Origin of the sequence: Agromyces tardus (assembly GCF_003710805.1) — a bacterium.
In the GTDB taxonomy this organism is placed as follows: Bacteria; Actinomycetota; Actinomycetes; order Actinomycetales; family Microbacteriaceae; genus Agromyces; species Agromyces tardus.
The window spans coordinates 224,877-279,448 of the sequence record NZ_RHHB01000001.1 but is presented as its reverse complement, the minus strand read 5'-3'; the positions used below and the strand labels follow the sequence as shown (position 1 = coordinate 279,448).

At 70.5% G+C, this 54,572-nt stretch carries 62 protein-coding genes (2 of these 62 cut by a window edge); 29 read left to right on the top strand and 33 right to left on the bottom strand.

The annotated features are described in order from the left end of the window. Positions 1-230 carry the final stretch of a hypothetical protein gene (locus tag EDM22_RS01320; RefSeq protein WP_122935211.1) on the top strand. Its footprint begins 1,360 nt before the window's first position, so only the last 230 of its 1,590 coding nucleotides appear in the window; its start codon lies off the left edge, out of view; it ends in the stop codon at positions 228-230. Positions 231-443: 213 nt separating this feature from the next. Here EDM22_RS01320 and EDM22_RS01315 read toward each other — a convergent pair whose 3' ends face one another. Next, positions 444-935: a hypothetical protein gene (locus tag EDM22_RS01315; protein ID WP_138707997.1), complete on the bottom strand. Its 492-nt coding sequence runs from the start codon at positions 933-935 to the stop codon at positions 444-446. A gap of 508 nt (positions 936-1,443) precedes the next feature. On the opposite strand from EDM22_RS01315, the gene EDM22_RS01310 reads away from it, so the two are divergent. Next, positions 1,444-1,767, top strand: coding sequence for a hypothetical protein (locus EDM22_RS01310; RefSeq protein ID WP_138707996.1), 324 nt, complete (start codon positions 1,444-1,446; stop codon positions 1,765-1,767). Positions 1,768-1,810: 43 nt separating this feature from the next. Here EDM22_RS01310 and EDM22_RS01305 read toward each other — a convergent pair whose 3' ends face one another. The 6 genes from EDM22_RS01305 to EDM22_RS01280 all read right to left on the bottom strand — a co-directional run bounded on the left by EDM22_RS01305 (position 1,811) and on the right by EDM22_RS01280 (position 9,380). Then, complete coding sequence (locus EDM22_RS01305) at positions 1,811-3,061, bottom strand: ROK family protein (protein WP_122935208.1); 1,251 nt, start codon at positions 3,059-3,061, stop codon at positions 1,811-1,813. Continuing rightward, positions 3,045-4,700 carry a glycoside hydrolase family 5 protein gene (locus tag EDM22_RS01300; protein ID WP_122935207.1) on the bottom strand — a complete coding sequence of 552 codons (1,656 nt, stop codon included), beginning with the start codon at positions 4,698-4,700 and terminating at the stop codon, positions 3,045-3,047. Before EDM22_RS01300 ends, EDM22_RS01305 begins: the two co-directional genes overlap by 17 nt. A 17-nt stretch (positions 4,701-4,717) precedes the next feature. After that, the gene (locus EDM22_RS01295) at positions 4,718-5,575 is read right to left on the bottom strand and encodes a carbohydrate ABC transporter permease (protein ID WP_122935206.1); all 858 of its coding nucleotides are present in this window, start codon (positions 5,573-5,575) and stop codon (positions 4,718-4,720) included. Between the two features lie 70 nt (positions 5,576-5,645). Then, positions 5,646-6,527, bottom strand: coding sequence for a carbohydrate ABC transporter permease (locus EDM22_RS01290; protein WP_122935205.1), 882 nt, complete (start codon positions 6,525-6,527; stop codon positions 5,646-5,648). A 107-nt stretch (positions 6,528-6,634) separates the two neighbouring features. Next, positions 6,635-7,882 carry an extracellular solute-binding protein gene (locus EDM22_RS01285; RefSeq protein ID WP_122935204.1) on the bottom strand — a complete coding sequence of 416 codons (1,248 nt, stop codon included), beginning with the start codon at positions 7,880-7,882 and terminating at the stop codon, positions 6,635-6,637. Between the two features lie 70 nt (positions 7,883-7,952). Continuing rightward, a complete protein-coding gene (locus EDM22_RS01280) occupies positions 7,953-9,380 on the bottom strand; it encodes a GH1 family beta-glucosidase (protein WP_122935203.1) in 1,428 nt (475 codons plus the stop codon). Between the two features lie 89 nt (positions 9,381-9,469). Here EDM22_RS01280 and EDM22_RS01275 point away from each other — a divergent pair, with 89 nt between their 5' ends. Then, positions 9,470-9,721 carry a hypothetical protein gene (locus EDM22_RS01275; RefSeq protein WP_122935202.1) on the top strand — a complete coding sequence of 84 codons (252 nt, stop codon included), beginning with the start codon at positions 9,470-9,472 and terminating at the stop codon, positions 9,719-9,721. Between the two features lie 24 nt (positions 9,722-9,745). On the opposite strand, the gene EDM22_RS01270 is transcribed toward EDM22_RS01275, so the two are convergent. Continuing rightward, on the bottom strand, positions 9,746-10,318 hold the full coding sequence (locus EDM22_RS01270; protein ID WP_122935201.1) for a DUF6036 family nucleotidyltransferase: 573 nt from the start codon (positions 10,316-10,318) through the stop codon (positions 9,746-9,748). Next, positions 10,315-10,893, bottom strand: coding sequence for a helix-turn-helix domain-containing protein (locus EDM22_RS19280; RefSeq protein ID WP_138707995.1), 579 nt, complete (start codon positions 10,891-10,893; stop codon positions 10,315-10,317). The genes EDM22_RS01270 and EDM22_RS19280 overlap by 4 nt, the downstream gene beginning before the upstream one ends. Positions 10,894-10,958: 65 nt before the next feature. On the opposite strand from EDM22_RS19280, the gene EDM22_RS19380 reads away from it, so the two are divergent. After that, positions 10,959-11,135 (top strand): hypothetical protein, encoded by a 177-nt coding sequence (locus tag EDM22_RS19380; RefSeq protein WP_170963958.1) that lies wholly within the window; start codon positions 10,959-10,961, stop codon positions 11,133-11,135. Between the two features lie 22 nt (positions 11,136-11,157). Here EDM22_RS19380 and EDM22_RS20135 read toward each other — a convergent pair whose 3' ends face one another. Then, positions 11,158-12,096, bottom strand: coding sequence for a LysR family transcriptional regulator (locus EDM22_RS20135; protein WP_122935199.1), 939 nt, complete (start codon positions 12,094-12,096; stop codon positions 11,158-11,160). Between the two features lie 141 nt (positions 12,097-12,237). Between EDM22_RS20135 and EDM22_RS01255 the strand changes: the two genes are divergently transcribed. The 4 genes from EDM22_RS01255 (at position 12,238) to EDM22_RS01240 (ending at position 15,118) form a co-directional block, all read left to right on the top strand. Beyond that, positions 12,238-13,035, top strand: a complete 798-nt coding sequence (locus EDM22_RS01255) for an alpha/beta hydrolase (protein ID WP_122935198.1) — start codon at positions 12,238-12,240, stop codon at positions 13,033-13,035. A 1-nt stretch (position 13,036) separates the two neighbouring features. After that, the gene (locus EDM22_RS01250; protein ID WP_122935197.1) at positions 13,037-13,831 is read left to right on the top strand and encodes an SDR family NAD(P)-dependent oxidoreductase; all 795 of its coding nucleotides are present in this window, start codon (positions 13,037-13,039) and stop codon (positions 13,829-13,831) included. 105 nt (positions 13,832-13,936) lie between these two features. Then, on the top strand, positions 13,937-14,392 hold the full coding sequence (locus tag EDM22_RS01245; RefSeq protein ID WP_122935196.1) for an SRPBCC family protein: 456 nt from the start codon (positions 13,937-13,939) through the stop codon (positions 14,390-14,392). A gap of 129 nt (positions 14,393-14,521) precedes the next feature. Further along, complete coding sequence (locus tag EDM22_RS01240; protein WP_122935195.1) at positions 14,522-15,118, top strand: PadR family transcriptional regulator; 597 nt, start codon at positions 14,522-14,524, stop codon at positions 15,116-15,118. 118 nt (positions 15,119-15,236) lie between these two features. Here EDM22_RS01240 and EDM22_RS01235 read toward each other — a convergent pair whose 3' ends face one another. Both EDM22_RS01235 and EDM22_RS01230 read right to left on the bottom strand, forming a co-directional pair. Next, on the bottom strand, positions 15,237-16,124 hold the full coding sequence (locus tag EDM22_RS01235; RefSeq protein WP_122935194.1) for an alpha/beta fold hydrolase: 888 nt from the start codon (positions 16,122-16,124) through the stop codon (positions 15,237-15,239). A 132-nt stretch (positions 16,125-16,256) separates the two neighbouring features. Beyond that, complete coding sequence (locus EDM22_RS01230; protein WP_122935193.1) at positions 16,257-16,619, bottom strand: PRC-barrel domain-containing protein; 363 nt, start codon at positions 16,617-16,619, stop codon at positions 16,257-16,259. 202 nt (positions 16,620-16,821) lie between these two features. Here EDM22_RS01230 and EDM22_RS01225 point away from each other — a divergent pair, with 202 nt between their 5' ends. The 5 genes from EDM22_RS01225 to EDM22_RS01205 all read left to right on the top strand — a co-directional run bounded on the left by EDM22_RS01225 (position 16,822) and on the right by EDM22_RS01205 (position 21,796). Next, complete coding sequence (locus tag EDM22_RS01225; RefSeq protein ID WP_122935192.1) at positions 16,822-17,451, top strand: dienelactone hydrolase family protein; 630 nt, start codon at positions 16,822-16,824, stop codon at positions 17,449-17,451. A 437-nt stretch (positions 17,452-17,888) separates the two neighbouring features. Then, positions 17,889-19,334: an HNH endonuclease signature motif containing protein gene (locus EDM22_RS01220; protein ID WP_122935191.1), complete on the top strand. Its 1,446-nt coding sequence runs from the start codon at positions 17,889-17,891 to the stop codon at positions 19,332-19,334. Between the two features lie 259 nt (positions 19,335-19,593). Next, positions 19,594-20,808, top strand: coding sequence for a serine hydrolase domain-containing protein (locus EDM22_RS01215; RefSeq protein ID WP_122935190.1), 1,215 nt, complete (start codon positions 19,594-19,596; stop codon positions 20,806-20,808). A gap of 90 nt (positions 20,809-20,898) precedes the next feature. Beyond that, entirely contained in the window at positions 20,899-21,264 is a 366-nt protein-coding gene (locus tag EDM22_RS01210) for a cupin domain-containing protein (RefSeq protein WP_122935189.1), read from the top strand. Positions 21,265-21,355: 91 nt separating this feature from the next. Then, positions 21,356-21,796, top strand: coding sequence for a VOC family protein (locus EDM22_RS01205; RefSeq protein ID WP_170963957.1), 441 nt, complete (start codon positions 21,356-21,358; stop codon positions 21,794-21,796). 27 nt (positions 21,797-21,823) lie between these two features. Here the strand turns inward: EDM22_RS01205 and EDM22_RS01200 are convergent, their stop codons facing one another. Then, positions 21,824-22,798: an NAD(P)/FAD-dependent oxidoreductase gene (locus tag EDM22_RS01200; RefSeq protein ID WP_122935354.1), complete on the bottom strand. Its 975-nt coding sequence runs from the start codon at positions 22,796-22,798 to the stop codon at positions 21,824-21,826. Positions 22,799-22,874: 76 nt separating this feature from the next. Between EDM22_RS01200 and EDM22_RS01195 the strand changes: the two genes are divergently transcribed. The 3 genes from EDM22_RS01195 to EDM22_RS01185 all read left to right on the top strand — a co-directional run bounded on the left by EDM22_RS01195 (position 22,875) and on the right by EDM22_RS01185 (position 24,294). Further along, positions 22,875-23,441 (top strand): helix-turn-helix domain-containing protein, encoded by a 567-nt coding sequence (locus EDM22_RS01195; RefSeq protein WP_122935187.1) that lies wholly within the window; start codon positions 22,875-22,877, stop codon positions 23,439-23,441. A 76-nt stretch (positions 23,442-23,517) separates the two neighbouring features. Continuing rightward, positions 23,518-24,006 (top strand): DUF1579 family protein, encoded by a 489-nt coding sequence (locus EDM22_RS01190; RefSeq protein ID WP_122935186.1) that lies wholly within the window; start codon positions 23,518-23,520, stop codon positions 24,004-24,006. A gap of 30 nt (positions 24,007-24,036) precedes the next feature. Next, entirely contained in the window at positions 24,037-24,294 is a 258-nt protein-coding gene (locus EDM22_RS01185) for a GAF domain-containing protein (protein WP_122935185.1), read from the top strand. Positions 24,295-24,315: 21 nt separating this feature from the next. Here EDM22_RS01185 and EDM22_RS01180 read toward each other — a convergent pair whose 3' ends face one another. The 4 genes from EDM22_RS01180 to EDM22_RS01165 all read right to left on the bottom strand — a co-directional run bounded on the left by EDM22_RS01180 (position 24,316) and on the right by EDM22_RS01165 (position 28,226). After that, positions 24,316-25,188 (bottom strand): alpha/beta hydrolase, encoded by an 873-nt coding sequence (locus EDM22_RS01180; protein WP_212591855.1) that lies wholly within the window; start codon positions 25,186-25,188, stop codon positions 24,316-24,318. 301 nt (positions 25,189-25,489) lie between these two features. Further along, a complete protein-coding gene (locus EDM22_RS01175) occupies positions 25,490-26,776 on the bottom strand; it encodes a serine hydrolase domain-containing protein (RefSeq protein WP_122935183.1) in 1,287 nt (428 codons plus the stop codon). A 135-nt stretch (positions 26,777-26,911) separates the two neighbouring features. Beyond that, a complete protein-coding gene (locus EDM22_RS01170; RefSeq protein WP_122935182.1) occupies positions 26,912-27,262 on the bottom strand; it encodes a metallopeptidase family protein in 351 nt (116 codons plus the stop codon). Positions 27,263-27,431: 169 nt separating this feature from the next. Beyond that, positions 27,432-28,226, bottom strand: a complete 795-nt coding sequence (locus EDM22_RS01165) for an SDR family NAD(P)-dependent oxidoreductase (RefSeq protein WP_122935181.1) — start codon at positions 28,224-28,226, stop codon at positions 27,432-27,434. 217 nt (positions 28,227-28,443) lie between these two features. On the opposite strand from EDM22_RS01165, the gene EDM22_RS01160 reads away from it, so the two are divergent. Genes EDM22_RS01160 through EDM22_RS01145 form a run of 4 tightly spaced genes read left to right on the top strand, consistent with a single transcriptional unit; the run spans position 28,444 to position 31,328 of the window. Then, positions 28,444-29,046, top strand: a complete 603-nt coding sequence (locus tag EDM22_RS01160; protein WP_122935180.1) for a dihydrofolate reductase family protein — start codon at positions 28,444-28,446, stop codon at positions 29,044-29,046. 15 nt (positions 29,047-29,061) lie between these two features. Next, positions 29,062-29,397, top strand: a complete 336-nt coding sequence (locus tag EDM22_RS01155) for a YciI family protein (RefSeq protein WP_122935352.1) — start codon at positions 29,062-29,064, stop codon at positions 29,395-29,397. Further along, on the top strand, positions 29,394-30,728 hold the full coding sequence (locus EDM22_RS01150) for an RNA polymerase sigma factor (protein WP_122935179.1): 1,335 nt from the start codon (positions 29,394-29,396) through the stop codon (positions 30,726-30,728). The genes EDM22_RS01155 and EDM22_RS01150 overlap by 4 nt, the downstream gene beginning before the upstream one ends. 9 nt (positions 30,729-30,737) lie before the next feature. Next, positions 30,738-31,328, top strand: a complete 591-nt coding sequence (locus tag EDM22_RS01145) for a hypothetical protein (protein ID WP_122935178.1) — start codon at positions 30,738-30,740, stop codon at positions 31,326-31,328. Positions 31,329-31,347: 19 nt separating this feature from the next. On the opposite strand, the gene EDM22_RS01140 is transcribed toward EDM22_RS01145, so the two are convergent. The 4 genes from EDM22_RS01140 to EDM22_RS01125 all read right to left on the bottom strand — a co-directional run bounded on the left by EDM22_RS01140 (position 31,348) and on the right by EDM22_RS01125 (position 36,553). Then, the gene (locus EDM22_RS01140) at positions 31,348-32,349 is read right to left on the bottom strand and encodes a DMT family transporter (protein ID WP_170963956.1); all 1,002 of its coding nucleotides are present in this window, start codon (positions 32,347-32,349) and stop codon (positions 31,348-31,350) included. Between the two features lie 93 nt (positions 32,350-32,442). Next, positions 32,443-32,811, bottom strand: a complete 369-nt coding sequence (locus tag EDM22_RS01135) for a nuclear transport factor 2 family protein (RefSeq protein WP_122935177.1) — start codon at positions 32,809-32,811, stop codon at positions 32,443-32,445. 130 nt (positions 32,812-32,941) lie between these two features. Then, entirely contained in the window at positions 32,942-34,753 is a 1,812-nt protein-coding gene (locus EDM22_RS01130) for an esterase/lipase family protein (protein WP_122935176.1), read from the bottom strand. A gap of 96 nt (positions 34,754-34,849) precedes the next feature. Beyond that, entirely contained in the window at positions 34,850-36,553 is a 1,704-nt protein-coding gene (locus EDM22_RS01125; RefSeq protein WP_122935175.1) for a serine/threonine-protein kinase, read from the bottom strand. Positions 36,554-36,675: 122 nt separating this feature from the next. Here EDM22_RS01125 and EDM22_RS01120 point away from each other — a divergent pair, with 122 nt between their 5' ends. Continuing rightward, a complete protein-coding gene (locus EDM22_RS01120; RefSeq protein WP_212591854.1) occupies positions 36,676-38,628 on the top strand; it encodes an acyl-CoA dehydrogenase family protein in 1,953 nt (650 codons plus the stop codon). Positions 38,629-38,748: 120 nt separating this feature from the next. Further along, complete coding sequence (locus tag EDM22_RS01115) at positions 38,749-39,273, top strand: hypothetical protein (RefSeq protein WP_138707994.1); 525 nt, start codon at positions 38,749-38,751, stop codon at positions 39,271-39,273. A gap of 13 nt (positions 39,274-39,286) precedes the next feature. Here the strand turns inward: EDM22_RS01115 and EDM22_RS01110 are convergent, their stop codons facing one another. After that, positions 39,287-40,879 (bottom strand): ABC-F family ATP-binding cassette domain-containing protein, encoded by a 1,593-nt coding sequence (locus tag EDM22_RS01110; protein WP_122935173.1) that lies wholly within the window; start codon positions 40,877-40,879, stop codon positions 39,287-39,289. A 197-nt stretch (positions 40,880-41,076) separates the two neighbouring features. On the opposite strand from EDM22_RS01110, the gene EDM22_RS01105 reads away from it, so the two are divergent. From EDM22_RS01105 to EDM22_RS01090, 4 genes are read left to right on the top strand one after another with little or no spacing between them, the layout of a single operon-like run. Beyond that, entirely contained in the window at positions 41,077-41,430 is a 354-nt protein-coding gene (locus tag EDM22_RS01105; RefSeq protein WP_122935172.1) for a PadR family transcriptional regulator, read from the top strand. Positions 41,431-41,432: 2 nt separating this feature from the next. Beyond that, on the top strand, positions 41,433-41,801 hold the full coding sequence (locus EDM22_RS01100) for a DUF1048 domain-containing protein (protein WP_122935171.1): 369 nt from the start codon (positions 41,433-41,435) through the stop codon (positions 41,799-41,801). Next, positions 41,798-42,604 carry an ABC transporter ATP-binding protein gene (locus EDM22_RS01095; protein ID WP_122935170.1) on the top strand — a complete coding sequence of 269 codons (807 nt, stop codon included), beginning with the start codon at positions 41,798-41,800 and terminating at the stop codon, positions 42,602-42,604. Before EDM22_RS01100 ends, EDM22_RS01095 begins: the two co-directional genes overlap by 4 nt. After that, positions 42,601-43,365, top strand: coding sequence for an ABC transporter permease (locus EDM22_RS01090; protein WP_122935169.1), 765 nt, complete (start codon positions 42,601-42,603; stop codon positions 43,363-43,365). Before EDM22_RS01095 ends, EDM22_RS01090 begins: the two co-directional genes overlap by 4 nt. A gap of 49 nt (positions 43,366-43,414) precedes the next feature. Here the strand turns inward: EDM22_RS01090 and EDM22_RS01085 are convergent, their stop codons facing one another. The 3 genes from EDM22_RS01085 to EDM22_RS01075 all read right to left on the bottom strand — a co-directional run bounded on the left by EDM22_RS01085 (position 43,415) and on the right by EDM22_RS01075 (position 46,103). Further along, positions 43,415-44,521: a winged helix DNA-binding domain-containing protein gene (locus EDM22_RS01085; RefSeq protein ID WP_122935168.1), complete on the bottom strand. Its 1,107-nt coding sequence runs from the start codon at positions 44,519-44,521 to the stop codon at positions 43,415-43,417. After that, positions 44,518-45,012: a recombinase family protein gene (locus EDM22_RS01080; protein ID WP_122935167.1), complete on the bottom strand. Its 495-nt coding sequence runs from the start codon at positions 45,010-45,012 to the stop codon at positions 44,518-44,520. The genes EDM22_RS01085 and EDM22_RS01080 overlap by 4 nt, the downstream gene beginning before the upstream one ends. 65 nt (positions 45,013-45,077) lie before the next feature. Continuing rightward, a complete protein-coding gene (locus EDM22_RS01075; RefSeq protein ID WP_245989078.1) occupies positions 45,078-46,103 on the bottom strand; it encodes an NAD(P)-dependent alcohol dehydrogenase in 1,026 nt (341 codons plus the stop codon). A gap of 101 nt (positions 46,104-46,204) precedes the next feature. Here EDM22_RS01075 and EDM22_RS01070 point away from each other — a divergent pair, with 101 nt between their 5' ends. Then, the gene (locus EDM22_RS01070) at positions 46,205-46,939 is read left to right on the top strand and encodes a TetR/AcrR family transcriptional regulator (RefSeq protein ID WP_122935165.1); all 735 of its coding nucleotides are present in this window, start codon (positions 46,205-46,207) and stop codon (positions 46,937-46,939) included. 28 nt (positions 46,940-46,967) lie between these two features. Here EDM22_RS01070 and EDM22_RS19915 read toward each other — a convergent pair whose 3' ends face one another. Continuing rightward, on the bottom strand, positions 46,968-47,117 hold the full coding sequence (locus tag EDM22_RS19915; protein ID WP_245989076.1) for a hypothetical protein: 150 nt from the start codon (positions 47,115-47,117) through the stop codon (positions 46,968-46,970). A gap of 350 nt (positions 47,118-47,467) precedes the next feature. Between EDM22_RS19915 and EDM22_RS01060 the strand changes: the two genes are divergently transcribed. Then, positions 47,468-47,890: an acyl-CoA thioesterase gene (locus tag EDM22_RS01060; protein ID WP_122935164.1), complete on the top strand. Its 423-nt coding sequence runs from the start codon at positions 47,468-47,470 to the stop codon at positions 47,888-47,890. 59 nt (positions 47,891-47,949) lie between these two features. On the opposite strand, the gene EDM22_RS01055 is transcribed toward EDM22_RS01060, so the two are convergent. The 6 genes from EDM22_RS01055 to EDM22_RS01030 form a co-directional block, all read right to left on the bottom strand. Continuing rightward, complete coding sequence (locus EDM22_RS01055) at positions 47,950-49,011, bottom strand: redoxin domain-containing protein (protein ID WP_122935163.1); 1,062 nt, start codon at positions 49,009-49,011, stop codon at positions 47,950-47,952. Then, on the bottom strand, positions 49,004-49,951 hold the full coding sequence (locus tag EDM22_RS01050; RefSeq protein ID WP_122935162.1) for an alpha/beta fold hydrolase: 948 nt from the start codon (positions 49,949-49,951) through the stop codon (positions 49,004-49,006). The genes EDM22_RS01055 and EDM22_RS01050 overlap by 8 nt, the downstream gene beginning before the upstream one ends. A 7-nt stretch (positions 49,952-49,958) precedes the next feature. After that, positions 49,959-51,176, bottom strand: coding sequence for an epoxide hydrolase family protein (locus EDM22_RS01045; RefSeq protein ID WP_122935161.1), 1,218 nt, complete (start codon positions 51,174-51,176; stop codon positions 49,959-49,961). 165 nt (positions 51,177-51,341) lie between these two features. Beyond that, positions 51,342-52,319, bottom strand: coding sequence for a helix-turn-helix transcriptional regulator (locus tag EDM22_RS01040; RefSeq protein ID WP_122935160.1), 978 nt, complete (start codon positions 52,317-52,319; stop codon positions 51,342-51,344). Positions 52,320-52,335: 16 nt separating this feature from the next. Continuing rightward, a complete protein-coding gene (locus EDM22_RS01035; protein ID WP_122935159.1) occupies positions 52,336-52,968 on the bottom strand; it encodes an MEDS domain-containing protein in 633 nt (210 codons plus the stop codon). 190 nt (positions 52,969-53,158) lie between these two features. Further along, entirely contained in the window at positions 53,159-53,827 is a 669-nt protein-coding gene (locus tag EDM22_RS01030) for a LysE family translocator (protein ID WP_122935158.1), read from the bottom strand. 106 nt (positions 53,828-53,933) lie between these two features. Here EDM22_RS01030 and EDM22_RS01025 point away from each other — a divergent pair, with 106 nt between their 5' ends. Further along, positions 53,934-54,386: an Lrp/AsnC family transcriptional regulator gene (locus EDM22_RS01025; protein WP_122935349.1), complete on the top strand. Its 453-nt coding sequence runs from the start codon at positions 53,934-53,936 to the stop codon at positions 54,384-54,386. Between the two features lie 12 nt (positions 54,387-54,398). Here the strand turns inward: EDM22_RS01025 and EDM22_RS01020 are convergent, their stop codons facing one another. Further along, a protein-coding gene (locus tag EDM22_RS01020; RefSeq protein ID WP_245989075.1) for a TetR/AcrR family transcriptional regulator crosses the window boundary here: on the bottom strand, positions 54,399-54,572 show its end. Its footprint extends 408 nt past the window's final position; only the last 174 of its 582 coding nucleotides appear in the window; the start codon falls outside the window, past its right edge — the gene reads right to left on this strand; the stop codon is at positions 54,399-54,401.

Genomic DNA, 54,572 nt, shown 5'->3' with positions numbered 1-54,572 from the left:
TCCTCGCTTACGAAGGGGTTAGTGAGGATGTCACGGCGGTGGCGCTTGACATGGACGGCCTGAGCGAGGACGACGGCGAAGCCGCCGACGAGGCCTTCGTGGACGATCAAGTCCCAGTCGGCGAGTCAGTCGACCCAGAGGTGATGGGCGACGAGGGGGCAACGCTCACGATGGAGGAGATCCTCGATGCGATCGCTCGCTTCGATAATGAAGGACCAAGCCAAGATTGACCTATTCCGTCGAAGCAACCCCGCCTGTTTCGATAAGGTTGTCGCGCCAATCGTCCGGCTCAATGGCGCGGAGCCACAGCTCTGCAGGAAATGTGCGCATGCTCGCCGAGGGCGTGACGGATGCCCCGTCGTCCGCGGCTGAGGTACTTCTGTTCGCCGAAGGAAGACTGCGAGCCTTCAGCTCGCCCGTCGCAGCATCACCGCTGACTACACCTACGGTCCCGACGCGCCTTGCAGGAGATCCGGCCAGGCGACGGCGACGACCGCCACCCCGATCGCGGCGGCACCGAAGAACAATAGACCGTAGGTCCAAGCCTTGTACATCGGCCACATGGGGATGACTCGATCGAGCAAACCCGCGTCTATCCGGGTCTCGTTCCGACGCTTCCTCCAGGGCTCGCCGTGGATACGCAGCGCCTCCGGAAAATCGGCTTCCAAGTCCCGCAAGAGGTGAGCATCTGTGAGCTCAGCCTGACGATGGCGCCCCATCAGACCCACCGTCAGGATCGTCACCAGTAGCGACAGGGAGCAGGCCACCAGTCGAGCAAGCGTCGCCGTATCGCCGCCGAGTGCGATTGTGAAGAGGAACGCCTGCGCAGTAAGGCTAAGAACGGGCACCTGCCATAACAGGTTGTCCCACTGCAATCGGCGGGCCGCGACAGTGCCATACACCGAGTTGCTTGCTTCAAAGTCAGACGCAGTCATGGACATATCGTGCCGCAGGTTCTCCCCGCATCGGCACACATTCTGAGGCACTGACATCACCAACTCGATCCATGGTTGCGTCAGAGCCCCCCGGCCGCGGTCGCCCCCCTCGACTCGGGCAACCGGTCCGCGAACTCTTCCACGACGAAGGGGTCATAGCTCATCACCAACACCGCGCATGAAGATCCGACAGGGCCCGTCCCTGGTGTCGCCACCGTCGGCGTCGGCGAGAAGCCCACCCCCCTCCAGGTGCGCTGCCTCACCCCGCGCCGAGTCCAGCACGACCTGCTGCACTCCGTCGCCATCCCCCACACCGACGATCGATCCGGGGCCAGTCTCCGTCACGCCGGAGGACGTGGCCGAGCGGTACCTCAGCATTGTCTGCCCGACGAACGCAACAGCCGACGCCCTGACTGCTGCCTTTAGAGCGGCCGAGGATGAGTTTCTCAATGGGGGGGCACCAGACCCGGCGGCCGTGTAGGCCGCCGCCCAGGCGCAGATGGACTCCGTGCGCGTCCAGATCGAGCTTTTCGACGATGAGTACCACCTCTGGCCCGACGAGGTCTCCGACGAGATCACGGTGCTACGCGACTTCGACATCGCCGCGCTCGGTACGCTCAGTTCGATCGTGAACACCCCGGATTATCAGACGGCCTACTACGCCGTCTGGCCGGACGGCACGGAATCGCAGGCTGCGGCGCAGGAGGTCCGATATCAACTCGGCTTGGGAGCCGACACGGAGGCGACCTGCGTCGACTACCAAGACGCGCACGTTGGACTCATCGCGGAAAAGCAGGAGCGCGAAGCACAGCTCGCGGCTCAAGACGAGTAGCACGGCTCAGGATCGCCAGACATCCGCCCGGAGCGAACTCCCCTCAGCCCGCCGACCGCGCCGCACGACTCTGCTCGGCCGCGAGCGGCGCTGCGATGAGGGACTCGAGGGGCATCACCGCGGCGCCGATCGCCACGGTGTCGCCGCCGAACGTGCAGGGCAGCAGGGTGAACTGTTCGGCCGGCCTGCGCAGTGCGGCCGCCTTGGCGGTGGACTCGATGCGTTCACTGAGCCGCTCCATCAGGCGAATGCCGACCCAGCCTCCGATGATCACGCGCTCGGGGTTGTAGAGGTTCACGAGCCCGCCCAGGGCGACCCCGAGGTTCGCGACCACCTCGTCGACGACCTGCCCCGCTGTGGCGTCGCCGGCCTCCGTCGCATCGAGCAGCCTGCCGATCGCGCCCCATCCGCTGCCCTCGAAGGAACCGCCGAGCTCCGCCCACCGGTCGAGGATCGCCCCCGCGCCGAGGTACGCCTCGACGCATCCGCGCCGGCCGCAGCGGCACACCGGTCCGGTGCGATCAAGCGAAACGTGACCCCACTCGGATGCGCTGCTCGCGTGGCCGCGGTACACCTCGCCGCCGGCGATGACGCCGAGACCGACGCCGCGCCCGAGCAGTGCCACGACGGCATGTTGCACGCCGCGTGCAGCACCGAACCACTGCTCCGCCTTCGCCTGCGTCTTCGCCCCGTTCTCGGCGATGAGCGGCAGGTCGTGGCCGAGCAGCGGTCGCACCGCCACGGGTGGCCAGCCGAGGCTCTCGGCGTAGAGCGTCTGCGCGCCGGCCGCATCCGTCTCGACGATGCCCGGAAGGCCGAGTCCCACGCCGACGACCCGCGACCAGCGGCCGAGGTTGCGCAGGCGAAGCGCCTCGACCGCGTCGGTGAGATCGCGCCCGATCGCGTCGGGCGACTCCTCGAAGCGACCGCCGCGGAACTCCTGGTCGACGCGGTGCATCGTGAGGTCGAACATCTCGACCGCGACGCCGCGCTCACCCACGTCGGCGCCGATGAAGTAGGCCCCGTCGGCGACGGGCTCGAGCAGCGAGGTCGGACGCCCGCCCTGCGAGGCGAGCAGTCCCGTCTCGGCGATGAGCCCCTCGGCGATGAGGTCGCCCACGATGTTGGTCGCCGAGGCCGACGACAGGCCGTTCGCCGTGGCGATCTCGGCGCGAGTGGCGCTGCCGTCGGTGATGAGCTGCGTGAGTGCCGCCGAGCGGTTCTGCACCCGCAACGACTTGATCGTGGGCGACTGCCGCCCCAGTCGCCGCTCGCCGTCAGGCGGAGTGGGCATGCTCATGATCGTCCAACGCTACCAACGGGTACTCGGCGCCATCGGCGACGATCCAGGCGAGTGTCATAGCGGCATCGGCGGTCACGCGGATGCCGCGGGCAACGCGCTCGATCGTGGCGGGAACGGGCTCCCGGTCGGGTCCGAGGGGCGTGTACTCCGCGGCATCCGTCTCGCCGCCGAGATCGAAGACGAGCCACTCGCCCGGCGCCAGGTCGACGACGATCCGCTCGTCGGCGCGGAAGGGCCCTCCGGCCCGATGCTCGAACGGGTTGTCGGGGTGCGGCCCGTGGGTGGCGAAGCGCAACGCGACCCGGTCGCCCGCCCGGAGGTTCGCAACCGCGGGATCCAACGCGGAGTCCAGCGCGCGATCCACTGCGGGATCGCCCGTGGGCTCGGCGGCCCCACCGAAGGACTCGCCCGCCCCGTCGAACCCGTAGGCCCAGGCGGGAATCACCACCGGCCGATCGCCCGTGACGGCGGCGACCACCTCTGGGCGCAAGATGCAGCGGTCGATCGCGATGGCGTCGAGCAGCTCATCGAACACGGCTCGCGCCTCGTCCCGTGTGAGCCGTGACTCGCCGCCGATGCTCGCGATCACATCGTCCCAGCGCTCGGGAGCGACCACCGACGCGGGCGAGGTGAGCGTGTCGAGCTTCTTCCACGGCCACAGGTTCCAGCCGATGCCGTGCGCCTCGTAGAGGCGGAACGCCGCGTACAGCCACTCGAGGTTGTGCTCCCCGCCCTCGCCCATGTAGATCGGCAGCCCGAGGCGCTCGCGTGCCTCGAGGAACGGCGCGATGCTCGCGACATCCGCCGGCGACCAGTACTTGTGGAACTGCAGCGCCGAGTTCTCGTCCCACACGTCGGTGAAGATGCTCCAGTTGGTGGCCCAGTGCGACCCCTCGTACATGACGAGGTGGCGCTGGTCGATCTCGCGGATCGCCGCGGTGAGGTCGCGGTAGAGCTCGGCGAGTTCGTCGGCGTAGCGATGCTGCCACTCGTTGGGCAGTGGTTCGTTCAGCAGGTCGTAGCCGAGCACGACGGGTTCGTCGCGGTAGCGACGCGCGAGCTCGCGCCAGAGCTCGATCGTCTGCCGCCGGTACCGCTCCTCCATGAACAGCTCCGGCAGGTTGTTCGGCGAATCATCGATGTTCGTGCCGGTCTGGCCACCGGGTGCGCCGTGCAGGTCGAGCAGCACCCAGAGCCGGTGGTCTCGGCACCAGTCGATGAGGCGGTCGATGAGCGCGTACCCGCCCTCGATCGGCCGGCCGGCCGCATCCTGCACGACCCGTGCGTTGATCGGCAGGCGCACGTGATCGAAGCCCAGGTCCGCGATCGCGGCGATGTCGTGCTCGGTGACGTACCGGTCGCGGAATCCGCGCCAGAAGGCCTCGGCATCGGATGCCCCGACGAGGCGTTCGACGAGCGCCTCGATCTCCCGCGGCGACTCGGCACCCGGCCCGAACCGCCACATGTACCCCTCGGGCAGCAGCCAGTTGCCGAGCCCCACGCCGCGCAGCAGCAGCGGCCGTCCGTCGCCGTCGACGAGCTCGGTGCCCTCGCGCCGGACGAACCCGGTGAAGGTCGCAGGACGACGCGCGAACGTGCGGGCGGATGACTGGGTCGCAGGGTTGGGCACGGATGCTCCTTCGGTGGTCACTTGAGGCCGGAGAGGGCGAAGCCCTGTACGACGTGGCGCTGGAAGACGATGAAGACGATGAGGATCGGCACGACCATCACCGAGGCCGCGGCCATCTGCAGCGACGGATTCACCGCGAGCTGCTGGTTGAGCAGGGCGAGGCCCACCGACAGGGTGTAGAGCTTCTGGTCGCTCGCGATGATGAGCGGCCAGAGGAAGCTGTTCCAGCCCGCGATGAACGTGAGCACGGCCTGCACGGCGAGGATCGGCTTCGACATCGGCAGCACGATGGTCAGGAACGTGCGGATCTCCCCCGCGCCGTCGATACGGGCGGCCTCGAGCATCTCGGTGGGTATCGTCACCATGAACTGCCGGAACAGGAAGATGCCGAACCCGCTCACGAGCGTCGGCAGGGCGATGCCGACGAGGGTGTTGGTGAGCTTGAACCCGTTGAGGATCAGGTACGTCGGGATCATCGTGACCTGCACCGGGATCATCATCGTGGCGATCACGAGGAAGAACAGCCCGCCCTTGCCGCGGAAGTCGTACTTCGCGAACGCGAAGCCCGCCATCGCCATGAACAGCAGTCCGACGGCGCCGATCGCCACGACGATGAGCGTGTTCACGAGGTAGCGGCCGAAGTCGAGCTCCGTGAACAGGCGCACGTAGTACTCGAAGGTCGGCTCCTGGGGCAGCAGCTTCGGCGGGTAGTCGATCGACTCGCTCTGCGGCTTCACCGAGGAGAACAGCATCCAGACGAACGGGAACGCGGTGATGAGCGCACCCACCGCGAGGGCGGCGCCCACGGCGATCGTGAGGCGACGGCCGCTACGACGGCCGGGCCGGGTGGCGCGAAGCGGCGGAGCCGGAGGCATCCGTCGGATCGGAGCGTCGGAAGCGGGATCGGATTCTGGCACGGGAACGGGCGATGCCGTCGGGCGCACGTCAGTACTCGACATCCGGCCTCCTCAGTCGAAGTTGCAGCATGGTGACGAGCGCGATGATCACGAAGAGCACGACCGAGCCCGCGCTCGCATAGCCGAACTGGTTCAGGCGGAACCCCTCCTTGTAGAGGAAGATCGACATCGACGTCGTCGCGCCCAACGGGCCGCCGTCGGTGAGCACGAACGGCTCGTCGAAGAACTGCAGCCACGCGATGATCGTGGTGACCGTGACAAAGAAGATCGCGAAGCGCAGGAGCGGGATCACGATCGACCGGGTCGTGCGCCAGGAGCCCGCGCCGTCGAGCGCGGCCGCCTCGGTGTACTCCTTCGGCACGCCCTGCAGGGCCGCGAGGAAGATGATGATGTTGAGCCCGGTGCCACGCCAGATCGCCACGAACGCGACCGAGAACTTCGCGAGCAACGGGTCGGAGAGCCACTGCACGGGCGGGACGCCCACGAGCGAGAGCAACCAGTTGAACAGCCCGAACTGGGTGTTGTAGAGGTAGCCCCACACGAGCGAAATCGCGACGATGCCGGTGATCGCGGGGATGAAGTAGAACGAGCGGAGCGCCCGGTAGAACGGTGCCTCGCTGCGCGCCAGCAACAGGGCCACGCCGAGCGAGACGAGCACCACCGTCGGCACGCCGATGACGGCGAAGAAGACCGTGTTGCCGAACGCCTGCCAGAAGTCGGGATCGGCGACGAGCCGCTCGTAGTTGTCGAGCCCGGCGAACTCGACGTTGCTCCAGTTCGCGAGGCCCGAGATGTCCATATCGGTGAAGCTCACGGCGAGGGCGACGATGAGCGGCAGGACGCCGAAGGCGATGAGCAGCACCATCGCGGGGGTGACGAAGGCGTAGGGCGTGAGCTTCGCGGTGCGCATGTGCCTCCTCTCGGGGGGGGTGACGGGGGGTCGGGGCGGTCGGGCGGGGCTCGAGGCATCCGCTCGGGCAGGCGCCGCCGCAGGTGCTGCGGCGACGCCCGGCCGGGTCAGTTGATCGAGACGCCCTCGGTCTTGCTGTAGAGCGTCTCGAGCGCGGTGTCCCGGTCCTCGCCGTTCAGCGCGATCGAGTTGAGGGCGGTGAGCAGGTCGGCCCCGACGCCGCCGTCCCAGTTCGGCACGAGCGGGAGGATGCGGGCATCCGCGAGCTGCTCGGAGTAGACCGCGACGAGCGGGTCGCTCAGGAACTCCTCGTTCTCGAGCGCATCGACCGCGGTGGGAAGCTCGCCGTTGATGGAGTACCACTCGAGCTGGGTCTCGGGCTGCGAGAGGTACTCGATGAGCTCGAGCGATGCGTCGACCTGGGTCGTGTTGTGCCAGACCGCGAGGTTCGAGCCCGCGAACAGCGAGGTCGCCGACGCGGAGCCCTCGGGCACCGTCGTCACCTGCCACTTACCGTCGAGCTCGGGGGCGCTGTCGGCGATGGACTTCGCGAGGTACGGCCCACTGATGAGCATCGGTGCGACACCCGAGATGAATCCCTGCGTCTGGTCGAAGTCGCCGTTCGTGGGCACGCTGCCGTCGGCGTAGAGCCCGGTGTAGAGGTCGACCGCCTCGGCGAACTCGGGAGTGTCGAAGTCGACGTTGCCGTCGGCGTCGATGATGTCGCCGCCGTTCGACCAGGTCATGACGACGGGAAGCGGGCTGTCCCACTGCGGGATGTAGTAGCCGTACTGGCCCTCTCCACGGGCGGCCAAGGTCTTCGCGTCGGCGCGCAACTGCTCCCACGTGGTGGGCGGCGTGTCGATGCCGTTCTCGGCGAGGATGTCGGTGCGGGTGAACAGCACGCGGGTGTCGCTCACCCACGGGATGCTCACGATCTCGCCCGCGACCGCCGATGCCTCGCCGCCGATGCCGGCCGCGAAGTTCTCGGCCGCGAGCGCGGGGTGATCGTCGAGGTACTCGTCGAGGGGAAGCAGCGCGCCGGCGTCGGCGTAGGTGCGCAGCTTCGAGAGCCCCACCTGCAGGACGTCGGGGCCCGAACCGGATGCCACGGCTGTCGTGAGCCGTTCGTCGATGCCGTCCCACGGCACCGCGACCACCTCGACCTCGGTTCCGGACTCCTCGACCCACGGCGCGACGAGCTGCTCGAAGTTCTTGCCGGAGTCGCCCATGATCCAGACGGTGAGCGGGCCGTTGTCGGCGGTCGCACCCGCGTCGGACGTGCATCCGCTGACGGTGAGCCCGAGTGCCGCGACGGTCGCGGCCGCGAGTGCGGCCCTGGCGTAGCTCTTCATTGAGGTACCTCTTCCTTTGCTCCAGTGTGATGTGCGGGTGGTGCGAGGGCGAGCAGGGGGCTCGCCCGGGTCAGCGCGTCGCGTCGATCGGCTCGAGCTGCGACATCCGCTCGGCGATGAGGCGCTGGTACCAGTGGGCGCTGAGCTTGGGGATGCGGCGCTGGCTGGCGTAGTCGACGAACACCATGCCGAACCGCTTGCCGTATCCCTCGGCCCACTCGAAGTTGTCGAGGAAGGACCACGCGTAGTATCCGCGCACGTCGGCGCCCTGTTCGACGGCATCGACGACCGCTGCGAGGTAACCGCGGAAGTACGCGACGCGCTCGAGATCGACGACGTCACCATCGGGATCGACATAGTCGTGGTAGCTCGCCCCGTTCTCGGTGACGAGGATCGGCAGCGGTGTGAACTCGCGGGCCACGCGAGTGAGCACCGCGGTCAGAGACTCGGGGATGACCGACCAGCCGAACGAGGTGGTCGCGGGTTCGGCCGGCGTCTCGCGCACCCGAAGGGGGCCGCCCTCGTCGTCATGCCGGGCGATCACCCGCTGGTAGTGGTTGATGCCCGCGAAGTCGGTGCGCGCGGCGATCACCTCGAGGTCGCCTGCACGGATCGCGGCGTCGAGCCCTGCCGACCCGAGCACGTTGCGTACCTCTTCGGAGTAGTCGCCCAGGTAGACGGGGTCGAGGAAGACCCGGTTGCTGGCGGCATCCAGCCGCGCTGCGGCGGCGAGGTCGTCGACCGCGTCGGAGTGCGGGCGGATGTCGGTGACGATGTTCGCGATGCCGACGCGGGCGCTCGGATGCGAGGCTCGGATCGCCGCCACTGCGAGGCCGTGCGCGAGGTTGAGGTGGTGCGCGGCCGCGATCGCATCGGCCCAGTTTCGTCGACCCGGGGCATGGGCGCCGGCGTGGTAGCCGAGGATCGCCGAGCACCACGGTTCGTTCAGCGTGATCCAGTCGTCGGCCAGGTCGCCCAGCGCGTCGATCGTGCGCACGGCGTAGTCCGCGAAGCGTTCGGCCGTCGCCCGCACCGGCCAGCCGCCTGCGTCTTCGAGCGGCTGCGGCAGGTCCCAGTGGTACAGCGTGACGAGCGGTCGGATGCCGCGTTCGCGCAGTCCCCCGAGGAGCGAACGGTAGAACGCCACGGCCACGGGATTGAGCGCGCCGGTGCCGCTCGGCTGGAGCCGCGACCACGACACCGACAACCGGTAGTCGCGGATGCCGAGATCGGCCATGAGGTCGAGGTCGTCGCGCCACCGGTGGTAGTGGTCGCACGCGACGTCGCCGGTGTCGCCGTTCGCGGTGAGCCCGGGCGTGTGCGCGAAGGTGTCCCAGATGCTCGCACCTCGGCCACCTTCGTTCGCCGCCCCCTCGATCTGGTACGCCGCGGTCGACACGCCGAGCCGGAAGTCACCGGGGAGGATGGCGAGACGATCGGTGGCGAGGGTGGGCTGCGCGTCGAGACGGGACTGCTGGCGGGGCGAGGGGATCGGCATTGACACTCCAGGGATCGGGCTTATCTCACGTTTTAGTCTAATTCGTTAGCCAAGCATGTCAAGCAGTTCTGTCGAGCATCGCGCGTCACGTGGTCGTCGCGCCGTGGCCGGTGTGGGCGCAGTACGCGCTCGCGCAGGTGACCGAGTGGACCATGAAGGTGCCGCTCGTCGCGAAAGCCCAGGTGCGCATGCTCGCCGAGGGCGTGACGGATGCCGCGCCGCCCGCGGCATCCGTGCCCGACGACCTGCTGCCTCAGCGCAGGTTCACGGCAGAGCAGATCCGCAGCGCGCTGCCCGAGCCCGGCGGGTTCGGGTGGAAGGACCTGCGGGTCAGCAGGTGAGCGCCCACCCGCACGAACGGTGAGTCAGATCTCGATCGGTGCGGGCGGGTTGGGCTGTTCGATTCGCCCCGCGGCAAGGATCCGCTCGACCATTCCCCATGCGCGTTCGCTGAGTGAATCGCCGGGATAGAACTCTCCGAACAGTGTGTCAGCGGCTTCGACCGTTTCGATGCCGCAGATCGCGAGGAGCTTTCGGATGTCGTCGGTGTCGCGCCCGGGGCGGTTCGCCCGCAGTTTCATCGCCAGCAGTGCGTCGGCTGGCGCCACCTCGATCGTCACGAGTCCGTCGTCGTGGATGGACTCCCAGCGCACCGGCCGTCCGTACTCCGGCGCGAGATTCGCAGGTTCGAAGTTGAACCAATCGTTCTGCCAGCCGCGCGCAGCAGCGATGCGCTCGACGATCCGAGTGACGGTCGCCTCGTCGCCTGGATTCACACGGAGCGCGTCGATGTCGGCCGTCGTTCGGCGGTCGTAGTGTCGAAGGGCGAGCGCACCTCCGCCGATGATTCGCAGGCCGGTCGGATGCCCCGCCCGCTGAAGCTCATGGACGAGGTCACGCAACCCGCCGATGAGGTGGTCGCGTGTGAAGAGTGTCACACGCTCTCCAACGTGTCGCGCCACAACAGGACGCCCCGGTCAAGGAATTCTTGAGGGACATCCGCCGGCGACGGCACCGCATCGGCGGGGTCGACTCGCAGCGGTCGCGCGCGCTTCAGCACTCGAGACTCCTCGTTCGCCCACTCGGGGAGGGGGACCCCGTCTTGATTGAGGCGGTAGGCGACCAGCGCGGCGATCGCGGCATCCCACGTCTTCGAGCCGGTCGACTCGGGTTCGGTGACGGCAAGGATGCCTCGCAGGAGACCGCGCTCGGCGACCAGGTTGTCATTCATCTGAATGAGGTGCCGAAGCGCGAGCTGCGCGTCATCGGCCTGCACCGCATACCGGATGTCGGCAGCGATCGTCGCGACATCGTCTCGCGTCGTGGGTGCCGCATAGAGCCGATGACCTGCCCCCGCAAGAAGCCGGATCGCTGTGCCGAACCGAGGGTCTTCACGGCGCTTCTCGGTGAGCGCGATGCGCGGCTGAGCCAAGCGTGAACGCGCGGAGAGTTCACGCTGCGTCAGTCCCCGGCTGCGACGAGCCGAACGCACGAGCGTTGCGATGTCGGCCATGGCGTGCTCCCTTAGGATTCGGTAATAGTAATCATACAATGTTTAGCGACTGTCGAACGGCGCGGATGCTGGCAGAGGGCGCGACGGATGCCGCGCCGCCCGCGGCATCCGCGCCCGACGACCTTCGGCCGCGGCGAAGGTTCACGGCCGAGCAGATCCGCAGCGCGTTGCCCGAGCCCGGCGGGTTCGGCTGGAGGGACCTGCGGATCGGCAGCACCCCTCGGCAGACCGGCTCGCTGTGATCGCCGGTCGAGTTCGACGTGGTCACGCCCCGTCGGGCTGCCACGCCGGGCCGACGGCCTCCGGGTAGAGCCACTCCCGTTCGGCGGATTGCTCGGCGGCCGCCTCGAGGAACCCGCCGACCGCCGGGCTGAGCGGCTCGTCGCGCCACGCGATCGACCACGGATACAGCGGCTGCAGCTCTTCGGGGCGGTGGATCGGCATCCCCTTCTGGCGGTAGCGGAGCGCATACGACTCGAACTCGAGGAGGTACGCGGCATCCGTGGACCGTCGCATCCTGGCCAGGCACTGGGTGAACGTCCCCGGGTTGCCGAGCCAGCGGAACGACGTGCTGAGACGGTGCTCGAGGGCGGCGAGGTACTGGCCGTGGACGTTGAAGAGGGCGGACCCCGTCGGATCCCCGAAGACCTCCAGCGGGCGGTCGTAGAGGGACACCGCCTCGGCCGGCGGATCGCCGGGTCGGCCGACGAGCCAGAACGGCTCGAGGCGCAGCAGCCGGTGCTTCCAGCCGCCCGGATGGTCGGCGGTCATGGCGGGGGTGACGCGGATGATCGCGACGTCGAGCAACCCGTTGAGCAGCGCGTCGAACTGGTGCTGACTGTCCATCGAACTCGCGATCACCGGGACCGTGGGGAACCGATCCGAGAAGGCATCGGCGATGATGCGGCTCGCGTCGAGGTCGAAGATGTGCGCGATGCGGATGCCGGGATCGTCTGGACGCGTCATCCGCACCGCCTGCGCGAGCAGCACCCGCGCATCGCGCAGGAATCGCACGCCCTCGGCGGTGAGCGCGACGTGCCGGCTGTCGCGTGCGAAGAGCCGGAAGCCGAGGTCGGACTCGAGACGGCGGATCTGCTTCGAGAGCGCGGGCTGGCTGATGTGCAGCTTCGCGGCGGCGCGTCCGAAGTGCAGTTCCTCGGCCACCGCGACGAAGTAGCGCACCGACCGCAGATCGAGGTCCATCCGCCCTCCTCCCCCTCGAAGCGTGCCCGTCTGCGGCGATCCATGCAAGATCGGTTATCGATCTGCGTCCGATCGGTCTTGGACGAGAGGGGTGCGGCGGGTGTGTGCTGATCTCATCCCCCGAGCGCAAGGAGCCTGGACATGGCCGAGAACCGTCCCGTCGTCTTCATCCACGGCCTGTGGCTGCACGCCACGAGTTGGGAGCCGTGGATCGAGAAGTTCCGCGCAGCGGGCTACGACCCCGTCGCTCCGGGTTGGCCGAATGAGGCCGAGACCGTCGAGGGTGCACGCGCGAATCCGGATGCGGTGGCCGACATCGGCATCGACGAAGCGGCCGCACACTTCGCAGAGGTCGCGAACCGACTCGGCGACGAGACGATCCTCATCGGGCACTCGTTCGGCGGCCTCATCGCGGAGAAGCTCCTCGGCGAGGGCGTCGGCGCGGGCGCCGTCGCGATCGATCCCGCCCAGATCAAGGGCGTGCTGCCGCTGCCGCTCTCACAGTTGCGGTCGGGCTTCCCCGCGCTCGGCAACCCCGCCAACCTGCACAAGGCGGTGTCGCTCACGAAGCCGCAGTTCCGCTACGGGTTCGGCAACGCGGTCAGCGAGGAGGAATCGGATGCGCTGTACGAGCGGTGGACGATCCCCTCGCCGGCCCGTCCGCTGTTCCAAGCGGCCGCGGCGAACTTCCAGATGCACTCGCCTGCCGCGGTCGACACCCAGCGCCATCCGCGTGGTCCGCTGCTGCTCATCTCCGGCACCGCCGACCACACCGTCCCCGATGTCGTCACGCGGTCGACGCTGAAGCAGTACCGGGATGCGATGACGGTCAACGAGCTCGAGCAGTTCGAGGGACGCGGGCATTCGCTCACGATCGACGGCGGGTGGGGCGAGGTCGCCGACGCCGTGCTCGCGTGGCTCACGGCTCAGGGGCTCTGACGTGGACCTCGCGCTGGACGGCGCGGTCGCGATCGTCACGGGCGCCGGACGTGGGATCGGGCTCGCCGTGACCTCGACGCTCGTGGCCGAGGGCGCACGCGTGCTCGCGGCATCCCGCACGCTCACGCCGGCGCTGCTGCAGCTCGCGGAGAGCGAGGCGGTGATGCCGGTGGCCGCCGACCTCACCGATCCGGCCGTCGCCGAAACGCTCGTCGGGCAGGCGGCAACGCTCGGGACACTCGACATCCTGGTGAACAACGTGGGCGGGGTGCGTCCACGCACGGGCGGTTTCGCCTCCGTCAGCGACGAGGAATGGATCGGCACGTTCCAGCTGGACGCGCTGACCGCGATCCGGATGACACGAGCCGCCCTCGTGCCGATGCGAGCGGCCCGCCGCGGCGCCGTCGTGACCGTCGCATCGGTCAACGCGAAGCTCCCGGATCCGGTCGTTATCGACTACAGCGCCGCGAAGGCTGCGCTCGTGAACTTCTCGAAGTCGCTGTCGAAGGAGGTCGGTCGAGACGGCATCCGGGTCAACACCGTGAGCCCGGGTCCCGTGGCGACCGAACTGTGGCTCGGCGACGGAGGAGTGGCGGCGACAGTCTCCTCCGCGGCCGGGGCGGGCGCTTCGCGGGCTGACGTGGTCGCGGGTGCCGAGGCATCCATGGTCACCGGCCGGTTCACGACGCCCGAGGAGGTCGCCGCGCTCGTCGCCTTCCTCGCGAGCGACCGCGTCGCGGGCAACATCACTGGCGCGGACGTCATCATCGACGGCGGGCTCACCGCTGAGCTCTAGCATCGCGGTGCTTCGCGGCCCGGCTCGCCTGGAACTCGAGCTCCGACGCGGCATCCGCTCGGCCCTCGGCCCAACCCCACTACGGTGGTGCCACGAGAGGACCGCATGCCCCGCCGAATCATCCGCCACGAGTTCGACCTACCCCTCGAGCCTGACATCATCGCCGGCCACCTCGCCGACCCCCGCAACTACGTGGGCCTGTCGCCGCTCGTCGTCGAGGTGCGCGACATCGCCGACGCCGCTGGCACCACGCACTACACCGCGGTCGAGCGATTCCCGTTGCCGTTCGGGCGTCACCTCGACAACCGCATCCGGGTGACACTGCGCCGCGATGACGGCGACCCGGCCAAGCTGACAGTCGGCGGTGACGTGCGCAGCCCCGGCTGTGTGCGCATGCGCTACCGCTACGACATCACCGCCGACGGCGCCGGCTCGCACGTCGTCGACGAGCTCGATCTTCGGGCGCCGTTCGGACTCGTGCGCTTCGCAGCTGGCCAGGCGCGCAGCGTGCAACTGTCGCGTGCGGTGATCCTGGTCGAACGACTGACCCGCACCGCGTAGCCGACCCGCTGCAACCCAGCGTTCTGCTCTCGAGGTTCCCAGACAATTCACGACCAGCGCGACAGCTGGGCGATATATCGTTGATATATCGAAGAGACCCGATCAGGGCCCCGGTCACAGGAGGTCATCATGAGCGATTCGTATAGCGGCGGCTTCGGCAGCGGCTCGAGCAATTGGGGCAAGGGCAACCCGGGGCAGGGGTTCTGGGAGGCCATGGAGCAGCTCCGCGGGATGTTCGAGCAGAAGGTCGCGCCGCGCATGGGCCGCGGCGACGTACGTGCGGCGGTGCTCGCGCTGCTCGCCGAGAAGCCGATGCACGGCTACCAGATCATCAGCGAGATCTCCGAGCGCAGCGGCGGCGTATGGAAGCCGAGCGCGGGCTCGGTGTACCCCACGCTCCAGCTCCTCGCCGACGAGGGCCTGGTGAGCGCCGAGGAATCGAACGGGCGCAAGACGTATTCGCTGACCGAGATGGGACGGGCCGAGGCCGCGGCATCCGCTGACCGGGCACCGTGGCCGACCGGCGGCACCACCACCAGCAGCAGCAGCGGGAGTGGGGGACGCCGCGACTTCGGCAGCGCCGGGCCCCTCGCGAAGGCCGGCATGGAGCTCGCCCAGGCGGCCGCGCAGGTCGGCCGAACCGGCACGCCCGAGCAGATCACGGAAGCGGTCGACATCCTCGACGAGGCGCGCCGTCGTCTCTACTCGATCCTCGCCCGGGACTGACGTAGCGCGCCCGGCGGACCATGCGGTTCGCCGGGCGATACATCGTCCGGTCTGCGCCGGTCGCGGGCATCCGAACCGCCGAACTGTCGTGCAGCGCGCCTGCGCGCACTTCGAGCCGCTACGCGCCGGCAACCGCCTCCACCACGAACGACCACGCCTTCGGCGGCAGTTCGTGCCCGCCACCGGGCACGGGCACGAACCGGGCGCCGGCGATGTCGCGCGCGAGCGCCTCGCCATTGGGGATCGGGAACATCGGGTCGGCGGTGCCGTGCACCACGGTCGTCGGCACGCGGATCTCGCCGAGCCGCTCGCGCCAGCGCGGAGCATCCTCGAACTCGACCGTTCCCTCCTCGTCGCGATGCATGCCCGGCGACCGGCGCACCGTGTCGCTCCAGATCGCGCGGTCGTGCGCCTCGTCGAACTCGTGGCCCGCGTAGTGCCGGTCGATGTCGACGTGATACTCGACCACGGCGGCGGGGTCGCTCCAGTCGGGGTCGGGACGCGGATTCGCCCACGCCGCACGAAGGCGAGCCGCCGCACCGGGCAGGTCGGCATCGGCATCGAACATGGTCGGATTCGTCGACACGAGCGTCAGCGCCCGCACCCGTTCGGCGTGGTCGAGCGCGGCGTTCTGGCACACCCATCCGCCGCTCGAGAACCCGACCCAGTGCGCGTCGCGTGCGCCGGCAGCATCGAGCACCGCGATGGCATCGCCGACCGCGACCGCCAGCCCGTCGCGCCGCGCACCCGGCGGCCCGAGCGTCGTCTGCCCCATACCGCGCTGGTCGTAGCGCGCCACCCGCAGGCCGCGATCGACGAGCAGGTCGCAGAACTCCGGCCGCCACCAATCCATCGACGTCCCGCTGCCGGCCACGAGCAGCACGAGCGGATGCCGCGGCGGGCCGATGAGCTCGGCCGCGATCACCGCGCCGTCGGGCCGCGGAATGCGGAGCGAGGCGACGTCGGCCCGCGGCATCCGCTCGCTCGAGGAATCGGGAGGCACCATGTGCACAGCCTGCCTGCCCGGCGCGCATGTCGCCACGGGCTGCTCGCGTGGCTGCGCCGGACAGTGGGAACCCGCCGTCCCGGAGCGGACTCCGGAACGGCGGGCGAGTGGGCATGACTCGGTCGGATCGAATCAGTAGCCGTAGAACCCGCGGTAGTAGCCGCCGACCCGCTCGTGGTAGTCGGCGTCATCCCAGGTGATTCCCTCGTCGAGTTCAGGTGAGTTCTTGATCTGGTCCTTGGTCAGGCCCACATACACCTTCTTCTCGGCGTCATCGACTCGGTCGATGGTGCCCGCCGGCAGCAGGACCTTGCGGCCGAAGATCCACGGGCCCGTGTCGACGACGATCCGGCTGGAGCCGACGTCGTAGGTCGCGCCATCCACCTTGCCGATGTGACCATCGGTGGCGTGCACTGCGTACCCGACGATGTCGGCGCTCTGCGCGGTCCGCGCGGCCGACGAGCGGTACGTCCAGGCGTCCCATGTCGAGCTCATCGTTCCTCCCTTCGCAGGTCCCCGTGAGGAGCCCTGATCGTGATGGGTGTTCCGTCGACGGTAGGTCGGCCGCGGAACCGATCCCAGAGGGTTGACAGCGCGCTGTCGGGCGTCGTCGGATGTCGCACCGCGCCGCGTGCTCAGGCGCGGCCCTTGAGGACAGTGCCAGTGCGTTGTCGGTGGATCACGGAAGAGTCGGTTCATGACCAATCAATCCACGGGCGCCGCCACGGGCGCCGCCGGCACGGGCGCCGCCACCGCCGAGGTACTGCTCTTCCATCACGCGCTGGGACTGACCGACGGCATCCACGCCTTCGCTGAGGAGCTGCGCCGAGCGGGACACACGGTGCACACGCCCGACCTGTTCGGCGGACGCACGTTCGACTCGATCGAGGCCGGCGTCGGCTACGCCCGCGAGGTCGGCTGGGACGAGATCATGGCTCGCGGCGAGCGCGCGGCCGAATCGCTGCCGGCCGGGCTCGTCTACGCCGGGTTCTCGCTCGGCGTCGTGCCCGCGCAGAAGCTGGCGCAGACCCGCGCGGGCGCGAAGGGTGCGCTGTTCTTCTATTCGTGCATGCCGGTCGCCGAGTTCGGCTCGTGGCCCGCGGGCGTTCCGGTGCAGGTGCACGGAGCGGACGCCGACCCGATCTTCATGGACGAAGGCGACGTCGACGCCGCGCGCGAACTCGTCGCCGCGGTCGACGATGCCGAGCTCTTCCTCTACCCCGCCGACCAGCACTACTTCGCCGACTCCACCCTGCCGAGCTACGACGCCGACGCGACGGAGCTCCTCCTGCGTCGCGTGCTCGAGTTCCTCGGCCGGGTCGGCTGACGGCTCAGGCCACCCCGCGCCCCCGGGGCGGCCGGGCTCGCGAGCGGGCGGGCCGACGCCGTGGGGTTGCGCGGTGGTCTCGTTGGTCGGGCCGCCGGCCTGGTCGTCGGTCTGGTCGCCGGCATGGTCGTTGGTCTGGTCGTCGGCCGGGCCGCCGGCCTGGTCGTCGGCCGGGTCGTCGGTCGGGCCGTCGGCCTGCTCGCGCGCAACGACCACAGCGAGTCCTCCCAACGGCGAGTGCATTGGCCGCACGGTCGATCGACCGTTCGCAGACCGCGCTCGTCATGGCGCGGTCGGCCAACCGAGATCGGATGCCGCGACGCGGCGACTCGTCCTCCACAGCCGAGCGTCGAGGCGAGTTCCTCACAGCCAAAACGGCTGATCAACGATGATTTCCCGGTGCTTCGGATGTCGGTGGGTGGGTGCAGGATCGAAGCATGCAGGAGTTCCCGTCGTCGCTCGACCAGGCCGCGCAGCCCGTGCCGCTGCCGCGGTCCGCGCCACTGCCCTTGGTCGCGCTCGAGCGCGACCTCGCGGCATTGCGTGAGGCGTGGTCGCGCTCGGCGCCGGCGTGGGGCGCCGTGCGCGGCGCCGCGCAGGTCGAGCTCGAGCAGATGAACGACAGCGGGCTCATCGGGGTCACCGAAGCCCTTGCCACCGTGCGGCGCAGTGTCGACGCCCTGTTCACAAGGGTCGCCGCTGAGCTGGCGAAGCGTTCGGGGCCCGAGTTCGGCGACATCGGGCTGGCGAAGGCGCACGGGTTCCACAACGCGGTGCGACTCATCGCGGCGTCGACCGGAGGCTCGCGTGCCGACGCGCAGCGGCTGATCGCGGTCGGCACGGGCACGGCCGAACGGCAGACCTTCAACGGTGAACGGCTGCCGTCGCGGCATCCGCATGTCGCCGCTGCCGTGGAGGCCGCGACGATCGGCATCGAGGCCGCATCGGCGATCACGGCGATGCTCGAGCGGGTCTCGGCGAAGGCCGACGCGGGCAGGGTCGAGTTCGTCGAAGCGGCGCTCGTCGATCTCGCTGCGAGGGTGCCGCTCGAGACGCTCGCACGCGGAGTGCGCGAGGCCGAGGCGCGACTCGACCCAGACGGCGTCGAACCCCGCGAAGACGCGCTCCGCATGGAGCGTTCACTGACGATGCGCGAAGACGGCCACGGCATGGTGCACCTGCATGCGCGGCTCAACCCCGAGAGCGCGGCTCCGGTGAAGGCGGCGATCGAAGCGCTCGTGAGCGACGCGCTCCGCCGACGCAATGCCGACGACGCCTCGGCTGCCGTCGTCGATGACCGTCGGCCGATCCCGCAGATCCAGGCCGACGCACTCGCCGCGCTCGCCCGCCACGCCCTCGGCTGCACCCAGACGCTGATACCGCTGGCGAAGACCACCGTCGTCGTGCGCGTCGACCTCGAGACGCTCGTCAACGACCTCGGGCACGCGCGCATCGACGGGCTCGATCAGCCAATCTCGGCGGCCACCGCGCGCCGACTGGCGGCCGATGCCGAGTTGGTGCCGGCGGTGCTGGGCGGTCAGAGCCTTCCCCTCGACCTCGGACGAGCCGCCCGCCTGTTCACCAGAGCCCAGCGTCTTGCGCTCGGTGAGCGCGACGGCGGATGCGCGTCGTGCGGCCAGAACCTCGCCTACGTCGAGGCGCACCACATCGCCTGGTGGGAACGAGATGCCGGCCCGACCGACCTCTCGAACGGAGTGATGCTCTGCAGCTTCTGCCACCACATGATCCACCGAGAGGGGTGGCAGGTACACCCGAGTCCGAACAACGTGTGGTTCATCCCACCACCGCACATCGACCCGCAGCAGGTGCCTCGGCTCGGCGGTCGGGCGCGATTCGAGCTGCGCGAAGACCGGGCGGCGTGACACGCGTCGGCTCGGTCGACCCGGTGCGCGCGGCGGCGGCCGCGCGCACCGGGCGGCGGCTCCGGCCCCTGAAGTGGGGCAACCGCAGTCCAGCACTGGCGCGGTTGCGCGGCGTACTGTCGCGAGTGGGGGCACGTGCCCCCGCCCCGCGATCCGGACCCCTGTCCTCAGCGAGGGGCGACGGCATGGTCACGATGTCCTGTGTCCGTGCCGGGCGCGATCCGAGCTGCGTTCCCGCGCGACGCCGAGGGGCCAGGTCATGCGGAACTCCCAGTGGGCGATGGTCGCGGTCGCCGCCGTCACCGCCCTCGTGCTGAGCGGATGCGTCGCCACGGCGTCGAGCATCGCCACGAACACACCGACCGCCTCCACCGCGTCACTCGATCCCGAGCTGCGGGCACAGCTCGAGGCGGCGCTCGACGAGGGATTCGCGGCATCCGGGATGCCGGGAGTCATCGTCGGGGTCTGGATTCCCGGCGAAGACGAATGGGTGTCCGATCGGGGCGTGGCCGATGTCGAGACCGGGGAGCCGATCGGCCGCGACAACCAGCAGAAGATCGGCAGCATCACCAAGACGATCGTCTCGACGGTCATGCTGCAGGTGATCGGCGAGCCGGAATTCGACGTCGGTCTCGACGACACCCTCGACCGGTGGTACCCCGACTTCCCCGAGGCGTCGAACATCACGGTGCGGATGCTGCTCAACCACTCCAGCGGCACCGGCGAGGCCGGCCGGGCGCAGGTCGACCGCATCTGCAGCGCCCCGTACGCCGTCCCGACGTCCGACGAGCTCATCGCGGTCGGCGCGGAGACCCCCCGGGCCGACTTCGCTCCGGGTGAGGGATTCGAGTACGCCAACACGAACTACTTCCTCCTCGGCGGCATCCTCGAACAGGTCACGGGCGGAGATCTCGCGACGCTCATCCACGACCGCATCACCGAGCCGTTCGGCATGGACCGCAGCCGGTTCGCGCCTGACGGAAAGGTCACCGCCCCGCTGACCCACGGCTACTCCGACTTCTGCCCTGAACTCGGCGCACCGGCCGACACCGTCGACTGGTCGAACGGCGAGAGCTGGGCGGGTGGGGCAATGGTCTCGACCCTCGACGATCTGCACGCGTGGGGCGAGGCGCTCGGCAAGGGCGCCGGTGTCACTCCCGAGCTGCAGACCGCCCGGTATGCGGATGTCGCGACGATCCCCGGACAGGCCGCAGCCGCATATGGCCTCGGCACGGGTATCGAGTTCGATGTCGAGACCGGCTGCATCACGAGCGTCTCCCACGCCGGCGCCGAACCCGGGTACGGCACGAACGTCGCGTACTACCCGCAGACCGGGGCGGTCATCGCGATGCTCGGCAACGGCGACGGTGGAACGGGCGACGCGTCGACGGAGGTGCTGAAGGCGCTGGCGCCGCTGCTCCGTCCGGTGCTCAACGGGTCTCCGACCGGGCCGTGCGCCGCGCCGTGGGGCTGACGGCCGCAGCTCCGGAGCCGGAGGTCGCTCGGTGCGGCGAGCGCCTCGCCGACCGTTGCGCACCGACGCGGCGAGGGCGAAGATCGGACGATGAGCGCTCAGGTTCGCAACATCCAGGCCGCCCTCGACTCGTTCACGCAGCACTGGCAGCCTCGGCGACTCGCGAGCGTCAACGACTACGACGTCAAGGTCGTGAAGCTCCTGGGCGAGTTCACGTGGCACTCCCATCCCGACACCGATGAGCTGTTCATGGTGTTGTCGGGCCGGCTGGTCATCCAATTGCGCGACGGCGACGTGGAACTCGGGCCCGGCGACGTCTTCGTCGTGCCCCGCGGTGTCGAACACTGCCCCAAGTCCGAGGGCGAGGTCTCGGCGCTGGTGATCGAACCCCAGGGCGTCGTCAACACCGGCGACACCCCGAGCGAGCGCACCACCGTGCTGCGCGAGCTGGACTGAGGCGGCAGCGCATCGCCGCAGGCGGCTGAGGGAGAGTCCAGCCGCGCAGCATCCGCGAGCCACGTCGGCGGCCCGCCCTAGGATCGCCCCCATGACCATCCAACGAATGGACAACGTCGCCATCGTCGTCGACGACCTCGACGCGGCCGTCGCGTTCTTCACCGAGCTCGGCATGCAGCTCGAAGACCGCGCGCACATCGAGGGCGCGTTCGCCGACCAGACCGTGGGACTCGACGGGGTGCGCAGCGAGATCGCGATGATGCGCACGCCCGACGGTCACGGCCGGCTCGAGCTCACCAGATACGAACACCCGGTGGCATCCGCCCCCTCACCCGCGGTACCGCCCCCCAACACGCTCGGGCTGCACCGCGTCATGTTCGCGGTCGACGACCTCGACGACAGCATCGCCCGCCTGCGCCCCCACGGTGCCGAGCTGCTGCGCGAGGTCGCGAACTACGAGAACGTGTACCGCCTGTGCTACCTCCGCGGCCCGGCCGGCATCATCGTCGCGCTGGCCGAGCAGGTCGGCTGAGGCGGATCGGCCGGCACGCGTGCCGGCTCAGGCCGCCGCGGTCGCGAGGGTGCGGGCGATGTCGTCGGCGACGAGATCCGCGTTCAGGGCGCCGGCCACGAGCGAGCCGAGCCCCATCGAGACGGAGACGTTCGAGCGCGAGTTCACGACGTTGCCGACCGCCCACACTCCCGGAACGGAGGTGCGCCCGTCGTCGTCGACGTCGACCCAGGTGCCGAGCGGGCCCTCGGTCGTCGTCGCCCCGAGGGAACGCAGCAGTGCGTCGCGCGGGCGCAGGGCGGGCCCGGTGAAGACCACCCCGACCGAGACCACGCGCCCACCGACCTGCACGCCGGTGACCCGGTCGGCATCGATCCGGAGCCCGGTGACCGATCCGAGCTCCAAGTGGATGCCGCGGCGCCCAAGCGCCGCAAGCTCCTCGGCCGAAGGCTCGCCGAACCCGTTCGCGAAGTAGATCACGCGATCCGACCACTGGCGCAGCAGCTGCGCCTGCTCGATGCTGCGAGGTGAGGTCGCGACGACGCCGATGACGTCGTTCCGGTGCTCCCACCCGTCGCAGTACGGGCAGACGACGACGCCCCTCCCCCACTGTTCACGCAGCCCGGGGATGTCGGGCAGCACGTCCTCGAGACCGGTCGCGACGAGGAGACGTCGAGTGCGGACGACCTCGTCGGCGGTCTCGACCTCGATGGCGGCCCCGACGTTCATGGCCGCACCGTCGCCGCCGTCGGCGACGCCCGCGTGCACGGCCGTAACCTCGCCGCGAATGATCCGCACACCGTACCCGGCGACCTCCTCCCGGCCGCGCTCGAGCAGGCGCAGCGGCGACAGCCCGTCGTGTCCGAGCACCCCGTGCATATGAGGAGCGGTCCGGTTCCTCGGCGTGCCCGCGTCGACGACGATCACGCGCCGGCGCGCTCTCCCGAGCGACAGCGCGGCGCTGAGGCCCGCCGGCCCGCCGCCGACGATCACGACATCGGTTGGTTCCTGTGCACTGCGCATGGGCTTCATGCTGGCGTGGCGACCACTGTGCTGACAAGATCGTTTGCCGGAACGGCAAACGAGCGAGGCGAGGCACATGACGCACCACGATGAACTGGCCGGCATCGGCGATCGCCTGCGTGCGATCCGCGAATCCCGGGGACTGACGCTCCGCGCCGTCAGCGAGGCCAGCGGCATCTCGATCAGCACCTTGTCGAGGCTCGAATCGGGTTCCCGGCGAGCGCAGCTCGACCTGCTGCTGCCCCTCGCACGGCTGTACCGGCTGCCCCTGGACGACCTCGTCGGCGCCCCGGCCCTGGGCGATCCGCGGATCCACCCGCGTCCTCGGCTGCGGGACGGCATCGTGACGGTGCCGCTGTCGGGGGGAACGGGCTCGTGGGAGGCGTTCAAGCAGGTGCATCCGCCGGCGCCCGAGAAGCCCATTCGGCAGTGGGTGCACCCCGGCTGGGACTGGATATACGTGATCTCGGGACGCATGCGACTGCTCCTCGCCGATGACGACCTGATCATCGAGGCGGGCGAGGCCGCGGAGTTCGACACGCGCGTGCCGCACGGATTCGGCAATCCCGGCCCCGACGTGCTCGAGGTGCTCTGCCTCTTCAACCCGCAGGGTGCGCGGGTGCACACCCGCGCGTCGGCGTGAGACCCGCGGCCCAGCCGGATGTCGCGACGCCACGACGCGTTCGCTCCCTGTCGGAGGGTGGCGTGAGACTGCGGGCATGGCTGCATCCGACTTCGATTTCCTGCTCGGCGAGTGGGAGGTCGTGCACGACAAGCTCGTCGACCCATTCGGTCCGCCCGACGGACCGCGCGTGCGCTTCCGCTCGACGGCCTCTGTGCGGCTGATCCTCGACGGGCTGGGCACCGCCGACGAAACGCGGGGTACCCTCCCCGACGGAACCGGCTTCGTCGGTTTCAGCCTCCGCCTCTACGATCCGGCAACCGACGAGTGGGCGATCTGGTGGGCGTCGGCGGCCCGGCCCGGCGTGCTCGACGACCCCGTGCGCGGGCGATTCGACGCGGGTCGTGGCACCTTCGTCGGCCGAGCGACGACAGGCGACCGCACGTACCTCGCCCGCTTCCATTGGATCGACACACTCGGCCCGAGCCCGACCTGGGAGCAGGACTTCTCGTTCGACGAGGGCGCGACCTGGGAGCCGGTGAACTGGCGCATGGTGCACTCCCGTGCGGCCGGTTCGTCGGTCTGACGAACCCGCTCAGCGCGCCGACCGCGCAGCGTGACCGAAGCCGAGGTGCTGTCGCATCCGCTCTATCGGGGCTTCGCCCCGTTCGCCGACAGCCACCCGCCGATGCGCGGTTGGCTGGCCACGAGCGTCTGCGGCGACGACGGCCGGAGCTACGGGATGCTGCAGCTGAGCGACAAGCGCGGCGGGCGCGACTTCGACGAATCCGACGAGGCGAACATCCGCGAACTCGCCGCACTGATCGGTGAGACGCTCGACGCATTTCGACTGGCAGCCCAGCGGTCTGCGTAGCTGTTCAGACGTCGTAGCTGCTCAGACGTCGGCGGATGCCGCGAGCTGTTCTTGCAGCCATGCCCGCGCCCGAGCGTGGAAGGCGAGTGCCACCTCGGCGCCGCGGGCGACGCTCTCGAAGGCGTGAGGCGCCCCAGGCACCACATCGACCGTGCACTCGACGCCCGCGTCGCGGAGCGCGGCAGCGTAGGCGAGGTCCTCGTCGTGGAACAGGTCGATGTCGCCGACGCCGATCCACGCTGGCGGGAGCCCGGTCAGGTCGGTGCGGCGGGCCGGCACGGCGAAGTCGGGCACGGTGTCGGCGCCCGGCGCCGCCTGAAGGTACGACGACCAGCCGACGAGGTTGTCGCGGTTGGTCCAGGCGAAATGCCGCACCGCATCGACGTCCCGGCGCGTCGCCGTTCGATCGTCGAGCATCGGGGAGTACAGCAGCTGCGCGACGGGCTGCGCTCCGTCCTCCCCGAGCAGGCGCTGCGCGAGCGCCGCCGCGAGCCCGCCGCCCGCGCTCTGCCCGCCGACCGCGATCCAGGTCGGGTCGATGCCGCGAGCGGGCGCAGCATCCTGCAGCCACTGCCATGCGGCGACGCAGTCGTCGAGCGGCACCGGGAACGGGTGCTGCGGGGCGAGCCGGTACTCGACCGAGACGACCACGATGCCGAGTCGCTCGGCGAGATCGGCGCAGAACCCGTCGTCGGTCGCGGCGGCACCGATCACCAGCCCGCCACCGTGGATCCACAGCAGCGCCGCGCGGGCGCCGGTCGCGGAAGCTGCATCACCGGCGGGAGTGAAGACCCGCACCCCCGTGCCGGGCGCGGCGGCGAAGTCGATCCGCTCGAATCGCAGGGTCGCCGCGGGCTTCGGCGGCGGGATGAGGGCGAGTGCCGCCTGCGCCATGCGACGGTGCCAGCCGCGACGGACGCGCGGGCGAGGGAACCACCGGTACGCGCGACGCAGCTCGGGGTGAAGGTCGGCGACGCGCATACGCGCTCGGGGCGGGTTCCGGTCGTCTGCATGGGCGCTCGTCATGATGATCCCGATTCTGGTGCATCCGATTCCCCTGCGCAGATCGCCGACGACCTTGCTGGGCCCGAATCGTGCCCTCGACGCGACGCGGGCGCGCCCGGCCGCGCCCCGATGAGGACACCGCGGCGGGCGCGTCACCCCTCGACGAACGGGTCGCCCCTCGACGAGCGGGTCACCCCTCGACGAGCGGGTGCCCCATGACCTCGGCGAGCGCGTTGCCGATGAACACGGCCGGGTCCGAGCACGTGCCGCTCGTGCGACCTCCGTCGACGGTCCCCGTGCCCTCGGGGCACTCCCCCGACTTGATGTCGCTGTTGGTCATGACGATGAGCGTGGTACCGGACTCGAGATGGTGCTGCAGCACGGTGTTGAAGCCGGGCATCGTGCCGTCGTGGCCGTACCAGCCGAGCGCCAGGCCGAGGCCGAGGCCGTAGGCGCGAGCCGGAGTCTGCGGCCGGTCGACGCCGTCGCCGGCGTACACGGGCAGATCGAAGTCGAACGAGTCGATGCGCTGCTGCTGCCACTCGGGTGAGAGGAGGCCGTCGCCGGTGGCCAGCGTCTCACTCCACGTGAGCAGGTCGTCGAGGTCGGAGATGATGGAGCCGGCCGTCCAGCCCCACGACGGGTTCCAGTCGGTCGTCTCGACCGGCACGCCGTCGTCGACGCCCTGGAGTGTGTATCCCCGAGCGTGCGGATCGGGGAACGAGGCATCCGTCGGGAACACCGTTCCGTCGAGGCCGAGCGGCTCGATGATCTGCTCCTGCAGCACGTCTTCGATCGGCTTGCCCGTGACCTGCTCGATGACCATGCCGAGCAGCACGGTGTTGGTGTTCGAGTAGAACGTCTTGGTGCCCGGCGCGAACATCGGTTCCTCGCCCCGCACGATGTCGGTGAGCGCCTCCGGCGTCCACACGTGGTTCGGGTCGTCGAACAGCTTCTGCTCGAACTCCGCGTTGAACGTGTACGACGGGATGCCGCTCCGCATGGCTGCGAGTTCGTACAGCGTCGCGTCGCCGTTCGGCATGCCCGGCACGTACTTCTCGATCGGGTCGTCGAGCGAGAGGTCGCCCTGTTCGGCCAGCTGCAGCAGCGCCGTGACCGTGTACGTCTTGGTGACGCTCCCCACGCGATGGTTCACGTCCGCCGTCATCGGCACCGTCTCGTCCCAGTCCTCGAAGCCGACCGTCGCAGCCCACGTTCCCTCGGGCGTGCGGACGGCCATCACGGCGCCGGGTGCACTGACACCGTCGAATGCCTCGGTCGCGGCAGCCGTGAGTTGCTCGCCGAGGTCGGCGCCGAGGCCGTCCTCCACGACGACGAGGCCACCATCGGATCCGTCGGCGGCGGGGGTCGCCGTCGGCGAGACGTCGCTCGCCTGGCTCGCGCAGCCGCCGACCCCGGCAACGACGAACAGGCTGAGGGTGAGGGCCAGGAGTGCGGTGCGGGTGGTGCTCGGCATGTCGTCCCCTTCGATCAAGCCCGGGCTGAGCCCAGCCTATGCGCGCACCCGGCGAATCCGCACGCCTCGACGGCGGCCGTCCACGCGGGTACGACGGAGCGCTGACCGAGGGGTCGTCAGCTCACCCTGCCTCGCCTAGGCCCAGCCGAGTTCGTGGAGCCGGGCGTCGTCGAGCCCGAAGTAGTGGCCGATCTCGTGCACGAGCGTGATGTGCACCCGCGCACGCAGCGCGTCGAGGTCGGCGCTGTGCGCCTGCAGGTTGTTCTTGTACAGCGTGATGCGGTCGGGAAGCTCCCCGAAGCCGTAGACCCCGCGCGTGGTGAGCGGATGCCCGCGATACTGCCCGAACAGCCGCGGCCGCTGCGCCAGCGGTTGGTTCTCGACGACGATCGCGACGTTCTCGATCCCCCGGATCATGTCGTCGGGCAGCGCGTCGAGCTCCTCCGCCACCATCCGCTCGAAGTCGTCATCGGAGATCTCGACCATGTCCCCATTGTGCGCGCTCGATCGAGCGGAGGCGGCGGCGGGTCTCGATACGCGTCGCTTCGCGGCGCCACTCGACCGGCGGCAGAGGTCTCGATACTCGACCGACGGGACCGGTCTCGATACGCGTCGCTTCGCAGCGCTACTCGACCGACGGCTGCGGCCACTCCGCTCAGTCCACGAGCGCCCCCGCCGACAGGTTCGCGATCGCCCCGGTCATCGAGCCCGCGCGGTCGGATGCGGCGAACGCGAGGTACTCGGCGACGTCGTCGAGCACCGGCAGCCGGCCGAGCACCGTCATGCCCACGAGGCCGGTGACCCACTCGTCCATCGGGATGCCGCCGGCCTCGGCGATGCGGCCGAACATCTCGCGCGTATACGAGGTGGCGAAGGCATCCGACATCGCGTGCGGACGGACGCAGACCACCCGCACGCCATCGGGCCCGAGCTCGCCGGCGAGCGCGCGCGAGAACCCCTCGAGGCCGGCCGATTGGGCCGCATTGCCGATGAGCCCGCGGCCCGTGAGTCGCGCACCGGGCGTCGAGATCGTGAGGATCACGCCGCTCCCCTGCGCGATCATGTGCCGCGACGCGGCCTTCGCGGTCACGAAGTTCGTCTGCAGGTACCCGACCACGGGGTGCAGGTAGTCCTCGGGCGACGTCTCGCCGATCGCCAGGCCCTGCACGTGGTCGAATCCCACCGCGTTCAGGGCGATGTCGATGCGGCCGGCGGCATCCGCCACCCCATCGACGTGCCGGTCGACGGCGGCCTGGTCCATCGCGTCGACGACGGCGATCGAGACATCCGCCCCCTCGGCCCTGGCAGCGGATGCCGCGGCCTCGAGCCGCGGCAGGCTCCTCCCCGCGAGGAACAGCCGTGCCCCCTCGCGGGCGAACACGCGCGCTGCCGCGCTTCCGATCGATCCCCCACCGCCGTGGATCACGGCCACCTTGTTCTGCAGCAGCATCACGCCGCCTCCGTTCCTGTCGTTGCCGGTTCGAGTAGTGCAACTTCATGGTTGCAGAAAGCACGGGCTACTGCAACCCATGGGTTGCAAATACCTCGAGCCCGCGGGAAGGTCCCGCTCGGAAGATTTCTCGCTCGTCGTGTCGGATCGCGGCGATGCTGTTCGTAGCAAGGGTGAGCGGCCGCCTGCGACGGGCGGCCCAGGAGGGACCAGGAGCATGAAGCTGATCACCAACACCCAGATCACCGTCGACGGCGTGATGCAGGCCAACGGCGGGAACAACCCCGAGTTCGACCCGGGATTCGAGCGAGGCGGCTGGGCGCTGCCGCTCGGCGATGCGGAGTCGACCGGCTACATCGGCGACTTCTACCGGCGCGCCGACGCGTTCCTCTTCGGCCGGCGCACGTACGAGCTCTTCGCCGGATATTGGGGCGTGCAGACCGACTTCGACAACCCGTTCGTGAGCTCGCTGAACTCGCGCCCGAAGTTCGTCGCCTCGAACACCATCACCGACCCGCAGTGGGCGAACACGACCGTGCTCTCGGGCGACCTCGAAGCGGCCATCCGCGAGCTGAAGGCCCGACCCGGCGGCGAGCTGCAGGTGCACGGAAGCGGGCAGCTCATCCGCTGGCTGCTCGAGCACGAGCTCGTCGACGAGATGACGCTCATCGTCTGCCCCGTGATCGTGGGCGCGGGCACGCGGCTGTTCCCCGACGAGGGCAGGGACTTCGCCCTCGAACTGGTGGAGTCGCGCACCTTCCCGACCGGCATCATCGCGCAGACCTACCGGCCCGACGGGCGCCCGCAGTATGCCCACTGAAAGGAGGATGTGATCATGCAGTACCTGGTTTCCGTGATCGACGACAAGACCAACTCCGGCACCGCCGAGGAGATGGTCGCGATCGACGAGTTCAACGACCGCCTGCGGGCGGGCGGCCACTGGGTGTTCGCGGCCGGCCTCGCCGACCCGAGCACGTCGACGGTCATCGACGGCCGCGGGGAGGTGCCGGTGTTCACCGACGGGCCCTTCATCGAGTCGAAGGAGCACATGGCCGGCTTCTGGATCATCGAGGCGCCCGACCTCGACGTCGCGCTGGCGCTCATGGCCGATGGGTCGAAGGCCTGCAACCGTCGCCTCGAGGTGCGGCCGATCCTCATGCCGGAGGCGTGATCGACGCGCGCGCCGCGATCATCCGAGCCCACCACGAGGAGTGGGCGCGGGTGGTCGCCTCGCTCGCCAAGCGCTTCGGCGACCTCGACATCGCCGAGGATGCGGCGGCCGAGGCGTTCGCGACGGCCGTGCAGCGGTGGCCGGCCGACGGCGTGCCGCCCAACCCCGGCGCCTGGCTCACCACGACCGCGAACCGCAAGGCGGTCGACCGGATCCGGCGCGAGCACAAGCGCAGGGACAAGCAGCGGGAGGCGATGATGCTGACGGATGACGCCCCGCCCGAGCCGACCGGCGCCATCGACGACGACCGGCTCCGGCTGATCTTCACGTGCTGTCACCCGGCCCTCGGCATGGAAGCCCGCATGGCGCTCACGCTGCGACTCGTCGGGGGCCTGACGGTGCCCGAGATCGCCCGCGGCTTCCTCGTGCAGGAGAGCACGATCGGGCAGCGCATCACCCGGGCGAAGGGGAAGATCGCGGCCGCCCGCATCCCCTATCGCGTGCCGTCGGCGCGCGACCTGCCTGCGCGCATCGGCGGCGTGCTCGCCGTGCTGTTCCTCGTCTTCAACGAGGGCTACCTCGCGACCGGCCCCGACACCGACCCCGTGCGTGCCGACCTGACCGCCGAGGCGATCCGGCTGACACGCCTGATCCGCGAGTTGCTGCCCCACGACGGCGAGGTGACCGGCCTGCTGGCGCTGATGCTGCTCACGGAGGCAAGACGGCCCGCGCGGGTCTCGGCGCAGGGCGCGCTCGTGCCGCTCGTCGAGCAGGATCGCGACGCCTGGGATCACGCGCTCATCGAGGAGGGGCATCGGCTCGTGCGCGAGCGCCTGGCGTCGGGGGTCGCACCCGGCCGCTACCAGCTGCTCGCGGCGATCAACGCCGCGCACACCGACGCGCGAGACGCGCGCGACACCGACTGGTCGCAGGTCGTCGCCCTCTACGACCAGCTCGTGCGCCTCGACCCCTCGCCGATCGTCGCCCTCAACCGCGCCATCGCGATCGCAGAGCTCGAAGGCGCGGATGCCGCGTTGCAGATCGTCGACCGCCTCGGCGACGCACTCGACGGGTACCACGCCTTCCACGCCACCCGCGCAGAGCTGCTGCGCCGACTGGGGCGCCGCGAGGAGGCGCGAGCCGCCTACGACCGGGCCATCGCGCTCGCGGGCAACACCGCCGAGGTCGCGACCCTGTCACGCCGTCGCGACGACCTCGCCGATGCGGTATCCGGGACGGACCGAGCCGGCCGCGAGCGCGGCAGCGGCAGCAGCAGCCGCGGCGGCGGCGGCGGCAGCAGCAGCGGCGGCGGCAGCGGCAGCGACTCGTAGGCTGGAAGCGTGCCCCGACTCCACGCAGAGCCCGATCGATCCAAGTGGGTGCCCGTCACGGACTCCCTCGGATTCCGCGGGCGCCGCCACCGCAAGGCGGCGATCGGGATGCTGCTGTCGCAGGCGAAGGGGCCGGATGCGGCGCCGACGGGCCCGGGCGGCGGCTTCACCGCCTGGGCGATGAGTCAGGCCGTTCCGTTCCTCATGCGCAAGGCGGCCGGCCGGGTGCTCGTGTGGGTCTGGAAGGACGACCCCGAGCTGCTCGTGGTGATGGCCCAGGTGCAGGCCGCGACGCCGCAGCTGCGCGTCGCCCGGGCGTCGATGCCCATCGAGTACGACGACACCGAAGAGTTCCGCGGCACCTACCTCGGCGTCGGCGAGAAGCTCGAGATGCCGCTTCCGCCGCGCGGTCGCCCGCCGTTCGCGACGTACACGTGGGACCTCGGCACGCACTTCGTGAGCGTGACCGCCGTGTGCAGCGATCGCGAGCGGTTCGGCACCGTGATCGGAGCGGTCGACGAGCTCGCACGCGGCATCCGCGTCGTCGACGACCTCACCGTCGGCGAGTCGACGACGGTGCTGCGGATCGATCCGGCCTGAGTGCGACGGGCCTCGCGCGCTACCGCGGCTGCTCGACCGCGGCCTGCCCGACCGGTGACTGCCGGGCCGTCGGCCGCTCGGCCGTCGGCCGCTCGACCGATGCCTGATCGGCCGGTGTCTGCTCGGCCGGCGCAGCCTCCACGCCGGCCGCGGCGGGCGTCTCCTGCCGTTTGCGCGTGACGAGGTAGGAACCGGCGAGCACGAGCACGAAGCCGACGATCGTCCAGATCGTGACCCGCTCGCCGAGCACCACGACGCCCGCGATGATCGCCACGGCGGGGTTCACGTAGGTGATCGTCGTCGCCTTCACGGGCCCGATCTCGGCGATGAGGCCCACCATGAGCAGGAACGCGAGCGCACTGCACACCACCGCGAGCACGATCACCGACACGATGACCGCCGTCGACGGCACCGCCGTGGGCCACGCACCGGTGAACAGCACGAACGGGACGTACACGACCGCGGTGACCGCGAGCGAGACGGCGACCACGCCGACGCCGGGCAGGTCGGACATCCACCGGGAGAGGATCGCCGGACCGAGCGCGTACCCCACGACCACGACCGCCATCTGCGCGACGGCGATGAGGTCGGAGCCGGCGATGTCGAGGCCGACGAGCGCGGCGACGCCGAGCATGCCGAACGCGATGCCGAGCCAGTTCATGCGGGAGAGCCGCTCGGGGCGCCCCATCGCGAAGGCGATGGCCACGCCCGCGAGGGGCACCGTGGCGAGCAGCAGGCCCGCGGTCGACGACGGCAGCCGCTGCTCGGCCGTGCTGAGGAAGTACCACGGGAGGATGATCTCGACGAGGGTGTAGGCCAGCATCGGCTTCCACCGCCGCACCACCGACACGACCTCGCGGCGGAAGAACGCGAGCGGCAGCAGCAGGATCGCCGCGAGGGCCGAACGGCCGAGGACCACCATGGCGGGATCCAGCTCGCTCACCGCGACCTTGATGAACAGGTACGGGATGCCCCAGGCGATCCCGAGCGCAGCGAAGAGGATCAGGCCACGTCGAGTCACCAGCTCATTCTCGCGGCTGCCACCGACAACGGTCGGCGCGCGGCTGCCGAGTGCGCGCGATATCCCGCCATCACCGGCTGCGCGGTCGACCGATCAGCTGGGCAGCTCGACGAGGTAGGAGACGATCTCGGTGATGCGCCCGTCGTCGGCGAAGTCGTAGAGGTCGCAGGATGCCACGATCGAGACGTCTCCGGCGGCGTCGACGTACCGCGCGAGGCTGTCGACCGCCACGCTGTCTTCACCCACCACGGTGCGGAAGCGCTGGAACTCGGTGGTGACCGCGGCGAGGTCGGCGGCGGTGCGCTCGATCGCCTTCTTCACGGCCTTCCGGCCGATGAGCGGATCAGCGCCGACCACCGTCCACACGATGTCGTCGGCGAGGTGCGGCAGCGCGAGCTCGAAGCGATGGCTCGAGAACGCGCGGGCGATCTTCTCGGTCGTGAGGTCGGTCGTGACGTCCATGTGGTTGCCCCCTCGCGCGGCATCCCGCGCCTTCGCGGATGACGGATGCGACCAGCCTCACGTGGGTGCTCCCGCCCGTCAAGTGCCGCCGCGGCATCCGCTGCGGTAGCTGCCGGCGGGCACACCGGCATCACACGACCCGGAGCCCGATCAGCACCACGACCGCGAACGCGATGAAGACCGCCAGCGGCACCCAGAGTGGCAGGAAGGTCGTGAGCCACCAGAAGAGGAGCACGAACAGGGCGAGGAAGACCAGCAGCACGAGGATCGCCCACCTCGACCCGAGGAGGTTGATCAGCACGCGGAAGCCCCCGCCGAGCCGCTGGTCGGGCGCGTCGGTCGCCCGGCCGTCGGCGAGGAACCCGACGATCTGGTCGAGCCGGCCCGCGGCGCCGGTCTTCAGTGCGGCGGCGTGGCCGCCCTTATACAGCAGGTCGTCCTCCTGCAGGCCCTCGACCGAGTTGACGAAGCCGACCACCCCGCCGGGGCCGATGCTGCGCGACTTGAACCGCAGGCCGGAGAGGAAGCTGCAGAGCATGCCCACCGGCACGTCCCGGCTGGCTCGGTCGTTGTGGACCACGCCGTCGACCCACCGGCCACTCGTGGAGTTCCACGCGCCGACCTGCTGACGCGCGAACACGCGGCGCCAGTTGTACTCGGGGGTGAGCACGGTGCCGGCGAGCAGCATGCGACGGAACCGGATCGCGGGGACCTGGTCGAGTGCCCGGGCGACCATGTAGGTGCCGTTCGAGTGTCCGAAGAACGCGAACCGGTTCATGTCGTGGTTGCGGGCGATGTCGCCGTAGATCGTGAGGAACTCGTGGGTCTTGCGGTTGCGGACCCACGGGAGCGCGAACTCCCAGGCGCTGAACCAGCCGGTGTTGGGGCGGAGCACCTCCCACCCCTTTGCCTCCAGCGCGGCCGCGGTGTCGCTGATCCACGGGTCCTTGTTGCCCGCCCGGATGCCGTGGAGGATGAAGCACACGTCGCAATCCACCGTCGGTGCGACGGCGACCGGTTCGGGCGGCGCGAACAGCGCGTGCTCGAGCACCCACCAGCGATCCGCCGCCGTCTTCGGATCGCGGAGGTCGACGAGCTGGGCGTGATCCGTGTCGGGGATCATCGGCTCGCGGTAGGAGGGCAGGAAGTCGGAGTCGCCCACGTCGGCGTCGCCCACGAGGGTGTCCTGCTGCCCGAGGATCTCGACCACGTAGGGCAGGCGCGCGGGGGCGGGGGCCGTCTGGTCGACCGACACGGGCGCGCCGTACGGGGAGGCCGGGAAGACCGGGGAGTCCGCGGAGTCCGGGGAGTCCGCGGCATCCGGCGCCTTCGTGTCGGAGACTCGGCGAGGATCGCCCGCGCCGTCGGGCGCATTCTTCGACAGCTCGCGGAAGGCGTGCAACCAGCGGAGCCGGAGGTTGGTGACCCAGTACCCGCCCTCCTTCGCCTGTTCCACGGTGTAATCGCGCCACGGCGTGGCGACGGCGTAGAGGAGTCGCCAGGAGCGCTTCTTCAGCACGAAGCCCCCGTTCGGCACGCCGAGCAGGATGATCCGGCTGGTGTTCGCGGCCCAGCCGGTGTCGTCGCGGCGGATGCCGCCGCGCTCGCCGCCCCACGGGATGTCGTAGCCGCGGTTGAGCAGCCACGCGGAGCGCACGAGGAGTCCGCCCATGCTGTGACCGATGAGCACCACGTCGGTCGCCCCGGTCTGGAGGTGCCAGAGCTTGATGGACTCCTCGAGGTTCCGGGCCATGGTGCCGAGGTGGTACGACTCGCGCGTGCTCCACGCCTTGATGCGGTGGGTGAAGACCTTGAGCACGGGCGCCGGCGACCCGGTCGCCTCGGCCTCCTGCTCGGCCCGGTCGAGGATGCGCCGGCGCATCGCCTCGCTGTCGTCGGTGCCGATGCCGGGCACGTACACGTAGAGCGTTCCGCCGGGCATGGGCTCCCCTTCCCCTACGCGAGAGTCTGCTCCGCGGCCGATCCGGTGGGTGGCCCCACTTCGCGGGGTGGCGCGTCGCTTGATACCCCCGCCCGGTCACTGTTCGACGCTGCTGAGCACCTCCGTCGCGGCGATCTTGAGCACGCCTCCCTCGTCGACCAGTCGGTACGCGGTGACCTCCTGCACGACCCTCCCGTCGGTGAAGGTGTAGGTCAGCGTCGCCTGCGCGCCGTCGGGCGGGGAGGCACGGACGTCGGCGATCTCGACATCCGCGACCTCGCTCCAGAAGGCGTCGAAGGCATCTCGCCCACCCACGTGGTTCACCTGGTAGTCGGCGGTCATCAGCGGCCAGGCGCTGTCGAGGTCGCCGGGCACGGTCGAGTAGTAGCTCGTGAGTGCTGCGACGATCCGTTGCTCGTCGGTCGGGGGCGGCGCCGGCGTCGCTTCCTCGGGCGGGGGCGACGTGTTCGCGGTGGTCGGCGGGGCCTGCGACTCGGGCGCGGATGCCTCGGGCGACGGTGTCGCGGCGGCATCCGGCGTCTGAGCCGTGGTGGGTGCCCCGCCGTCGCCCGGGCCACCAGCGGCGCCCGCATCCTGGCCGAGCTGACCGAACAGGAGCACGCCGCCGCCCAGCAGGACGATGCCCGTCACGAGCAGGATGCCGACCAGCGCACCGAATCGGCGAGGGCGACGCGGTTGCGCCTCCGGCACCGTCTGCGGCTCGGCCGGCGGCGGCTCGACCGGTGGCGGCTCGACCGGCGGCGGGCCCGGTCTGCTCCCGACGGGCCGTGCAACCGGCGGCGGAGCCGGCCGCTTCCGCGCGGGCCGGTCGACCGCCGGCGCTCCGGCCAACCGCTCCGTCACCGCCGTCGGTTCGTCCAGCCGTTGCGTCACCACCGCGGTCTCCTCCAGCCGCTCGGTCCCGGCCGCGGCGGCGGCGAGCGGCACGGTCGGCAATGCGGATGCCGCAGCGGCATCCGTGCCCTCGTACATCGCGGACAGCCGCGAGGCGACGGACTTCATGCCGGGGCGGCGCTGGGGATCGGCCGACAGCATCTCCCGCAGCAGCGGCGCGAGTGCTCCCGCATGTCTCGGCGGAGGGTAGGACGCGCGCGCGACCTTGTGCAGGAGCGCGATCGCATTGGCGTCGGCACCGAAGGGCGGGGCACCCTCGAGCATCGTGTACAGCGTCGAGCCGAGCGAGAACACATCGGATGCGAAGCTCGACGACTGCCCGCGAGCCACCTCGGGTGCGAGGTAGGCGGGGGTGCCGTGCATCATGCCGGTCGCGGTGAGCGTCGCGTCGCCGAGCGCATGCGAGATGCCGAAGTCGCTGATCAGCGCCGAACCGTCGTCGGTGATGAGGATGTTGCCCGGCTTCACGTCCCGATGCACGATGCGCATCGCGTGGGCCGCCGCGAGTGCGGAGCTCACCTGCGCCCCGATTCGCGCGGTCTCGCGCGGCGTCAGCGTGCCGTGCTCGCGCAGGAGCGCCGACAGCGGCGTCGACTCGATGAGCTGCATCACGATGCACGGCTGGCCCTCGTGTTCCACGACGTCGAAGACCGTGACCGCGTGGGCGTGATGGAGGCCTGCGGTGATGCGCGCCTCACGCATGGCGCGGCTGGTCGCGACCTCGCGCTCGGCGTCGGTCAGTTCCGGCTGCGTCCGCAGCATCTTGAGCGCGACCGGCCGATGCAGGCGCTCGTCCCACGCCTGCCAGACGACGCCCATTCCGCCCGTGCCGAGCAGCTTGACCAGTCGGTAGCGGTCGGCGACGAGGGTGGACGGAGTACTCATCGAGCTCGCTCCTTCGGGGGTTGCTCCCGACCGTAGTCCGCGCGCGCTCACTCCTTCAGGGGCTTGCGGCGGGGGCGCAGGGATGCAATGCGGCGTAGATTGGGCGCAACGAGGAGGTTCGCGTGAGCAACATCCGTGAGGTCACCGTCTCCCCCGTCGACGCGCAGCAGTCGCGTGCCGTCGCCGAGGCCGCTCGTGAGCAGGACTGGCGCAAGCCGAGCTTCGCCAGGGGCCTCTACCTGGGGCAGTTCGACCTGTCGCTCATCCACCCGCACCCCCGGCCCGATCCGACTCGGCGCGAGCGCGGCGAGCGGTTCCTCGCGGCGCTCGAGTCGCTGCTGCGCGACGTCGACGGCGCGCGCATCGAGCGGGAGTCGCGCATCCCCGACGAGACGTTCGAGGCCCTCGCGGCGATCGGCGCGTTCGGCATGAAGATCCCGGTCGAGTACGGCGGCCTCGGGCTCGGGCAGTACTACTACAACCGCGCCCTCGTGATGATCGGGTCGGTGAACGCGAGCATCGGCGCGCTGCTGTCGGCGCACCAGTCGGTCGGAGTGCCCGAGCCGCTCGTGCTCGCGGGCACGGAGGAGCAGAAGCGGCAGTTCCTGCCGCGCTGCGCGGCGGGTGCGATCAGCGCCTTCCTGCTGACCGAACCGGAGGTCGGATCGGACCCGGCCCGGCTGCGGGCCACTGCCGTGCCCTCGGAGGACGGCACCGAGTACGTGCTCGACGGCACCAAGCTGTGGACCACCAACGGCGTCGTCGCCGAGCTGCTCGTGGTGATGGCGCGCGTCCCGAAGTCCGACGGACACCGCGGGGGCATCAGCGCGTTCGTCGTCGAGGCCGACTCCCCGGGCATCACCGTGCACCGCCGCAACGCCTTCATGGGGTTGCACGGAATCGAGAACGGGCTCACCTCGCTGCGCGACGTGCGCGTGCCGGCCGAGAACCTCATCGGGCGCGAGGGCGAGGGGCTCAAGATCGCGCTCACGACCCTCAACGCCGGGCGGTTGGCGATCCCGGCCATCTGCGCCGGCGCGGGCAAGTGGAGCCTGAAGATCGCGCGGGAGTGGTCGCGCGAACGCGTGCAGTGGGGCCGGCCCGTCGGCGAGCACGCCGCGGTCGCGCACAAGATCGCGTTCATCGCCGCCACGACGTTCGCGCTCGAGGCGGTGGTCGACCTGTCGGGGGTGCTCGCCGACGAGGACCGCAAGGACATCCGCATCGAGGCGGCGCTCGCCAAGATGTGGGCCTCGGAGATGGGCTGGCGGATCGCCGACGAGCTCGTGCAGGTCCGCGGTGGCCGCGGGTTCGAGACCGCGGCGTCGCTCGCCGCCCGCGGCGAACGCGCGGTCGGCGCCGAGCAGGTGCTGCGCGACATGCGGATCAACCGGATCTTCGAGGGCTCGACCGAGATCATGCGCCTGCTCATCGCGCGGGAGGCCGTCGACGCGCACCTCACAGCCGCCGGAGACCTCATCGACCCGCACGTCGACCTGGCCGGCAAGGCGAAGGCCGCCGCATCCGCCAGCGGGTTCTACGCTCGCTGGCTGCCGCAGCTGGTGGCCGGCGCGGGTGACCTGCCGACGGCGTACGACGAGTTCGGGGCGCTCGCACCCCACCTGCGCTACGTGGAGCGCACCAGCCGCAAGCTGGCACGCGCGACCTTCTACGGCATGGCCCGCTGGCAGGGCGGCCTGGAAGCCAAGCAGGGGTTCCTCGCCCGCGTCGTCGACATCGGCGCCGAGTTGTTCGCCGTGTCGGCGACGTGCGTGCGCGCGGCGATGATCGCCGCGGAGCAGCCCGAGCGGGGCAAGGGGGCGTACCAGCTCGCCGACACGTTCGCCGACCAGTCCCGGCATCGCACCGAGCGGCTGCTGCACGAGCTCTGGCACAACACGGATGCCGCGGACGAGCGCCTCGCCGCCCGGGTGCTCGACGGACGCTACGCCTGGCTGGAGGAGGGCATCCTCGATCCGAGCGAGGGCACCGGCCCGTGGATCACCGAGGAGCTGCCGACCGACGCAGGCGAGAACGTCGCCCGTCGCGTCATCCGGCCGGCGGACGAGGCGTAGGCGGGGCCCGCGACCGTGCGCGACGACGCCCGCGGCCGCCGCACGTCCGGAGATCACGGTTCGGCGGCGGTCACGCGGCGCCCGTTCGCTCAGCCCGCTGGCGGCGCTACGGTCGTGACCATGAGCGACTCGCCCCCGCCCGCCGTCGGCCCGATCGAACCGGCGGCCGCGTCGCCGCGCCCGCCGGATGCCGCTTCAGGCGCGCGCGGGCACGTGTGGCTCGCACCCCTGCTCATCGGGCTCATCGGCTACGGCGGCATGACATTGCAGCTGGCGGCCACGTTCCTCGCGATGATCTTCCCGCCGGTCGCCCTCGTCGTCGGCGCGCTGCTCGTGATCCCGGCCGGGCTGCTGATCGCCCTGGTCTACCGCAGGGTGACCGAGCGTTGGCGGCCCATCGCCGCCGCCCTGCTCGCACTGATCCCCGCCGTGCTCTCCTGGGGACTGATCCTCGGGTACGTCCCCTTCGCGTGGGCGATCGTGGGGAGCCAACTCGGCCCGCTCCTGGTCGGCGTGGCGACGGGCGCGCTCTCGATGCTCGCGCTGCCCGATCGTCGCTGGAAGCTCGCCGGCGGAGGGGCAGCGCTCGTCATCGCCATCGCCGCGCTGCTCCCGATCGCGACGGAGCTCGCCGGCACGGGCTGAGCGCGCGCCGCGCTCAGAGCGCTCCGGTCGCCGCCGTCTCGCGCACGCGCGGCGTGCCGTCGAACACGAGCAGCCGGTCGGCGAGCTTGTCGACGAAGAACCGGTCGTGGGAGACGACGATCACCGCACCGGGGAAGTGGGTGAGCGCCCGTTCCATCACCTGGGTGCTCGTGATGTCGAGGTGATTGGTGGGCTCGTCGAGCACGATCACCGCCGCGCCGGAGAGCAGGCACTGGGCGATCGCGACGCGGGCGCGCTGGCCGCCGGAGAGGGTGCCGATCTTCTGCTGCAGGTCGGCCTCGGAGAACTGCAGCATCGCGAGGAACCGGTTCACGCTCTTCTTCGTCGCGGTCAGCGCGAGCGAGTCCGGGTACGCGTTCACCGCGTGGCCGACCGTGTCGTCGAGATCCAGCTCGGCGACGACCCGGTTGTACGAGACGAACCGCACGCCCTTCGCCCAGCGCACGGTCCCGGCATCCGCCTCGGTGTCGCCCGTGAGCACGTCGAGCAGCGTCGACTTGCCGGACCCGTTGGAGCCGACCACCGCGACCCGGTCGCCCCGCTGCAGGTCGAATGACAGATCCGAGAACAGCGGCGTGCCGTTGAAGCCCTTGGTCAGTCCGGTCACGGTCAGGAGGTCGTTCGACACCCGCAGCCCGTCGTAGATGCCCGTGATGATCTGGTCGATGGGGCGCGGCGCCTGGCGCTTCTTGATGTCGGCGAGCCGGCGCGCGACCGCGTTCGACGGGTTGCGGGCCGCCTCGCGACGCGCGGCCGACGCGGCCTGCTCGTAGGCCAGCAGCTCCTCCTCGTGGGCGAACTGCCGCGCGAGCATCTTCAGCCGCGACTGCTTCGCATGCACGTACGCCGAGTAGTTCCCCTCGTACTCCTGCAGCCGGTGGTTCTCGATCTCCACGATGCGGTCGACCACGCCGTCGAGGAACTGCCGGTCATGCGAGACCACGAGCAGCGCCCCGGCGAAGCCGCCGAGCCAGCCTTCGATCCAGCGCACCCCGTCGAGGTCGAGGAAGTTCGTCGGCTCGTCGAGCAGCAGCACGTCGGGCGCCTGCACGAGGATCAGCGCGAGCGCGGCGCGGTTGCGCCATCCGCCCGACAAACGCTCGACGGGCAGGTGCCGCCGCTCCTCGTCGAAGCCGAGGCTCGTGAGCACGGTGTCGATGGTGTTCTCGTACGTCCAGCCGCCGATCGCGTCCATGCGCTCGAACAGCTCGCCCTGCTCGGTGAGCAGCGCCATCATGGCGTCGTCGGCCATCGGATGCGCCAGCTGGGCACCGATCGCATCGAGCCGCGCCTGCGTCTCGTGCACCGCGGCGAAGTGCGAGCTGAGGGTCTGCCACGTGCTCTGCTCGCCGTCGAGCTCGGAGAACTGCGAGAAGTACCCGATCGTGGTGCCGAGGCTCACATCGACGGTGCCGCCCGACGGCTCCTGCCGTCCGAGCACGAGCTCGAGGAACGTCGTCTTGCCCGTGCCGTTCTTGCCGATCAGCCCGACGCGGTCGCCGCGTCGCAGCTTGAGGAATGCCTCCCGCAGCACCGGTCGCCCGTCGAACTCCATGCTCACGTCGTTCAGGCGGATCAGGCTCACGGGGGTCCTCGCGTCGAGTGGGGTGAAGGCGAACGCGAGCGGATGCCGCGGGCGAAGCGCCTGCGGCCTCAGCGCGCCAGCGCAACCCTACGTCAACGGCGACGGAGGAACTCTGGTACTCAGCCTTGCTATCTACCGGTATTCGGTCATACTATCTAGTAGTACCCAGTGACACCGAGTAGTGAAGGGAGGCGCTCATGGGAAAGCAGATGACCGAGATGCTCAAGGGCACGCTCGAGGGCATCGTGCTCGCGCTGCTCGCGACGCAGCCGGCCTACGGCTACGAGATCACCGCGCGACTGCGGGAGGAGGGGTTCAGCGACATCGTCGAGGGCACCGTGTACGCACTGCTCGTGCGCATCGAGCAGCGCGGCTTCGTCGACGTGGCGAAGGTCCCCTCCGAGAAGGGGCCGCCCCGCAAGGTCTACTCGCTCAACGCGCAGGGACGCGAGTACCTCGACGAGTTCTGGAGGAGCTGGAGCTTCCTCGCGGAACGGATCGGCCAGCTCCACGACCACACCGAACACCAGCACGAAGAAGGCGAGAACTGATCATGGCAGCCAAGTGGATCGAGGCCCTCACGGGATCGCTCGAGCAGAAGAAGCAGTACCGGCAGTACAAGGCCCGCATCGAGGCCCTCGCCGAGCCCTACCGCAGCGCCGCGAAGGCGTTCGAGCGGTACTTCATGTACTACGGCGGCATCGTCGACGGCGACACCCTCGTCACGATGCTCGGCGACTTCGCCGACCTCTGGGAGCGCGCCGCCATCGACGGAACACCCGTGAGCGCGATCGTCGGCGACGACCCGGTCGAGTTCGCCGAGACCTTCACCCAGGCCTACGGCGGCGCGCAGTGGATCGACAAGGAGCGCGCCCGCCTGACCAAGGCGATCAAGGACGCCGAACGAGAGGAGCAGCAATGATCACCGATCAGGCCCTCGCACCCGCGATCCGGGTGCAGGGCATCGAGAAGTCCTTCGACGAACTGCACGTGCTTCGGGGTGTCGACTTCGACGTGGCGGCGGGGAGCATCTTCGCCCTGCTCGGCTCCAACGGCGCGGGCAAGACCACGCTCATCCGGATCCTGTCGACACTGCTGAAGGCCGACGCGGGCTCCGCGACGGTGCACGGCGTCGACGTCGCCGCCAAGCCCGGCGACGTGCGCGAGTCGATCAGCCTGACCGGGCAGTTCGCGGCCGTCGACGAGGTGCTCACCGGGCGCGAGAACCTCGTGCTGATCGCGCGGCTCCGCCACCTGAAGAACCCGGGAGCGATCGCCGACGACCTGCTCGCCCGCTTCTCGCTCACCGAGGCCGGCGGCCGCAGGGCGGCGACGTACTCGGGCGGCATGCGGCGCCGGCTCGACATCGCGATGAGCCTGATCGGCAGCCCGTCGATCATCTTCCTCGACGAGCCCACCACCGGACTCGACCCGCAGGCGCGCATCGAGGTGTGGCAGACGGTGAAGGGGCTGGCGCAGGGCGGCACGACCGTGCTGCTGACGACCCAGGACCTCGATGAGGCCGAGCATCTCGCCGACCGCATCGCGATCCTGCACCAGGGCACGATCATCCAGAACGGCACGCTCGCCGAGCTCAAGCGACTGCTCCCGGCCGCCAAGGTCGAGTACGTCGAGAAGCAGCCCTCCCTCGAAGAGGTCTTCCTGGCCCTCGTCGGCGAGACCGACTCCACCAGCGCTGCCTCAGCGGAAGGGGAATCACGATGACCACGCACGTCCTCGGCGACACCGGTGTGCTCACCGGCCGATCGCTGACCCACATCGTCCGCAGTCCCGACACGATCATCACCACGACCATCACGCCGATCGCGCTGATGCTGCTGTTCGTGTACGTGCTCGGCGGCGCGATCGACACCGGCTCCGACGAGTCGTACGTCGACTACATGCTCCCCGGCATCCTGCTCATCACGATCGCGTCGGGCGTCGCGTACACCGCGTACCGGCTGTTCCTCGACCTGCAGGGCGGCATCTTCGACCGCTTCCAGTCCATGCCGATCGCGAGGTCGAGCGTGCTCTGGGCGCACGTGCTCACCTCCATGGTGGCGAACCTGGTGTCCGTCGCGATCGTCATCGGCGTCGCGCTGATCATGGGGTTCCGCACCGGGGCGTCCGTGGCCGTCTGGCTGGCGGTCGCCGGCATCCTGGTCCTGTTCACGCTCGCCCTGACCTGGCTCGCCGTGATCGCCGGGCTGTCGGCGAAGACCGTCGACGGCGCGAGTGCATTCAGCTACCCGCTGATCTTCCTGCCGTTCATCAGCTCGGCGTTCGTGCCCACGGACTCGATGCCGGCCCCGGTCGCCTGGTTCGCCGAGAACCAGCCCGTGACGTCCATCGTGAACACCATCCGGGCCCTGTTCGCCGGGCAGCCCGTCGGCAGCGACATCTGGATCGCCCTCGCCTGGCTCGTCGGCATCCTCGTCGTGGCCTACGGCTTCGCCATCGCGATCTACCGTCGCAAGCTGAACTGAGCGGGCGCACCACGCCTGCTGCAGGGCGAACGCCCCGCGATCGTGGATCTCACGTTCGCGGGGCGTCCGGCACGGGCGCAGGGTCCTCGAGTCGCAGTTGCGGCTCGAGGCCGAGGTACGCGGCGTAGCGCTCGGCGGCCTCGTGGATCGACGCGAGCTCGTGTGCGCGCAGCCCTCGCAGCGGGTGCAGCTCGAACGTGACGGCCCTCGTGCCGATCGTGCGCCGCATGCCGGCGACGAGCTGCGCGTCGACGAGCGCCATGCCGATCGCGGACTCGCGGGCGCGCGATGCGAGCCCCTCGGCGTCGATGAGCCATCGCGAGTCCTGGTAGCCGCGGTACATCTCGTCGAGCACCTGCAGCAGGTGAGCCGAGGGCGCTGCGGCCTCCGGGCGCTCATCCGGGAGATCACCGCGCGCGTGCCGGAACGTGCGCCCATCGTGCTCGAACGACGCGAGGCCGGCGGCGGCACCCGCGATTCCACGCCGTACGTCGCCGAGGGTGAGCGTCGCCCAGTACGCCAGATCGCGGTCGGTCGCGGGGCCGTGCGAGGTGAAGTACCGCAGGGCGAGTTCGGCGAGGGCCTCGTCGCGGTCGAGGCGGCGAGTGACCCGCACCCGGTCGGCGAAGAGCGCGTACGTGTGCTCCTCCTCGCGCGGCTGGCCGCTGCAGACCAGGGCGTGCAGCTCGAGGTGCGCGAGCAGCAGCATGAGCTGCTGGCCGGTGAGCTCCATGCCACGATCGGCCAGCTCGCTCGCGAGGTCGCTTCGGGTGCGGTCGGGGGCCTCGGCGAGGATCGACAGCACGGCGTCGGTGAGCTGCGTCATCCGTTCGGCCAGCGGCCGCAACTGCTGGTCGACGACGGGCAGCACCCGCGGTGCGGTGAGCTCGAGCAGCCACGCCGCGTCATCCGCGTGCACGTAGTGCCAGGTCGGCCGCAGCGCGTGGGTGCGCAGCACGCGACCGCTCGCGATCGCTGCGGCGAGGTCGGCTCGGCTGGGCGTCGTGGTGCGGGTGGCGACCGCCCATGCCGATTGCGACGGGTTCTCGGCCTGCACGCCCAGGAGCGAGGAGACCACCTGCTCGGCGTCGGCGACCGGGGCCGCGAGCCGCTGCGAGTGCAGCCGCCAGCGGGCGAGGTCGCGGTCGGATGTCACGCCCGCGCGTCCTCCAGGTGCGGCGCGCCGTGGCTCAGCACCTTGACCACGAGGTCGTGCCGGCGGAGGGTGCGGATGGTGCGCGTGACCTCCTCGGGCGTACGGCCGAGGGCGCGTTCGTTCACGACGACGAGGACGTCGCCGGCGCGGAGCGTCTCGAACAGGCGGGCGAGGCGCTGCTCCCACGACTCGGGCGCATCGGGCGTCGGGTACCGGAAGTCGAGGATCTGCACGCCGAAGCGCAGCAGGTCGGTGCGCTGCTCGAGGATCGGCGGCATGTCGTCGCGCGGCACCGCGAGCCCGACGAGTCGCGACCCCTCGGGGCGCGCCTTCCACCAGTCGTGATTGCGCTGCAACTCCTCGAAGCACTCGGGGCAGCCGATGGCGCGGTGGCCGGCCTCGTGCGCGGAGCCTGCGCGGTGTCCGGTCGCCGGCGCCGCGACATCCGTCACCGTGGCATCCGTCGTCGAACCGGTCGTGTCGTCGCCCATGTCGGAACCCCTTCGCCTCGCCTTCCATTCTCGCCGAGTCGGGCGCCCAGTGGGTGCCCGCCGGCTCAGCCGACCCGCAGCACGACGCTCCCCCGCTTGCGGCCGGTGTCGACGTAGCGGTGGGCCTCGACGACCTCGTCGAGCTCGTACGTGCGATCGATGACCGGGCGCAGGTCGCCGGCCTCGGCGAGCGCGGCGAGCCGCGACATCCCCTCGGCGCCCATGTCGCCGCCGCGATGGTCGACGCGGATGCCGCTGCGGCGCGTCTGCCGACCGGCGGCGAGCATGGCCGGCAGGTCGGCGATGACGAGCAGCAGCGCGCCGCCCGGACGGATCAGGTGCGCGACGCGGGCGAACGGGGCATTGCCCACGCACTCCACGATCACGTCGTAGCGCGCCGCGGTGCCGGGCGCTGCGAAGTCCTCGCGCTCGTAGTCGATGACCCGGGCGGCTCCGAGGGAACGCACGAGGTCGGCGTTGCGTGCGCTCGTGACCGCCGTGACCGTCGCGCCGCGGGCCGCGGCGAGCTGCACGACGGCCGTGCCGACCGCGCCCGACGCGCCGTTCACAAGCACCTCGCTGCCCGGCCCGATCGTCACCCCGTCGAGGTAGCGCACCGCGGTGTGCCCGCCGAAGATCACGGCGGCGGCCTCGTCGAACGAGCGGTTGCGGGGCTTGCGCGCAACCTCGCCGCCTTCGGGCACGGTCACGTAGTCGGCGTGGCACCCCATGCGGGCGCCGCGCATGACGATCACCTCGTCGCCGGGCGCATAGCTCGTCACTGCCGAGCCGACCGACTCGACGACCCCCGCCGCCTCCATGCCGAGCACGTGCAGGCGGGGCCGGAGCAGCCCGATCGTCGGGGCGGCCAGCAGGGTGACCCCGCGCGGCACGCGTCGGCTGCGCAGTCGCTGGTCGGCGACGCTCACGGTGGTCGCCTTCACCCGCACGAGCAGCTCGTCTGGCTTCGGCTGCGGTTTCGGCACGTCGGCGAGGTGCACGACCTCGGGTGCGCCGAAGCGGTCGATGCGCGCCGCGCGCATGGTCGTCGCGGTGGCGGATGCCCGGGTCAGCGGTCGTTCGGTGGTCATCATCGGCTCCCTTACGTTGTAAGTCTTACAGCGTAAGATACGCCTCGGATCGCTCCGTGTCCAGACCTCGGACGACGAAACCTGACGTTGTAAGGTGAAGCATGTCGTCGAGATCCGCCGAGCGCGCCGGTGCGCAGCCCACCCGTCGCGCAGCGCGCACCGAGCGCACCCGCCTGAGCCGCGACGGCGTGCTGCAGACCGCGGTGCGGCTCGCCGACCGCGACGGCCTCGACGCCCTCACGATGCGCGCCCTCGCCGACGACCTCGGCGTCGAGGCGATGTCGATCTACCACCACCTGCCCAACAAGAACGCGATCCTCGACGGCGTCGTCGAGGTGGTGTTCGCCGAGGTCGAGTCCGAGGTCGGCGGGTTCGGCGTGCCGCCGACGACGGATGCCGCGAACTGGGCGCCCGCCCTCCGCGAACGCATCCTCGGGGCGCGACGGGTGCTGCTGCGGCATCCGTGGGCCCCCTGGATCATGAACGCGCGCGGCGCACCCGGACCGAACGCGATGCGCCACATCGACGGCGTCGTGGGCATCATGCGAGCCGGCGGCATGTCGTTCGACCTCATCCACCACTCGCTGCACGCGATCGGCAGCCGCGTCTACGGCTACGTGCAGGAGCTCAGCGACGACGGCGACGCTCCGGCCCCCGCCCAGCTCGAGCAACTCGCCGGGCTCGCCCCGAACCTCGCCGCCATGCTCGCCGAGGTCGCGCACGACGACCCCGACTCCACGCTCGGCTGGTGCGACGACCAGACCGAGTTCGAGTTCGGGCTCGACCTGCTGCTCGAGGGCATCGAGCGGCGACGGGCGGCGGAGGCCCGCGACTAGGAGTCTCGCCCGACCAACCGGCGCCCGACTACTCGGCCGCGGGAACGTGGCACAGGCGACGGCGCACCCAGCCCGCGGCATCCGCCTGCGCGAGCTCGCCCGAACGCACGAGTCGGACGAACTCGATCGCCTCCTCGCTGAGCCGCCCGTCGGCGCTGTCGGGCGGATCCCGCAGCACGTGCACGGTGAGCCAGCGCGTGATCGACCCGCCGAGCCGGGCGGCGACGGCGACCGTGCCCGCGAAGTGCCGCGCCTGCCCGTCGGTGTCGTCGTCGAGCGCCGGATGCCGCGTCGGTCAGCCAGAGCGGCCCGCGACGCACCCCCGCCGCACGGCCCAGTTCGGTGAGGAACCGCCGACTCGGGTAGCCGCGCCCCGCGAGACGGTCGATCGAGTCGGCGAGGGCGGCGCAGGCGTCCATCACCTCACTGTAGGTCGGCCGTGGCCGTGTCGGGTATCGCCGTATCGGCGTAGCGTTGCCGCGACGGAACCGCCTCGAGGCCAGTGCCGAACGGAACGGGGGAACCACCATGACGCGCACGCCGGTCGTCTACGAGACCACGCACCGCATCGCCTTCTCGGAGCTCGACCCGTTCCAGCACGTGAGCACCGGCAACTACGCCCGGTACTTCACCGACCACCGCATGGAGGGACTGGCGAGGTACGCCGGCTGGGACCTGCCCACGCTCGGAACGCTCGGCTTCATGACCTGGATCCGGCGGATGGAGATCGACTTCATCAGGTCGATGGGCGCAGACCAGGACATCGCGATCACCTCGTTCGTGCGCGAGTTCCGCGGGCCCGACGCGATGATCGAGTGCACGATGACGGATGCCGCGGGCACGACCGTCGCCACCTGCCTCATGGTCGTCGCCCACGTCGATGCCCGAACGCGGCGCGCCACGGACTGGCCCGAGGAGCTCCGAGCGCTCTTCTTCGAACCCGAGGACTGACGCAGCGCGAGGCCGCGCCCGCCCCGCGCCCGAGGCGCCGCGCCGCGCCGCGCCGCCCGTCAGCCGAACGTGAAGCAGTACGCCTCCACACCCCCGCCGAGGAATTCGATCTCGACCACGCGATCGCTGATCGGCCCCGGCTGGCGCACCAGCTGGTACGTGTTCTGGTCGGCGACCACGCCGGCGCCGTCGGCATCGACGTCGGTGCCGTGCGCCTCGCCGACGGGTCGGCCGTCGATCGACACCCGGAACGGCACGGGGGCACCGCGGTTCGCCGGCCCCATGACGAGGTTGACGTCGCGGGCGTGGAAGGCGAACGAGATCCGTCCACCCGGTTCGTGCCCGACGGCCGCGTGCCGCGCGAGCGTCCAGTCGCCGGAGAGGTCCCACGAGTTGAGCGGCAGGCGGGTGGCCGGGGCCGGGGCGTAGGCGTGCCTGCGGTCGTAGTAGGCGGCATCCTCGGACACGAACCCGCTGCTCTGGCCGTAGCCGAGGTAGGTCTCGGGCGACCGCAGCGACGCCCAGTCCGCGGCGACCTCCAACCCCTGCGGGTCGACCATGACCAGGTCCATGTCGACGTCCTGGGCACCGGCGTCGACGAGGAGCTGCTGGATCACCATCTCGGTGCGCGCGTACTCGCCCTCGCCGAAGTGGTGATAGCGGATGCGTCCATGGGCATCGGCGAGGTAGACGGCCGGCCAGTAGTGGTTCGCGAACTCGTCCCACACCCCGTAGTCGCTGTCGATGGCGATGGGGTACGCGATGCCGAGGGCCCCCGACTGCGCGACCACGTTGCGCAGGTCGCGCTCGAAGCCGAACTCGGGGGTGTGCACGCCGACGACGGTCAGTCCGGCATCCTCGTACTTCGCGGCCCAGCCCTTCAGGTACGGCAGCGTGCGGAGCCAGTTGACGCAGGTGTAGGTCCAGAAGTCGACGAGGACGACGCGACCGCGAAGGCTCGCGGGTGAGAGCGGCGCGGTGTTGAGCCAGCTCGTCGCCCGATCGAACGACGGCAGGCGCCCCTCGACCGGCAGTTCCTCCGGATCACCCGCGACGCGATGGGCGATGGACCGGAACAGCCGGCTGCGAGCCGGCCGCGGCGGCGTGGCGTGATCAGACATGAGCGACCCCCTCGCGTGCGCGTTCCGCCTGCGCGGAACGATCGGCGTCGATCACCGCGTCCGCGAACGCCCGCGGCGCCTCCTGCGGGAGGGCGTGCCCGACGCCGCCGGTGACGACCCGGTGCTCGTACGGACCCGCGAAGAGCGAGCGGTACGACGCGGCATCCGGATGCGGAGCCCCGTTCGCATCGCCCTCCAGCGTGATGGTGGGCACCGTGATGGGCGGGCGCTGGGCGAGCCGACGTTCGATGTCGTCGAGCTCCGGCGCCCCGTCGGCGAGGCCGAGCCGCCACCGGTAATTGTGGATCACGATGTCGACGTGATCCGGGTTGTCGAAGGATGCCGCGCTCCGGTCGAACGTCGCGTCGTCGAATCCCCACTGCGGCGACGCGGTCCGCCAGATGAGCCGGGCGAACTCGTCGCGGTACTGCTCATAGCCCGCGCGGCCGCGCTCCGTGGCGAAGTAGAACTGATACCACCAGGCCAGTTCGGCCGACGGCGGCAGCGGGCGCGCATTGGAGTCGCGACTGCCGATCAGGTAGCCGCTGACCGACACGTGTGCACGGCACCGCTCGGGCCACAGGGCGGCGAGGATGTTGGCGGTCCGCGCGCCCCAGTCGAACCCCGCCACGACGGCGGTCCGGATCTCGAGCGTGTCGAGGAGCGCGATCGCGTCGAGGGCGAGCACGGATTGCTGGCCGTTGCGCAGCGTCCCCGCCGATCGGAAGCGCGTCGTGCCGTATCCGCGGAGGTGCGGCACCAGCACGCGGTAACCGGCGTCGACGAGCATCGGGGCGGCATCCGCGTAGCCGTGGATGTCGTAGGGCCAGCCGTGCAGGAGGAGGACCACGGGTCCGTCGACGGGACCGAGGTCGGCGAACCCCACGTTCAGCTCCCCGGCATCGACCTGGTTGATGCGGCCCAGCGCTTCGTTCGACATGACGTGATCACCGCAGCGAGCGGAACGCGGCGCGCATCTCCTGCGCGAACAGCTCTGGCTGCTCCCATGCCGCGAAGTGCCCGCCGCGATCGAGCCGGTTGAAGTGGATGAGGTTCGGATACGCCTGCGTCGTCCAGCTGCGCGGAGCCGCATAGATCTCGTCGGGGAAGACGCTGACGGCGACGGGCAGGGTCACGCCCTTCGGGGCGAAGAAGGCGAGCTTGCTCTCCCAGTACAGCCGCGCCGACGAGACCGCCGTGTTCGTGAGCCAGTAGAGCGTCACGTTGTCGAGCACGTCGGCGGGCGTGAGCCCCTCGGATGCTCCGGCGAACACGCGTGCGATGAGGTCGTAGCTGCGGGCATCGTGGTCGAGCATCCACGCAGCCAGGCCGACCGGCGAGTCGGCGATCGAGTAGAGCGTCTGCGGGCGGTTGGCCATCTCCTGCGCGTACCCCAGCCCATGCGCGTAGAAGAACGCGAGCTGGTCCCATGCGCCCCGCTCCTCGGGCGACAGGTCCGCGGGCGGCGGGTCGCCGTTCGTCAGCGCCGCCTGGATCGAGTCCGGGACCGTCGCGGGCATGTTCGTGTGGATGCCGACCAGTCCGGGAGGTGTCAGGAGCGCCATCTGCTCGGTGACGGCGTTGCCCCAGTCGCCGCCCTGGGCGACGTAGCGGTCGTAGCCGAGCCGACGCATGAGCTCGATCCACGCACGGGCGATGCGGATCGGATCCCAGCCCGTCTGCTCGGGCTTGCCCGAGAAGCCGTGTCCCGGCAGCGAGGGGATGACCAGGTGGAACGCATCGGCGGCGCTCGCGCCGTGTGCCGTCGGATCGGTGAGCGGACCCACGATCTTCAGCTGCTCGATGATCGAGCCGGGCCAGCCGTGCGTGACGATCATGGGCAGGGCGTCCTCATGGGTGGACCGGACGTGGATGAAGTGGATGTCCAGCCCGTCGATCTCGGTGACGAACTGCGGCAGGCCGTTGAGGCGAGCCTCCATGCCGCGCCAGTCGTAGCCCTCCCAGTGCTTCGCGAGCTCCTGCACGACTGCGAGCTGCACCCCCTGCGAGGAATCGGCGACGGTCTCGCGCTCCGGCCAGCGGGTGTCTCGGATGCGGCGGCGCAGGTCGTCGAGGTCGGCCTGCGGGAACTCCACCGTGAACGGGCGGATCGAGGTGTCGCCGCCGCGGTGCTCGGCGTCGGGTCGCGGTTGCGTGATGGTCATGATGCGCTCCTCGGGGAATCGTCGCGGCTGGTGCCGCGTCTCGACTCTCTCGCGGCGCGGACCCGGCGGCGTCCGTGGGAGTCGCCAATTCACCGACGGGGGAAGCGCGGCGTGGCGGGAACCCCTCAACTCGCGCACACCCGGGCCGGGCCGGGCCGGGCGCCGTCACACGACGCCGTGGCGGAGCGCGAAGGCGGTGGCTTCGCTCCGTCGTGCCACCCCGATCTTGCGATAGAGACTCGTGATGTGCCGCTCGACGGTGCGATCGCTCAGCCACATGACACCCGCGATCTCCTTGTTGCTGAGGCCCTGGGCCAGTAGGCCGAGCGTCTCGATCTCGCGCCGGGTCAACGCCGGCTGCAGTGCACGCGCGGGCGCGCCCTCCGTTCGGTCGGCGGAGTCGCCCCGAGCCTCGCGACCGGCCACGGGCGGGGCTGCCCCGGACGGAACTGCCCCGGGCGGGGTTGTCACGGGCGGGGTTGTCACGTGCAGGGCATCGAGCTCGGCGAGGAGGCGCGACGCCTCCTGGACTCGGCGGGAGAGCGACATGAGCGACGGCTCGACATCGGCGACGAGCGATCTCAGCAGCTCGTCCTGTCGCACCAGGGCAGCCTCGGCGACCACACGTGCGGCGTGTTCGTGGGCGAGGCGGCGCGCGGTGTGGATGGCGATCGCCGCCTGGCTCACGGCGACGCGCAACAGGTGCGTCTCCATCGCCGTCGGGAAGTCGCTCCGCACCGAGGAGACGAGCACCAGCCCCGTCTCCCACGGCAGCGCGAGCGGCACCCGTGTCACGCGAAGCGGCTCGAGCCCCGGCGTCTCGACCGCGGTCGTCGTGACGCCCTGCGCCTGCGGCGTGGCGGAATCGAGCACCAGCCGCAATTCGGCGGGCATCCTCGACCCCGACGGACGCCAGGTCTCGAGGGGTCCTCCGCCCCGCTGCGGATCGTCGAAACGCGCATACGCCCCGTCGAGCTGCAGCACGCCGAACAGCACGCTCAGCAGCCCCGACGCGATCTCGGCCGGTTCGTGGTCCACCCACATCGCGGGCAACGCCAGGAGCGCACCCAGGTCGCGCAACCACCGCCGGGAATCGGCCGCCCACGCGTCGTCCTGCGAGTTCCCCGTCGACGCCGCGTCCATGTCGGTCCGATCCGCCTCAGCGATCCGCCCGCACGCCCCGCTCCTCCAGGAACTCCGATGGAGGGACGAAGAACGGATTCTCCTGCAGCATCCCGCCGATCAGGACCATCGGGTGGGTGCGCAGGATGTCGATGATGAACGAGCCGTCGAACTGCGCGGCGTCGTACGAACAGATCACGACGTGCTCATGGCGCGCGTGGATGAAGTTGGCCCGGGCCTCGAACTCGATGAGCTGCTCCGCCACCTGCGAGCTGTCGACCGCCCATCCCATGTCGCACATCATGCGGATCCGCGGCGTCCGTGCCTCGACCAGCATCCGATCGAGCAGGTCGACCATCTCCGCCTGATCGAAGCTGCCGCCCCGGAGGTAGGTGTCGGTCCACGTTCGCACCTCGCACCGGTGATGCTCGAGGAGCATGGCCGCGTCGTAGCCGAGATGCCGAAGCCGATTGACGGGCCTCGCCGACTCCGCCGGGTCGACGACGTAGAGCAGGCGATCGCCGCGGTCGATCCCCTGGCTGATGAAGGCATCGAGGACGGCGTCCTCCTCGCTCGACCCGTTCACGAATGCGCAGACGTGGCGATACCGATCGAGCACCCCGCCGGCGAAGGTGACGGGCTCGCCTTCGCCCGGGATGTCAGCTGCCATGGGCGTTCTGCTCCCTCCACCGGATGCGGGCGGCCCCGGGAGGGGGTCGAGCTCATCGGCCGGAGCCGAGACACCGGCACGACGCGGCGCCGGCGCAGGATGGGGCCGAGGTCTGGAGACTATCGCAGGGCCGACGACCGCCACAACGATCGGCGTCCGCGGCCGACGCGGCCGAGCGGGTCGGCGCCGCTCACCCGCTCACGAGGTGCGACACCTGCTCGACGACGAGCACGAACGCGAGCACGACCATCGCGGCGCCCGACACGCGGGAGAGGATGCGCATCGCCGACGGCCGCGCGCGCAGCACGGCCCGCGCGCCCAGTCCCACGATGGAGTAGACGATCGCGCAGCTCCCGACGAAGACGAGGCCGAGCACGGCGAGCTGCACCGGGATCGGCCAGGACCCCGCGGCATCCGTGAACTGCGGCAGCAGCACGACCAGCACCAGGAGCCCCTTGGGATTGAGGCCGCTGACGCCGGCGCCCTGCGCGAGTTGGAGCCACGGGCGGGTGGCGGATGCACCCGACCCGCCGTCACCCGACGCACTCGGCACCCCCGCATCGCCGGCGACGAGCGCCGGGGGCGGTTGCGTGAGCACCCGGACGCCGAGGACGGCGAGGTACACGGCGGCCGCGAACGTGAGGCCGACGAGCACCCACGGCAGCGCCGCCACGGCAGCGCCGACGCCCACCGCGACCGCGGCGACGGCCGCGAGGTAGCCGACGAGGATGCCCGCGAGCGCCGGAAGGATCGTGCGATCCCGCGTGCCGGCGGCGATGATGTACGCCCAGTCGGGACCGGGCACGAGCACCATGAACGTCATCATGCCCCAGCAGGCGAGCAGCAACTGCGTGTCCATGTCGGCCCTCCTGCCCTCGTTCGGTATGTCGAACGTACGCGCGGCGAGGCCGAAGAGGCTTCCAGATTTCTTCCCTGCGCGGGCAGTCTGTGGAATGATCTCCCTCGTGGATGCCATCGACCGGAAGATCCTTGCCGAACTCCAGCAGGACGGCCGCCTGAGCCTCACCGACCTCGCCGCGCGGGTGCAACTGAGCATGTCGCCGACGCACCGTCGGCTCCACGCCCTCGAGGCGTCGGGCGCCATCTCCGGATACCGCGCGGTGATCGATCCCGAGGTGGTCGGGCTCGGGTTCGGAGCGCTCGTGTTCGTCACCATGGAGCAGGCGAACCGGGCGACGATCCCCGACTTCGACGCCGCCGTGGCCGAGATCCCCGAGGTGATCCAGGCGCTGCGACTCTTCGGCGACCCCGATTACCTGTTGCGGGTCGCCGTGCGCGACCTCCCCGCCTACCAGCGGCTGTGGGACGAACGGCTCTCCGCCCTGCCGGGCGTGCGCCGGGTCGAGTCGACGCTCGTCATGAAGACGATCGTCGACGACCGGCCGCTGCCGATCTGAGGAGCGGAACGGTCAGCGCGGGCAGGATGCGTCGATGAGTGCGCGCGCGGCCGCCTTCGCGGCGTCGGGTGCCGTGGGATCGGCATCGAGCACTCCCACGGCCAGGCCGCCGTCGATGAGCATGGTCAGCTGCCGGGAGAGGAGGTCGGGATCGACGGCTCCGGCGCGGCGGGCCAGGTCGGTGAC

Coding starts and splice junctions, on each gene's coding strand:
- EDM22_RS01035 (WP_122935159.1), bottom strand. CDS start 52,968: ATGGCAGCTGACATCCCGGGCGAAGGCGAGCCCGTCACCTTCGCCGGC.
- EDM22_RS01075 (WP_245989078.1), bottom strand. CDS start 46,103: ATGACCACCGAACGACCGCTGACCCGGGCATCCGCCACCGCGACGACC.
- EDM22_RS01155 (WP_122935352.1), top strand. CDS start 29,062: ATGCAGTACCTGGTTTCCGTGATCGACGACAAGACCAACTCCGGCACC.
- EDM22_RS01135 (WP_122935177.1), bottom strand. CDS start 32,811: ATGGACGTCACGACCGACCTCACGACCGAGAAGATCGCCCGCGCGTTC.
- EDM22_RS01280 (WP_122935203.1), bottom strand. CDS start 9,380: ATGCCGATCCCCTCGCCCCGCCAGCAGTCCCGTCTCGACGCGCAGCCC.
- EDM22_RS01205 (WP_170963957.1), top strand. CDS start 21,356: ATGACCATCCAACGAATGGACAACGTCGCCATCGTCGTCGACGACCTC.
- EDM22_RS01215 (WP_122935190.1), top strand. CDS start 19,594: ATGCGGAACTCCCAGTGGGCGATGGTCGCGGTCGCCGCCGTCACCGCC.
- EDM22_RS01130 (WP_122935176.1), bottom strand. CDS start 34,753: ATGCCCGGCGGAACGCTCTACGTGTACGTGCCCGGCATCGGCACCGAC.
- EDM22_RS19380 (WP_170963958.1), top strand. CDS start 10,959: ATGCTGGCAGAGGGCGCGACGGATGCCGCGCCGCCCGCGGCATCCGCG.
- EDM22_RS01305 (WP_122935208.1), bottom strand. CDS start 3,061: ATGCCCACTCCGCCTGACGGCGAGCGGCGACTGGGGCGGCAGTCGCCC.
- EDM22_RS01045 (WP_122935161.1), bottom strand. CDS start 51,176: ATGACCATCACGCAACCGCGACCCGACGCCGAGCACCGCGGCGGCGAC.
- EDM22_RS01175 (WP_122935183.1), bottom strand. CDS start 26,776: ATGCCGAGCACCACCCGCACCGCACTCCTGGCCCTCACCCTCAGCCTG.
- EDM22_RS01240 (WP_122935195.1), top strand. CDS start 14,522: ATGAGCGATTCGTATAGCGGCGGCTTCGGCAGCGGCTCGAGCAATTGG.
- EDM22_RS01160 (WP_122935180.1), top strand. CDS start 28,444: ATGAAGCTGATCACCAACACCCAGATCACCGTCGACGGCGTGATGCAG.
- EDM22_RS01195 (WP_122935187.1), top strand. CDS start 22,875: ATGACGCACCACGATGAACTGGCCGGCATCGGCGATCGCCTGCGTGCG.
- EDM22_RS01060 (WP_122935164.1), top strand. CDS start 47,468: ATGACGCGCACGCCGGTCGTCTACGAGACCACGCACCGCATCGCCTTC.
- EDM22_RS01050 (WP_122935162.1), bottom strand. CDS start 49,951: ATGTCGAACGAAGCGCTGGGCCGCATCAACCAGGTCGATGCCGGGGAG.
- EDM22_RS01180 (WP_212591855.1), bottom strand. CDS start 25,188: ATGGCGCAGGCGGCACTCGCCCTCATCCCGCCGCCGAAGCCCGCGGCG.
- EDM22_RS20135 (WP_122935199.1), bottom strand. CDS start 12,096: ATGGACCTCGATCTGCGGTCGGTGCGCTACTTCGTCGCGGTGGCCGAG.
- EDM22_RS01315 (WP_138707997.1), bottom strand. CDS start 935: ATGACTGCGTCTGACTTTGAAGCAAGCAACTCGGTGTATGGCACTGTC.
- EDM22_RS01210 (WP_122935189.1), top strand. CDS start 20,899: ATGAGCGCTCAGGTTCGCAACATCCAGGCCGCCCTCGACTCGTTCACG.
- EDM22_RS19280 (WP_138707995.1), bottom strand. CDS start 10,893: ATGGCCGACATCGCAACGCTCGTGCGTTCGGCTCGTCGCAGCCGGGGA.
- EDM22_RS01170 (WP_122935182.1), bottom strand. CDS start 27,262: ATGGTCGAGATCTCCGATGACGACTTCGAGCGGATGGTGGCGGAGGAG.
- EDM22_RS01070 (WP_122935165.1), top strand. CDS start 46,205: ATGTCGTCGAGATCCGCCGAGCGCGCCGGTGCGCAGCCCACCCGTCGC.
- EDM22_RS01100 (WP_122935171.1), top strand. CDS start 41,433: ATGGCAGCCAAGTGGATCGAGGCCCTCACGGGATCGCTCGAGCAGAAG.
- EDM22_RS01080 (WP_122935167.1), bottom strand. CDS start 45,012: ATGGGCGACGACACGACCGGTTCGACGACGGATGCCACGGTGACGGAT.
- EDM22_RS01190 (WP_122935186.1), top strand. CDS start 23,518: ATGGCTGCATCCGACTTCGATTTCCTGCTCGGCGAGTGGGAGGTCGTG.
- EDM22_RS01030 (WP_122935158.1), bottom strand. CDS start 53,827: ATGGACACGCAGTTGCTGCTCGCCTGCTGGGGCATGATGACGTTCATG.
- EDM22_RS01285 (WP_122935204.1), bottom strand. CDS start 7,882: ATGAAGAGCTACGCCAGGGCCGCACTCGCGGCCGCGACCGTCGCGGCA.
- EDM22_RS01200 (WP_122935354.1), bottom strand. CDS start 22,798: ATGCGCAGTGCACAGGAACCAACCGATGTCGTGATCGTCGGCGGCGGG.
- EDM22_RS01055 (WP_122935163.1), bottom strand. CDS start 49,011: ATGTCTGATCACGCCACGCCGCCGCGGCCGGCTCGCAGCCGGCTGTTC.
- EDM22_RS01255 (WP_122935198.1), top strand. CDS start 12,238: ATGGCCGAGAACCGTCCCGTCGTCTTCATCCACGGCCTGTGGCTGCAC.
- EDM22_RS01095 (WP_122935170.1), top strand. CDS start 41,798: ATGATCACCGATCAGGCCCTCGCACCCGCGATCCGGGTGCAGGGCATC.
- EDM22_RS01165 (WP_122935181.1), bottom strand. CDS start 28,226: ATGCTGCTGCAGAACAAGGTGGCCGTGATCCACGGCGGTGGGGGATCG.
- EDM22_RS01230 (WP_122935193.1), bottom strand. CDS start 16,619: ATGAGCTCGACATGGGACGCCTGGACGTACCGCTCGTCGGCCGCGCGG.
- EDM22_RS01115 (WP_138707994.1), top strand. CDS start 38,749: ATGAGCGACTCGCCCCCGCCCGCCGTCGGCCCGATCGAACCGGCGGCC.
- EDM22_RS01235 (WP_122935194.1), bottom strand. CDS start 16,124: ATGGTGCCTCCCGATTCCTCGAGCGAGCGGATGCCGCGGGCCGACGTC.
- EDM22_RS01220 (WP_122935191.1), top strand. CDS start 17,889: ATGCAGGAGTTCCCGTCGTCGCTCGACCAGGCCGCGCAGCCCGTGCCG.
- EDM22_RS01245 (WP_122935196.1), top strand. CDS start 13,937: ATGCCCCGCCGAATCATCCGCCACGAGTTCGACCTACCCCTCGAGCCT.
- EDM22_RS01105 (WP_122935172.1), top strand. CDS start 41,077: ATGGGAAAGCAGATGACCGAGATGCTCAAGGGCACGCTCGAGGGCATC.
- EDM22_RS01125 (WP_122935175.1), bottom strand. CDS start 36,553: ATGAGTACTCCGTCCACCCTCGTCGCCGACCGCTACCGACTGGTCAAG.
- EDM22_RS01295 (WP_122935206.1), bottom strand. CDS start 5,575: ATGCCTCCGGCTCCGCCGCTTCGCGCCACCCGGCCCGGCCGTCGTAGC.
- EDM22_RS01040 (WP_122935160.1), bottom strand. CDS start 52,319: ATGGACGCGGCGTCGACGGGGAACTCGCAGGACGACGCGTGGGCGGCC.
- EDM22_RS01090 (WP_122935169.1), top strand. CDS start 42,601: ATGACCACGCACGTCCTCGGCGACACCGGTGTGCTCACCGGCCGATCG.
- EDM22_RS01290 (WP_122935205.1), bottom strand. CDS start 6,527: ATGCGCACCGCGAAGCTCACGCCCTACGCCTTCGTCACCCCCGCGATG.
- EDM22_RS01225 (WP_122935192.1), top strand. CDS start 16,822: ATGACCAATCAATCCACGGGCGCCGCCACGGGCGCCGCCGGCACGGGC.